52 protein-coding genes and 1 tRNA gene (2 of these 53 only partly in view) are annotated in these 55,847 nt (G+C 67.8%); 26 read left to right on the top strand and 27 right to left on the bottom strand.

Annotated elements, in window-relative coordinates; translation table 11 throughout:
* Positions 1-1,203, bottom strand: partial view of a CaiB/BaiF CoA transferase family protein gene (locus GRX31_RS13580; RefSeq protein WP_160853160.1) — the 5' portion only. The gene continues 45 nt to the left of window position 1, outside the view; 1,203 of the gene's 1,248 nt are visible here — the first part of the coding sequence; it begins with the start codon at positions 1,201-1,203; the stop codon falls past the left edge of the window.
* A gap of 188 nt (positions 1,204-1,391) precedes the next feature.
* The gene (locus GRX31_RS13585) at positions 1,392-2,588 is read right to left on the bottom strand and encodes an acyl-CoA dehydrogenase (protein WP_016448959.1); all 1,197 of its coding nucleotides are present in this window, start codon (positions 2,586-2,588) and stop codon (positions 1,392-1,394) included.
* 229 nt (positions 2,589-2,817) lie between these two features.
* On the opposite strand from GRX31_RS13585, the gene GRX31_RS13590 reads away from it, so the two are divergent.
* Positions 2,818-3,765, top strand: a complete 948-nt coding sequence (locus GRX31_RS13590) for a LysR substrate-binding domain-containing protein (RefSeq protein WP_012204131.1) — start codon at positions 2,818-2,820, stop codon at positions 3,763-3,765.
* A gap of 120 nt (positions 3,766-3,885) precedes the next feature.
* Here GRX31_RS13590 and GRX31_RS13595 read toward each other — a convergent pair whose 3' ends face one another.
* Both GRX31_RS13595 and GRX31_RS13600 read right to left on the bottom strand, forming a co-directional pair.
* Positions 3,886-4,632 carry an LrgB family protein gene (locus tag GRX31_RS13595; protein ID WP_047217793.1) on the bottom strand — a complete coding sequence of 249 codons (747 nt, stop codon included), beginning with the start codon at positions 4,630-4,632 and terminating at the stop codon, positions 3,886-3,888.
* On the bottom strand, positions 4,629-5,006 hold the full coding sequence (locus GRX31_RS13600) for a CidA/LrgA family protein (RefSeq protein WP_016448957.1): 378 nt from the start codon (positions 5,004-5,006) through the stop codon (positions 4,629-4,631). The genes GRX31_RS13595 and GRX31_RS13600 overlap by 4 nt, the downstream gene beginning before the upstream one ends.
* 252 nt (positions 5,007-5,258) lie before the next feature.
* Here GRX31_RS13600 and GRX31_RS13605 point away from each other — a divergent pair, with 252 nt between their 5' ends.
* Positions 5,259-5,480, top strand: a complete 222-nt coding sequence (locus GRX31_RS13605) for a hypothetical protein (RefSeq protein ID WP_016452574.1) — start codon at positions 5,259-5,261, stop codon at positions 5,478-5,480.
* A gap of 627 nt (positions 5,481-6,107) precedes the next feature.
* Here GRX31_RS13605 and GRX31_RS13610 read toward each other — a convergent pair.
* Positions 6,108-6,192 (bottom strand) — tRNA-Leu (locus GRX31_RS13610).
* 39 nt (positions 6,193-6,231) lie between these two features.
* Here GRX31_RS13610 and cysM point away from each other — a divergent pair.
* The 3 genes from cysM to GRX31_RS13625 all read left to right on the top strand — a co-directional run bounded on the left by cysM (position 6,232) and on the right by GRX31_RS13625 (position 8,071).
* Positions 6,232-7,137 carry a cysteine synthase CysM gene (cysM, locus tag GRX31_RS13615; protein ID WP_017407070.1) on the top strand — a complete coding sequence of 302 codons (906 nt, stop codon included), beginning with the start codon at positions 6,232-6,234 and terminating at the stop codon, positions 7,135-7,137.
* Positions 7,138-7,214: 77 nt separating this feature from the next.
* Complete coding sequence (locus GRX31_RS13620) at positions 7,215-7,817, top strand: NUDIX hydrolase (RefSeq protein ID WP_017407071.1); 603 nt, start codon at positions 7,215-7,217, stop codon at positions 7,815-7,817.
* A gap of 26 nt (positions 7,818-7,843) precedes the next feature.
* Positions 7,844-8,071: a sulfurtransferase TusA family protein gene (locus GRX31_RS13625; RefSeq protein ID WP_012204137.1), complete on the top strand. Its 228-nt coding sequence runs from the start codon at positions 7,844-7,846 to the stop codon at positions 8,069-8,071.
* Between the two features lie 85 nt (positions 8,072-8,156).
* On the opposite strand, the gene galU is transcribed toward GRX31_RS13625, so the two are convergent.
* The 3 genes from galU to GRX31_RS13640 all read right to left on the bottom strand — a co-directional run bounded on the left by galU (position 8,157) and on the right by GRX31_RS13640 (position 12,744).
* Complete coding sequence (gene galU / locus GRX31_RS13630; protein ID WP_016448953.1) at positions 8,157-9,044, bottom strand: UTP--glucose-1-phosphate uridylyltransferase GalU; 888 nt, start codon at positions 9,042-9,044, stop codon at positions 8,157-8,159.
* Between the two features lie 11 nt (positions 9,045-9,055).
* Complete coding sequence (locus GRX31_RS13635) at positions 9,056-11,968, bottom strand: valine--tRNA ligase (protein ID WP_160853162.1); 2,913 nt, start codon at positions 11,966-11,968, stop codon at positions 9,056-9,058.
* A gap of 146 nt (positions 11,969-12,114) precedes the next feature.
* A complete protein-coding gene (locus GRX31_RS13640) occupies positions 12,115-12,744 on the bottom strand; it encodes a VOC family protein (protein WP_012204140.1) in 630 nt (209 codons plus the stop codon).
* 247 nt (positions 12,745-12,991) lie between these two features.
* On the opposite strand from GRX31_RS13640, the gene GRX31_RS13645 reads away from it, so the two are divergent.
* The 3 genes from GRX31_RS13645 to GRX31_RS13655 are packed head-to-tail and all read left to right on the top strand — an operon-like array spanning position 12,992 to position 14,544.
* Positions 12,992-13,885, top strand: coding sequence for a cation diffusion facilitator family transporter (locus GRX31_RS13645; protein WP_016448951.1), 894 nt, complete (start codon positions 12,992-12,994; stop codon positions 13,883-13,885).
* Between the two features lie 37 nt (positions 13,886-13,922).
* The gene (locus GRX31_RS13650) at positions 13,923-14,171 is read left to right on the top strand and encodes a DUF1272 domain-containing protein (RefSeq protein WP_012204142.1); all 249 of its coding nucleotides are present in this window, start codon (positions 13,923-13,925) and stop codon (positions 14,169-14,171) included.
* A gap of 43 nt (positions 14,172-14,214) precedes the next feature.
* Positions 14,215-14,544, top strand: coding sequence for a hypothetical protein (locus tag GRX31_RS13655; RefSeq protein WP_237426677.1), 330 nt, complete (start codon positions 14,215-14,217; stop codon positions 14,542-14,544).
* 15 nt (positions 14,545-14,559) lie between these two features.
* On the opposite strand, the gene GRX31_RS13660 is transcribed toward GRX31_RS13655, so the two are convergent.
* From GRX31_RS13660 to GRX31_RS13670, 3 genes are read right to left on the bottom strand one after another with little or no spacing between them, the layout of a single operon-like run.
* On the bottom strand, positions 14,560-14,967 hold the full coding sequence (locus GRX31_RS13660) for a ribosomal maturation YjgA family protein (protein WP_046986497.1): 408 nt from the start codon (positions 14,965-14,967) through the stop codon (positions 14,560-14,562).
* Between the two features lie 20 nt (positions 14,968-14,987).
* Positions 14,988-15,335 carry an antibiotic biosynthesis monooxygenase family protein gene (locus GRX31_RS13665; RefSeq protein ID WP_016448948.1) on the bottom strand — a complete coding sequence of 116 codons (348 nt, stop codon included), beginning with the start codon at positions 15,333-15,335 and terminating at the stop codon, positions 14,988-14,990.
* Between the two features lie 34 nt (positions 15,336-15,369).
* A complete protein-coding gene (locus GRX31_RS13670) occupies positions 15,370-15,999 on the bottom strand; it encodes an FMN-binding negative transcriptional regulator (protein ID WP_126311792.1) in 630 nt (209 codons plus the stop codon).
* Positions 16,000-16,099: 100 nt separating this feature from the next.
* Here GRX31_RS13670 and pdxR point away from each other — a divergent pair, with 100 nt between their 5' ends.
* A complete protein-coding gene (gene pdxR, locus GRX31_RS13675; protein WP_160853164.1) occupies positions 16,100-17,605 on the top strand; it encodes a MocR-like pyridoxine biosynthesis transcription factor PdxR in 1,506 nt (501 codons plus the stop codon).
* A 64-nt stretch (positions 17,606-17,669) separates the two neighbouring features.
* On the opposite strand, the gene GRX31_RS13680 is transcribed toward pdxR, so the two are convergent.
* The 7 genes from GRX31_RS13680 to hemC form a co-directional block, all read right to left on the bottom strand.
* Positions 17,670-18,248 carry a YceI family protein gene (locus GRX31_RS13680; protein ID WP_016448945.1) on the bottom strand — a complete coding sequence of 193 codons (579 nt, stop codon included), beginning with the start codon at positions 18,246-18,248 and terminating at the stop codon, positions 17,670-17,672.
* 69 nt (positions 18,249-18,317) lie between these two features.
* Positions 18,318-18,890, bottom strand: coding sequence for a YceI family protein (locus tag GRX31_RS13685; RefSeq protein ID WP_016448944.1), 573 nt, complete (start codon positions 18,888-18,890; stop codon positions 18,318-18,320).
* A gap of 92 nt (positions 18,891-18,982) precedes the next feature.
* Positions 18,983-19,576, bottom strand: a complete 594-nt coding sequence (locus tag GRX31_RS13690; RefSeq protein WP_016452500.1) for a cytochrome b — start codon at positions 19,574-19,576, stop codon at positions 18,983-18,985.
* Between the two features lie 198 nt (positions 19,577-19,774).
* Positions 19,775-21,082 (bottom strand): heme biosynthesis HemY N-terminal domain-containing protein, encoded by a 1,308-nt coding sequence (locus tag GRX31_RS13695; RefSeq protein ID WP_046986500.1) that lies wholly within the window; start codon positions 21,080-21,082, stop codon positions 19,775-19,777.
* A 19-nt stretch (positions 21,083-21,101) separates the two neighbouring features.
* Positions 21,102-22,244 (bottom strand): uroporphyrinogen-III C-methyltransferase, encoded by a 1,143-nt coding sequence (locus tag GRX31_RS13700; RefSeq protein WP_202396575.1) that lies wholly within the window; start codon positions 22,242-22,244, stop codon positions 21,102-21,104.
* Positions 22,241-23,050, bottom strand: a complete 810-nt coding sequence (locus GRX31_RS13705; RefSeq protein WP_160853168.1) for a uroporphyrinogen-III synthase — start codon at positions 23,048-23,050, stop codon at positions 22,241-22,243. Before GRX31_RS13705 ends, GRX31_RS13700 begins: the two co-directional genes overlap by 4 nt.
* Before the next feature lie 13 nt (positions 23,051-23,063).
* On the bottom strand, positions 23,064-24,002 hold the full coding sequence (gene hemC / locus GRX31_RS13710) for a hydroxymethylbilane synthase (RefSeq protein WP_160853170.1): 939 nt from the start codon (positions 24,000-24,002) through the stop codon (positions 23,064-23,066).
* Between the two features lie 112 nt (positions 24,003-24,114).
* On the opposite strand from hemC, the gene ppc reads away from it, so the two are divergent.
* Positions 24,115-26,964, top strand: coding sequence for a phosphoenolpyruvate carboxylase (gene ppc / locus GRX31_RS13715; protein WP_133072813.1), 2,850 nt, complete (start codon positions 24,115-24,117; stop codon positions 26,962-26,964).
* Between the two features lie 126 nt (positions 26,965-27,090).
* The gene (locus GRX31_RS13720) at positions 27,091-29,199 is read left to right on the top strand and encodes an EAL domain-containing protein (protein ID WP_016448937.1); all 2,109 of its coding nucleotides are present in this window, start codon (positions 27,091-27,093) and stop codon (positions 29,197-29,199) included.
* 36 nt (positions 29,200-29,235) lie between these two features.
* Here the strand turns inward: GRX31_RS13720 and flhC are convergent, their stop codons facing one another.
* From flhC to GRX31_RS13745, 5 genes are all read right to left on the bottom strand, one after another.
* Positions 29,236-29,778: a flagellar transcriptional regulator FlhC gene (gene flhC / locus GRX31_RS13725; RefSeq protein ID WP_016448936.1), complete on the bottom strand. Its 543-nt coding sequence runs from the start codon at positions 29,776-29,778 to the stop codon at positions 29,236-29,238.
* 27 nt (positions 29,779-29,805) lie between these two features.
* Positions 29,806-30,132, bottom strand: coding sequence for a flagellar transcriptional regulator FlhD (flhD, locus tag GRX31_RS13730; RefSeq protein ID WP_012204159.1), 327 nt, complete (start codon positions 30,130-30,132; stop codon positions 29,806-29,808).
* Between the two features lie 319 nt (positions 30,133-30,451).
* Entirely contained in the window at positions 30,452-31,360 is a 909-nt protein-coding gene (locus GRX31_RS13735; protein WP_047325849.1) for a sulfurtransferase, read from the bottom strand.
* A 93-nt stretch (positions 31,361-31,453) separates the two neighbouring features.
* Positions 31,454-32,359, bottom strand: a complete 906-nt coding sequence (locus GRX31_RS13740; RefSeq protein ID WP_016452492.1) for a DMT family transporter — start codon at positions 32,357-32,359, stop codon at positions 31,454-31,456.
* A gap of 324 nt (positions 32,360-32,683) precedes the next feature.
* Positions 32,684-33,823: an aromatic ring-hydroxylating oxygenase subunit alpha gene (locus GRX31_RS13745; RefSeq protein WP_016448933.1), complete on the bottom strand. Its 1,140-nt coding sequence runs from the start codon at positions 33,821-33,823 to the stop codon at positions 32,684-32,686.
* A gap of 340 nt (positions 33,824-34,163) precedes the next feature.
* Between GRX31_RS13745 and xseB the strand changes: the two genes are divergently transcribed.
* From xseB to GRX31_RS13770, 5 genes are all read left to right on the top strand, one after another.
* Positions 34,164-34,400, top strand: coding sequence for an exodeoxyribonuclease VII small subunit (xseB, locus tag GRX31_RS13750; RefSeq protein WP_016448932.1), 237 nt, complete (start codon positions 34,164-34,166; stop codon positions 34,398-34,400).
* Between the two features lie 8 nt (positions 34,401-34,408).
* A complete protein-coding gene (locus GRX31_RS13755; protein ID WP_016452491.1) occupies positions 34,409-35,359 on the top strand; it encodes a polyprenyl synthetase family protein in 951 nt (316 codons plus the stop codon).
* A gap of 203 nt (positions 35,360-35,562) precedes the next feature.
* On the top strand, positions 35,563-37,443 hold the full coding sequence (gene dxs, locus GRX31_RS13760; RefSeq protein WP_160853172.1) for a 1-deoxy-D-xylulose-5-phosphate synthase: 1,881 nt from the start codon (positions 35,563-35,565) through the stop codon (positions 37,441-37,443).
* A 264-nt stretch (positions 37,444-37,707) separates the two neighbouring features.
* A complete protein-coding gene (locus GRX31_RS13765) occupies positions 37,708-38,790 on the top strand; it encodes a TRAP transporter substrate-binding protein (RefSeq protein ID WP_016452489.1) in 1,083 nt (360 codons plus the stop codon).
* A 196-nt stretch (positions 38,791-38,986) separates the two neighbouring features.
* Positions 38,987-40,066 (top strand): TRAP transporter substrate-binding protein, encoded by a 1,080-nt coding sequence (locus GRX31_RS13770; protein ID WP_016448928.1) that lies wholly within the window; start codon positions 38,987-38,989, stop codon positions 40,064-40,066.
* Between the two features lie 146 nt (positions 40,067-40,212).
* On the opposite strand, the gene GRX31_RS13775 is transcribed toward GRX31_RS13770, so the two are convergent.
* From GRX31_RS13775 to GRX31_RS13785, 3 genes are all read right to left on the bottom strand, one after another.
* Positions 40,213-42,045 (bottom strand): TRAP transporter large permease, encoded by a 1,833-nt coding sequence (locus tag GRX31_RS13775; RefSeq protein ID WP_016448927.1) that lies wholly within the window; start codon positions 42,043-42,045, stop codon positions 40,213-40,215.
* 17 nt (positions 42,046-42,062) lie between these two features.
* The gene (locus GRX31_RS13780) at positions 42,063-42,671 is read right to left on the bottom strand and encodes a TRAP transporter small permease subunit (protein WP_016448926.1); all 609 of its coding nucleotides are present in this window, start codon (positions 42,669-42,671) and stop codon (positions 42,063-42,065) included.
* Positions 42,672-42,847: 176 nt separating this feature from the next.
* The gene (locus tag GRX31_RS13785; protein ID WP_160853174.1) at positions 42,848-44,038 is read right to left on the bottom strand and encodes a helix-turn-helix domain-containing protein; all 1,191 of its coding nucleotides are present in this window, start codon (positions 44,036-44,038) and stop codon (positions 42,848-42,850) included.
* A gap of 291 nt (positions 44,039-44,329) precedes the next feature.
* Between GRX31_RS13785 and GRX31_RS13790 the strand changes: the two genes are divergently transcribed.
* The 9 genes from GRX31_RS13790 (at position 44,330) to GRX31_RS13830 (ending at position 53,687) form a co-directional block, all read left to right on the top strand.
* A complete protein-coding gene (locus GRX31_RS13790; protein WP_013803615.1) occupies positions 44,330-44,806 on the top strand; it encodes a (2Fe-2S)-binding protein in 477 nt (158 codons plus the stop codon).
* Between the two features lie 29 nt (positions 44,807-44,835).
* A complete protein-coding gene (locus GRX31_RS13795; RefSeq protein WP_046988109.1) occupies positions 44,836-47,226 on the top strand; it encodes a xanthine dehydrogenase family protein molybdopterin-binding subunit in 2,391 nt (796 codons plus the stop codon).
* Positions 47,227-47,236: 10 nt separating this feature from the next.
* Complete coding sequence (locus GRX31_RS13800) at positions 47,237-48,028, top strand: FAD binding domain-containing protein (RefSeq protein ID WP_017407803.1); 792 nt, start codon at positions 47,237-47,239, stop codon at positions 48,026-48,028.
* 157 nt (positions 48,029-48,185) lie between these two features.
* Positions 48,186-49,127 carry an AAA family ATPase gene (locus GRX31_RS13805; protein ID WP_160853176.1) on the top strand — a complete coding sequence of 314 codons (942 nt, stop codon included), beginning with the start codon at positions 48,186-48,188 and terminating at the stop codon, positions 49,125-49,127.
* Positions 49,124-50,371, top strand: a complete 1,248-nt coding sequence (locus GRX31_RS13810) for a VWA domain-containing protein (RefSeq protein ID WP_160853178.1) — start codon at positions 49,124-49,126, stop codon at positions 50,369-50,371. The genes GRX31_RS13805 and GRX31_RS13810 overlap by 4 nt, the downstream gene beginning before the upstream one ends.
* Before the next feature lie 38 nt (positions 50,372-50,409).
* Positions 50,410-51,141, top strand: coding sequence for a CoxG family protein (locus GRX31_RS13815; RefSeq protein WP_160853180.1), 732 nt, complete (start codon positions 50,410-50,412; stop codon positions 51,139-51,141).
* A 268-nt stretch (positions 51,142-51,409) separates the two neighbouring features.
* The gene (locus tag GRX31_RS13820; protein ID WP_160853182.1) at positions 51,410-52,480 is read left to right on the top strand and encodes an XdhC family protein; all 1,071 of its coding nucleotides are present in this window, start codon (positions 51,410-51,412) and stop codon (positions 52,478-52,480) included.
* A 170-nt stretch (positions 52,481-52,650) separates the two neighbouring features.
* Positions 52,651-53,343, top strand: coding sequence for an AzlC family ABC transporter permease (locus tag GRX31_RS13825; protein ID WP_046988112.1), 693 nt, complete (start codon positions 52,651-52,653; stop codon positions 53,341-53,343).
* Between the two features lie 5 nt (positions 53,344-53,348).
* Positions 53,349-53,687 (top strand): AzlD domain-containing protein, encoded by a 339-nt coding sequence (locus GRX31_RS13830; RefSeq protein WP_016448917.1) that lies wholly within the window; start codon positions 53,349-53,351, stop codon positions 53,685-53,687.
* A 2-nt stretch (positions 53,688-53,689) separates the two neighbouring features.
* Here the strand turns inward: GRX31_RS13830 and GRX31_RS13835 are convergent, their stop codons facing one another.
* Complete coding sequence (locus GRX31_RS13835; RefSeq protein ID WP_046988116.1) at positions 53,690-54,079, bottom strand: nuclear transport factor 2 family protein; 390 nt, start codon at positions 54,077-54,079, stop codon at positions 53,690-53,692.
* 421 nt (positions 54,080-54,500) lie between these two features.
* Between GRX31_RS13835 and GRX31_RS13840 the strand changes: the two genes are divergently transcribed.
* A protein-coding gene (locus GRX31_RS13840; RefSeq protein WP_160853184.1) for an efflux RND transporter periplasmic adaptor subunit crosses the window boundary here: on the top strand, positions 54,501-55,847 show its 5' portion. The gene runs 252 nt beyond the window's last position; 1,347 of the gene's 1,599 nt are visible here — the first part of the coding sequence; the start codon lies at positions 54,501-54,503; its stop codon lies off the right edge, out of view.

Raw genomic sequence — 55,847 nt, forward strand, 5'->3', positions numbered from 1 at the left:
AATGCCCAGCTCGCCCAGCACTTCATCGGTGTGCTGGCCCAGGGAGGGCGGTGCGCTGCGCAGCACGGGCGGGGTGTCGCTCAGCCGCATGGGGCTGGCCACGCCGGCGATGCGCGAGATGCCGTCGCCGGCCTCGCGCGGCAGCTCGACGCGTATGCCGCGTGCGCGCACCTGCGGGTCGTCGAAGGCCTGGGCGATGGTGTTGATGGGGCCGCAGGGCACGGCCTTGTCTTCCAGCAGCGCAATCCATTCGGCCGTGCCGCGTGTGTTCATGAGGGGCACCATCCGCTCCAGCAGCGCCTGGCGATTGCGCACGCGCGCGGTGTTGGTGGCAAAGCGCTCGTCCTGCGCCCAGCCGGCTTCGCCGACGGCGGCGCAAAAGCGCGCGAACTGGCCGTCGTTGCCAATGGCCAGCAGCACGTTGCCGTTGGCCGTGGCGAAGTCCTGGTAGGGCGCCAGGCTGGGGTGGATGTTGCCGGCGCGGCCCGGCGATTCGCCCGTGGCCAGAAAGCCGGCGGCCTGGTTGGCCAGCACGGCCATGCCCACGTCGAGCAGGGCCATGTCGATGTGCTGGCCCCGGCCCGAGGCCTGGCGCGCATGCAGCGCGGCCAGGATGGCATTGCTGGCATACAGGCCCGTGAAGACATCGATCACGGCCACGCCCACCTTGAGCGGGCCGCCTCCGGGCGCCTCGTCGGCATGGCCGGTGATGCTCATCAGCCCGCACATGGCCTGCACCATGAGGTCGTAGCCCGCGCGCTCGGCATACGGGCCGGTCTGGCCGAAACCCGTGACCGAGCAATAGATCAGGCGCGGGTTGAGCGCCTTGAGGCTTTCGTAGTCCAGCCCGTACTGCGCCAGGCCACCGACCTTGAAGTTCTCCACCAGCACGTCGGCCCCGGCCGCCATCTGGCGAATCAGCTGCTGCCCATCGGGGGTGGACATGTCGATGGTGACCGAGCGCTTGTTGCGGTTGCAGGCCGTGAAATAACTGGCCTCCTGCGTAGCCTGCCCATCGTCGCGCGGCAGGAACGGAGGCCCCCAGTGGCGCGTGTCATCGCCGGCCACGGGCCGCTCGACCTTGATCACATCGGCACCCAGGTCGGCCAGCGTCTGCGTGCACCAGGGCCCGGCCAGCACGCGGGAAAGATCAAGCACCTTGATGCCAGCCAATGCGGCCGGCGCGGAGGATGTGGAGGACATGAGAGGGAGAAATATGAGCGCGCCCGATGCCGCTGGTAGTTCAGCTCAGGGCTTGAGCTTCCATCACCCATAGCGTGTGACATGGGCGTGGAACAGGCCAGGGACGCCGAGCAAGAGCCGCCTCGCGGCGAGGGCGTCGTCCCCCTCCGCGAAGCGAGAAGGGGGAAGGCGCGAAGCGCCTCAGGGGGTCAGTTGGCAAAAGCTGCGATGCCGGTCTGCGCCCGGCCCAGGATCAGCGCATGCACATCGTGCGTGCCTTCGTAGGTGTTGACCACTTCCAGGTTGACCAGATGGCGGGCCACGCCGAACTCGTCGCTGATGCCGTTGCCGCCCATCATGTCGCGCGCCATGCGGGCGATGTCCAGCGACTTGCCGCAGTTGTTGCGCTTGATCAGCGAGGTGATCTCGATCACGTTCTGGTGCTCGTCCTTCATGCGGCCCACGCGCAGCGCGGCCTGCAGGCCCAGGGTGATCTCGGTCTGCATGTCGGCCAGCTTCTTCTGCACCAGCTGGTTGGCGGCCAGGGGGCGGCCGAACTGCTTGCGGTCCAGCGTGTACTGGCGCGCCGTGTGCCAGCAGAACTCGGCTGCGCCCAGGGCGCCCCAGGCAATGCCGAAGCGTGCGCTGTTCAGGCAGGTGAAGGGGCCCTTGAGGCCGCGCACCTCGGGGAAGGCGTTTTCCTCGGGGACGAAGACATCGTCCATCACGATCTCGCCCGTGATGGAGGCGCGCAGGCCCACCTTGCCGTGGATGGCCGGGGCCGACAGGCCCTTCATGCCCTTGTCCAGGATGAAGCCGCGGATCTCGCCCACATGGCCGTCCTCGGTCACTTCCTTGGCCCAGACCACGAACACGTCGGCCACGGGGCTGTTGGTGATCCACATCTTGTTGCCCTTGAGGCGGTAGCCGCCGTCCACCTTGTAGGCGCGGCTGGACATGCTGCCGGGGTCGGAACCGTGGTCGGGTTCGGTCAGGCCGAAGCAGCCGATGAACTCGCCGCTGGCCAGCTTGGGCAGGTACCTGTTCTTCTGGTCTTCGGTGCCGAATTCATTGATGGGCACCATCACCAGCGAGCTTTGCACGCTGGCCATGGAGCGGTAGCCCGAGTCCACGCGCTCGATCTCGCGCGCCACCAGGCCGTAGCTGACATAGTTCAGGCCCGCGCCGCCGTACTGCGTGGGGATGGTGGGGCCCAGCAGGCCCAGCTCGCCCATCTCGCGGAAGATGCTCACGTCGGTCTTTTCATGGCGGAACATTTCCAGCACGCGGGGTGCCAGCTTCTCCTGGCAGTAGGCATGGGCCGCGTCGCGGATCATGCGCTCGTCTTCGCTCAGTTGCTGGTCGAGCTGGAAGGGGTCATCCCATTGGAAGCTGTTGCGGGCCATGGCGTGGTTTCTCCAAAAAACAAAGAGGTCAAGGGCGGGTCGCTGCCATATGCCAAAGCCGGGCAGGCTGTGACCATGGAGCGTTGTTGCGACGCATCTTAGAAGCGGGCCTGCGCGTGGCGCAAACGATGTTTGTTCATCCATGAATGCGTAAAACGCATGTATGAATGGGTTGTTGCGGGTTATTCCCTATGATATGAGGCTCTGAAGTGCATTGAATTCATGAGATATGCGTAGAGCCCTGCCATCCACCCAAGCCCTTGCCTGCTTCGAGTCGGCCGCCCGCCACATCAGCTACACGCGTGCGGCGCAGGAGCTGTCGCTCACGCAAAGCGCGGTATCGCGCCAGATCATTGCGCTGGAGGAGTTCCTGGGCGTGCAGCTGTTCCGGCGCACGCGCCACGGCGTGCTGCTGACGGAGGCCGGCACGCAGTACGCCCAGCAGGTCTCGCGCTGGCTGCACGGCCTGGAGCGCGACACGCTGGACATCATGGCCCACCAGGGCGAGGGAGGCCCGCTCAACCTGGCGGCCGTGCCCACCTTCGCCACGCGCTGGCTGCTGCCGCGCCTGCCGCAGCTGGCGCGCGAGCATCCCGAGGTCACCGTGCACATCGATGTGCAGACGCGGCCCTTCCTGTTTGCCGATACCGTGTTCGACGCTGCGCTCTATGCAGGCACGCCCGAGCAGGTGGCACGCTGGCCCGGTGTGCAGGCGCAATGGCTGATGGACGAAGAGGTGGTGCCCGTGTGCAGCCCGCAACTGCTGGCCACGGCCCAGGCGCGCGAGCCGGGCCGGGCCTGGCTGCCTGTGGGGGCGGACATCGTGGCCCGGATGCCGCTGCTGCAGCAAAGCACGCGGCCCTACGGCTGGCAGCAGTGGTTCGATGCCATGGGCGTGGCCGCGCCGCGCGCGCTGGATGGCATGCGGCTGGAGCTGTTTTCCATGCTGGCCGTGGCCGCCAGCCAGGGCCTGGGCGTGGCGCTGATGCCGCCCATGCTGATCGAGCAGGAGCTGGCGCGCGGCGACCTCATCATTGCCTGCCCCCAGCCGCTGCGCGGCAACCGTGCCTACTACCTGGTCACGCCGGCCCTGGCGCCCGATGCGCAGCCCGCGCCCGCCCTGCGCGTGTTCTCTTCATGGCTGCAGCAGCGCGCCAGGGAGCATCGGCCTGCCTGAAAATTAAGCAGGCTTTGGATTGTTCAACGATGACAGTCACTTAACTGACTTATCCTTGCTGCTGGCGGCGCTTGTCCACAGGCTTGTGGGGGTGTCTCTGGGGAAAACCCGCAATCGCGCTCAAAACCAGGGCAGCACGGCCAGGCACAGCGGCATGACCACGGCCGTGGCCACGCCGTTCAGGCCCATGGCCAGGGCCGAGAAGGCGCCCATGGTCGGATTCACCTGCAGCGCGCGTGCCGTGCCGATGGCGTGGGCCGTAAGACCCAGGGCAAAACCCTGCACGGCCGGGTCATCGCTGCGCACCAGGCGGATCAGCAGCGGCGCCATCATCGTGCCTGCAATGCCGGTGATGGCCACGGCCACGGCCGCCAGCGAGGCCGGCCCGCCAAAGCGCTCGGCCATGGGCAGGGCGATGGGAATGGTGGCCGACTTGGGCGCCAGCGCCACCAGCGTCTGCACCGTCGCTCCCAGGCTCCAGCCGATCAGCAGTGCCGACAGCAACGCCACCACGCAGCCCACGGCCAGCGCCACGCTGATGGGCAGCCACAGCGCGCGTATGCGCTCGCGCTGGGCGTACAGCGGAATTGCCAGCGCGACGGTGGCCGGGCCGATCAGCAGCCCCAGCAGCGAGACGCCGCTGCGGTAGCTGGCATAGGAGGTGCCCGTGGCCAGCAGCACGCCCACGATGACGACCACGGCCGTGAAGACGGGAATCAGGAGCGGATGGTTGCCGCTTCTGCGGTACAGCGCCATGGCCGCCAGGTAGACGGCCATGGTCAGCACCAGCCAGGGCAGGTGGGCGGTGGAGGCATTGCCGGACAGCGACTGCCAGGCGCTGTGCCAGTGGGTGGTGAGCGCGCTCATGCCTTGTCTCCCTGGCTGGCGGCCGCCTCGCGGGCGCGCTGGCGCTCCAGGCACCAGCGGAAGGTGAAGGCCGTGGCCAGGAAGGTAATGGCTGCACCCGCCACGCAGGCGATCACGAAGGGCTGCCATTCGCGCGACAGCCGGTCGAACTCCAGCATCACGCCTGCAATGACGGGAATGAACAGCAGCATCATGTTCTGCAGCAGCACGCCGGCGGCCTTCTCCAGCGACTCGGGCAGGCGGCCGTGCAGCAGCAGCGCCGCCAGCAGCAGCAGCGTGCCCACGAGCGCTCCCGGAAGCGGCAGCCCCGTGAGCTGGACGATGGCCTCTCCCAGCAACTGGAAGGCGAACAAGGCGGTGATGGCGTACAACATGAAAACCTGAATCCCTGGAGCAGATGGCAAGAGCGGAGAGCAGAGGGCGGCGGCAAGAGAGCGGGCTGCCCGTTTCCCGGACAGGGCAGTGCCCCGGCACCTGTGGGACGCCGCCGCAAAGCGTGCCATCATCGCCCACATCGCGAAAAAAGGTGCGGACACCGATTGCGCGGCGTCCCGGCCAACGCTATGTTGGGACCCATGCCTTGGGCAGTGCCGGGGCATGAGACTTTGAATAGCGAAGGAGTAGCGATGGCCGAAACCACATATCACGCACCCGTGTACGAGCCGACGGTGGATGAACTCGAAGTGCTCAAGAAGCTGGAAATGGGCGAGCCCGTGTCGCTGGAAAGCGCGGCGCGCGAGCATCTGTCCAAGAGGCTGCGCGAGCGTGGACTGGTCGAAGTGGACAGCAGCCATCAATGGCACATCACGGCGGCGGGCCGCGCCCAGATCCGCCGCTCCGATGCCTGAGGCGCGGCGCGGCAGGTGACCCCGGTTTCAAGGGTTTTCCCTTGGATTCAGGGGCTGCCTGATTTGCAGGCAGCCTAGCTTGCGGCCAGTGAATGCAAGCACTTGGACGCCTCGTTCACTTGCTGTTCACTGAATATCCACAGGGTTGTTCAAGGGTTCTGTGGAGAAATAAAGCCACCCCAGGGTGGCTTTTTTCATGGGCATCACCAGGCTTTTGCAGCGGGCGCACCGGGCTGGTGCCCGCGCCGGAAATTGGCTGCATGGCGATGGTGCAGATACCGGTTTTCAGAGGGAAGGTGCCGGATTTCGCGCACTGGGCAAGGCTAGGGGGCAGGCCGCGGTGGGGGCGATTCGAGGCGGGCCTGATTGCAGTCCGTTTCCGCCTTGGCGGTGGCTTGATGCCAAAGTTGTACACAGGTTGGGTGGTGTGCGGGTGAAAGCGCGCAGGGGCTATCCCGCCCAAGGCATGAGGACGCAGGATCTGGTCAGGCTGGAGGCCTTGAATTGCAGTGCAGCCGCTGAAAAGGGCTGGTGCAGGAAGGAGGGGTGTGCGGACACTGTGAAGACAGCGGCCGGAAAAGAAATAGCCGAAAAAGCAGCGGACTGCTTTTTCGGCTACGTAATCTCTGGTGCCCGGGGCCGGAATCGAACCGGCACGCCTTGCGGCGGGGGATTTTGAGTCCCCTGCGTCTACCAATTTCACCACCCGGGCTACTTAGCGCAGGGGCGAATTATGGCACAGTGTGAGGCTATGAAAATTTATCCGACCATCGAAGACGCCATCGGCCGCACGCCCCTGGTGGCATTGCAGCGCATCGGTGCGCAGTCTCGCCAGGAACGTGGCAACGTGGTGCTGGGCAAGCTGGAAGGCAACAACCCGGCCGGTTCGGTCAAGGACAGGCCGGCCCTGTCGATGATCCGCCGCGCCGAAGAGCGCGGCGACATCAAGCCCGGCGACACGCTGATCGAGGCGACCTCGGGCAATACCGGCATTGCGCTGGCCATGGCCGCCACGATCAAGGGCTACCGGATGGTGCTGATCATGCCCGAGGACCTGTCCATCGAGCGTGCCCAGACGATGAAGGCCTATGGCGCCGAGCTGATCCTCACGCCCAAGAGCGGCGGCATGGAATACGCGCGCGACCTGGCCGACCAGATGGTGGCCCAGGGCAAGGGCGTGGTGCTCGACCAGTTCGGCAACCCCGACAATCCGCGCATCCACTACGAGACCACGGGCCCCGAGCTGTGGGAGCAGACCGGCGGCGAGATCACGCATTTCGTGAGCGCCATGGGCACCACGGGCACGATCACCGGCGTGGCGAAGTTCCTCAAGGAAAAGAACCCTGCCATCCGCATCGTGGGCGCCCAGCCGGCCGAGGGCTCGCGCATCCCTGGCATCCGCAAGTGGCCCGAGGAATACATGCCCAAGATCTACGACGCCTCGCTGATCGACGAGACCGTGCTCGTGGGCCAGGACGATGCCGAGGACATGGCGCGCCGCCTGGCGCGCGAGGAAGGCATCTTTGCCGGCATCTCGGCGGCGGGCGCCTGCTGGGTGGCCCAGCAGATTGCCGAGCGCGAGAACAACGCCACCATCGTCTTCGTGGTCTGCGACCGCGGCGACCGCTATCTGTCCACGGGCGTCTTCCCCGCCTGACGCAGCGACAGGCCCGCCTTCCGGCGGGCCTTCCTGTTTGCATAGAGCCAGGACAGCAAAAAACCAGGAACAGCCCCATGCACTATGAAACCCGCTATTGCACGCACTGCGCCACCCCCCTGCAGTGGGTGATCCAGGCCGAGGACGGCGGCGATGTATCGCGCCTGCGCTGCCCCGAGTGCGGCTGGACGCACTGGAACAATCCCACGCCGGTGCTGGCCGCCATCGTGGAGCTGGACGGCAAGGTGCTGCTGGCGCGCAATGCGGCCTGGCCCGAGAAGGTCTTCGGCCTGATCACGGGCTTCATGGAGGCCGGCGAGTCGCCCGAGGAGGGCGTGGCGCGCGAGGTGGAGGAGGAAACCGGCCTGAAGGCCGAGTCGCTGGAGCTGATCAGCGTGCATGAGTTCCTGCGCATGAACCAGGTGATCATCGCCTTCCATGTGCGCGCCAGCGGCCAGGTGCGGCTGTCGCCCGAGCTGCTGGAATACCGCCTGCTGGAGCCCGAGAAAGTCCAGGCCTGGCCTTCGGGCACCGGCATGGCGCTGGCCAAGTGGCTGCGCAGCCGGGGGCATGATCCTGTGATCCGTGACTTCTGGAAGCGTGCCGAGCAGGCCCAGGAGGCTGAAGCGAGTCGCGCCGATCAAGACACTGCTGCCGGCCTCAGCCGCGATGCCGCCTAGAATCCCAGGCTCAAGAGGTGCATCCGATGGAAATTCACAAGGAAATCGACACGCGCGGGCTCAACTGCCCGCTGCCCATTCTCAAGGCCAAGAAGGCGCTGGCCGAACTGGACAGCGGCCAGCTGCTCAAGGTGGTGGCCACGGATACCGGATCGCTGCGCGACTTCCAGGCCTTCGCCAAGCAGACCGGCAATGAACTGGTGGAGCAGCAGACCGTGGGCGCGGAGTTCATCCACATCCTGCGCCGGCGCTGAGCGGCTGCACGCGGCTCGCTCCAAAGAAAAAGGCCTGCTTTTGCAGGCCTTTTGCATGGGGCAGGGGCGGCCCTGGGGCCCGGCCTCAGATGCTCAGGCCCTGCAGGTATTCGCGGAAGCTCGCGCCCACATCCTCATGCTGCAGCGCCAGCTCCACCGTGGCCTGCAAAAAGCCTTCCTTGCTGCCGCAGTCGTAGCGCTTGCCCTGGTACTGGAAGGCGTAGACGGCTTCATGGGCCATCAGGCGTTCGATGGCGTCGGTCAGCTGGATCTCGCCGCCCACGCCCTTGGGCTGGTTGCGGATCTCCTCGAAGATGGCCGGTGTCAGCACATAGCGGCCGGCCACGCCCATGCGCGAAGGCGCCTTCTCGGGCGCGGGCTTTTCCACGATCTTCTCGATGCGCATCAGCGCGCCGCCGGCCGGCTCGCCGGCCACGATGCCGTAGCGCTTGGTCTGCTCCAGCGGCACTTCCTGCACGGCCAGCAGGGAGCGGCCCTGTTTCTGGAAAGCCGAGGTCATCTGGGCCATCACGCCCGGGCCGCCGGACTCGCCCACCATCAGGTCGTCGGCCAGCAGCACGGCAAAGGGCTCGTTGCCCACCAGCGGCTCGGCGCACAGCACGGCGTGGCCCAGGCCCAGGGAGCGCGGCTGGCGCACGAACAGGCAGTTCATGTCGGCGGGGCTGATGCTGCGCACCAGCTCCAGCATGGCCTGCTTGCCGGCGTTCTCCAGTTCGTTTTCCAGCTCGTAGGCGGTGTCGAAATGGTCCTCGATGGCGCGCTTGCTGCGGCCGGTGACGAAGATCATGTCGCGGATGCCGGCCTCGTAGGCCTCTTCCACTGCGTACTGGATCAGCGGCTTGTCCACCACGGGCAGCATCTCCTTGGGAGAGGCCTTGGTGGCGGGCAGAAAGCGCGTGCCGAGCCCGGCAACGGGAAACACGGCTTTGCGGACACGGGTCTGGGTGCTCATAAACGGATCTTTCAACCCAGGCGGGCGAGTTGTTCCTGGATGCGGATCAGCGTTGCGCCGAAGTCGGCCACGCGCTTCTTTTCCTGGTCGATGACAGCCGGGGGCGCCTTGGCCACGAAGGCCTCGTTGCCCAGCTTGGCATTGGCCTTGGTGATTTCGCCTTCCAGGCGTGCGGCTTCCTTGGACAGGCGGGCCTTTTCGGCCGCCACGTCGATCTCCACGAACAGCGCCAGGCGCGCCTCGCCCACCACGCAGACGGGCGCGGCCTGGGCGGCCTCGGCCCAGGCGGCTTCGTCGTCGAACACCTTGACTTCGCTGAGCTTGGCCAGGTTCTGAAGCACGGCGGCGTTGGTGCGCAGGAACTGCGCCTCGTCGTCCGAGCTGGCCACGGCCAGCAGCGGCAGGCGCTGTGCGGGCGACACGCCCATCTCGCCGCGCAGCGTGCGGCAGGCGTCGATCATCTGCTTGATGCGGCCCACGTAGGCGATGGCGGCTTCGTCGATCTTCTCGGGCTGGGCCTCGGGGTAGCGGGCCACGGCCACGGACTCGCCGGGCAGGCCGGCGACCGGGGCGACCTTCTGCCACAGGGCTTCGGTCACGAACGGGATGATGGGGTGGGCCAGGCGCAGGATGGCCTCCAGCGTGCGGATCAGCGTGCGGCGCGTGGCGCGCTGCTGGGCCTCGCTGCCGGTCTGGATCTGCACCTTGGCGATTTCCAGGTACCAGTCGCAGAACTCGTTCCAGACGAAGTCGTACAGCGCGTTGGCCACGTTGTCCAGGCGGAATTCGGCAAAGCCCTTGGCCACTTCGGCCTCGACCTTCTGCAGCTGCGAGGTGATCCAGCGGTCGGGCTGGCTGAACTGCATGTAGCCCGCGAACTCGCCGCCGGCCTGGCATTGCTCCTTGGTGTGGGGCAGCAGGCCGCAGTCATGGCCTTCGCAGTTCATCAGCACGAAGCGGCTGGCGTTCCACAGCTTGTTGCAGAAGTTGCGGTAGCCCTCGCAGCGCTTGCTGTCGAAGTTGATGGAGCGGCCCAGCGAGGCCAGGGCCGCGAAGGTGAAGCGCAGCGCATCGGCGCCGTAGGCGGGAATGCCCTCGGGGAATTCCTTTTGCGTGTTCTTGCGCACCTGGGGGGCGGTCTCGGGGCGGCGCAGGCCCTGGGTGCGCTTGTCCAGCAGGGTGTCCAGGTCGATGCCGTCGATCAGGTCCACGGGGTCGAGCACGTTGCCCTCGGACTTGCTCATCTTCTTGCCCTGGGCGTCACGCACCAGGCCATGCATGTAGACATGGCGGAAGGGCACGCGGCCCGTGAAGTGCGTGGTCATCATGATCATCCGGGCGACCCAGAAGAAGATGATGTCGTAGCCCGTGACCAGTACCGAGCTGGGCAGGTAGAGGTTGTAGTCATCGTCGGCCGCCTCGGTCTGGTTCGGCCAGCCCATGGTGGAGAACGGCACCAGGGCCGAGGAGTACCAGGTGTCCAGCACGTCCTCGTCGCGCGTGAGCGTCTTGCCGGGGGCCTGGGCCTGGGCTTCTTCCTCGGTGCAGGCCACGTAGACCTTGCCGTCCTCGTCGTACCAGGCGGGAATCTGGTGGCCCCACCACAGCTGGCGCGAGATGCACCAGTCCTGGATGTTGTTCATCCACTGGTTGTAGGTGTTGACCCAGTTCTCGGGCACGAACTGCACCTGGCCGCTGGAGACGGCATCGATGGCCTTCTGTGCGATGGACTTGCCGGTGGCATCGCCTTCGCCCACCTTGTTCATGGCCACGAACCACTGGTCGGTCAGCATGGGCTCGATCACCTGGCCCGTGCGCGTGCAGATGGGCACCATGAGCTTGTGCTTCTTGGTCTCGACCAGCAGGCCGGCCGCGTCCAGGTCGGCCACGATGGCCTTGCGCGCCACGAAGCGGTCCATGCCGCGGTACTTCTCGGGCGCCTCGTCGTTGATGGTGGCCGTCAGCGTCAGCACGCAGATCATCGGCAGGCCGTGGCGCTGGCCCACGGCGTAGTCGTTGTTGTCATGCGCGGGCGTGACCTTGACCACGCCCGTGCCGAACTCGCGGTCCACGTAGTCGTCGGCAATGATGGGGATCTCGCGGCCCACCAGGGGCAGGATCACGGTCTTGCCGATCAGCGCCTGGTAGCGCTCGTCCTCGGGGTGCACCATCAGGGCTGCGTCGCCCAGCATGGTTTCCGGGCGCGTGGTGGCCACCACGAGCTGGCCCGAGCCGTCGGCCAGCGGATAGGCGATGTGCCACAGCGAGCCGTCCTTTTCCTCGTTCTCGACCTCGAGGTCGGAGACGGCGGACATCAGCTTGGGGTCCCAGTTCACCAGGCGCTTGCCACGGTAGATCAGGCCCTGCTGGTACAGGCGCACGAAGGTCTCGTTGACGATGGACGACAGCTTGTCGTCCATGGTGAAGTACTCGCGGCTCCAGTCCACGCTGTCGCCCATGCGGCGCATCTGGCCGGTAATGGTGTTGCCGCTCTGGTTCTTCCATTCCCAGACCTTGCTCACGAAGTTCTTGCGCGCCTCGGGAGGCGTCGCGCCCATGTCGTGGCGGCTGGCAATGCCCTGCTCCTGCAGCTGGCGCTCCACCACGATCTGGGTGGCGATGCCCGCGTGGTCGGTGCCGGGCACCCAGACCGTGTTGTGGCCCTTCATGCGGTGGTAGCGCGTGAGGCTGTCCATGATGGTCTGGTTGAACGCATGGCCCATGTGCAGCGTGCCCGTCACATTGGGCGGTGGCAGCTGGATGGAGAACGAGGGCTGGGATGCATCTGCCTGGCCCGTGCCGCGCACGCCGGCTGCGCCGTAGCCGCGCTTTTCCCATTCGGGGCCCCATTGGGCCTCGATGGCTGCGGGTTCAAACGATTTGGACAGGCTGTCGAGGCCTGGCTGGGCAATGGTGTCGCTCATGGCTTGCTTGCGGGGAATTGTGCGAATGGCGTTTGGCAAATGAAAACGGCATCCGTTGAAGGGATGCCGTCTGCATATGCGAAATGGATGACGGTTTGACGGGGATTCTACCGACCCCGTCCGCCTGCCTGTTCGCCGGGTCTTATTCAGGCCGCTGCGTCGGGGACGAACTCGGGCCGGTCGTTGCTCTGGGGCTTGAGCGGCTGGGCGGCCTTGCCTTCGGCGCGTTCCTTGCGCCATTGCTCCTTGCGTGCCGTCCACTCGTTCAGGCGGGCGTGGGCGGTGGTGCTTTCGCGCGCCATCTGCACTTCGTCGGCCAGCTGGGCCGACAGCTCCAGGCGGATGCCGTTGGGATCGAAGAAATAGATGCTCTTGAAGATGTGGTGGTCGGTAACGCCCAGCACCTCGATGCCATGCGCCACCAGGCGGGCCTTGGTGTTCTCCAGTTCCTCGACGGTGTCCACGCGGAAGGCGATGTGGTTGATCCACAGCGGCGTGTTGGGCGAGGGCAGGGCCTTTTCGTCGTCGCCGATGTCGAAGAAGGCGATGAACGAACCATCCTTCAGGCGGAAGAAGAAGTGCGTGTAGGGGCAGTACTCGCCCGTGCTGGGCACGTAGTCGCTCTGGATGATGTGGTAGAGCGGCAGGCCCAGGATGTCCTCGTAGAAGTGGCGGGTCTCCTCGGCATCGCGGGCCTTGTAGGCGTAGTGGTGCAGCTGCTGCACGGCGGCGGGCGGTGGCAGTGTGGACAGGTCGGGACGGGCGCTTGTGTTCATCGAATGTCTCCTTGGTGGATGTCTTGATTCTACTATTCGTAATCAATTTACCTAAATGAAATGTTGCGATGGATGCAGGGATATGCGCGCTGCGGTGTCCGGGCCACCTGCGGTGCCGAGTTGCCGCCAGCACTTGACCTTCAAGTCACTTCACGCTTTCTCATCGAGGTCCGATCCCCCCGCTTGCCATGGTCGCCATGGATGCGGCGGCCCTCTGTTCACAACCGTTTTCAAGTCAAGGAACCTCATGAGCGACAGCCATCAGCACGGCGACGTGCGCGCCCTGCCGGAATCCCGTCTCTGGTTTGCCTTCGGATTGACCGGCACCTTCATGGTGGTGGAAATCATCGGCGGCATGGTCACGGGCAGCCTGGCCCTGATCTCCGACGCCATGCACATGCTGACCGATGCGATGGCGCTGCTGCTGGCCCTGGTGGCCATACGCGCCGGCCGCAAGGCAGCCGACCTGCTGCGCACCTACGGCTATGCGCGCTTCGAGATCCTGGCCGCCGCCGTCAATGCGCTGGTGCTGCTGGGCGTGGCCTTCTACATCCTGTATGAGGCATATCGCCGCCTGTCGGCACCTGCGGAAATCCAGTCCCTGGGCATGATGGCGGTGGCGGCCGCGGGCCTGGTGATCAATCTGATCTCCATGCGCCTGCTGTCGGGCGGCAAGGACGAGAGCCTGAACGTGAAGGGCGCGTACCTGGAGGTGTGGGCTGACATGCTGGGCTCGATCGGCGTGCTCGCCGGTGCCGCGCTGATCTGGCTGACGGGCTGGCGGTGGATCGACTCGGCGGTGGCCGTGGGCATCGGCTTCATGGTGTTCCCGCGGACCTGGACCCTGCTGCGCGAGTGCATCAATATCCTGCTGGAAGGCGTGCCCTCGGGGATGAACCTGCAGGCAGTGCGCGAGACGATTTCGGGCACGGCGGGCGTGGCAGCGATCCACGATGTCCACCTGTGGGCGGTCACGCAGAGCAAGCCCATGCTGACCGGCCATGTGGTGCTGCTGCCCGGCGCGGACGGCGAGCAGGTGCGTCGCGATATCGAAGACAGGCTGCAGGCCGGCTTCGACCTGCACCATACGACGCTGCAGATGGAGCGCGAGGACCGCTCCCCGGCAGAGCACATCCACTAGGATGCCAGTCTTCATGGACCACACCCGGAGTGCACCGATGCTTGAGCTTCGACCCAACTGCGAATGCTGCGACAAGGACCTGCCGCCAGAGTCCGCCGAGGCCCGCATCTGCACCTTCGAGTGCACGTTCTGTGCCGGCTGTGCGGATCATGTGCTGCACGGCGCCTGCCCCAACTGCGGTGGCGAGCTGGTGGCCAGGCCGCGCCGGCCGGCGGACAAGCTGGAGCGGTATCCGGCCTCTACGAAGCGGGTGCTCAAGGCCGGTGGCTGCGCTGTACGGGCCTGATCGGGCGCGGAGCCATCGATTGCAGTACCCGTACCACGATGGATTGCTGGAGCAGGTGCGCCTGGATGTGGCGGCCCGGAGCGTGGAACTGCGTTTCTTTCTCTATGCCGTGTTCGACAGGCCGCAGGCCAGGGTTGCCATCCGCCTTGAACGGATCGTCAACTTTCCTGCCGTGCAGGCGTACTTTGCCGACGTCCAGCGCGACGCAGCCGCAGAGATGGATGACTGCCTGGACCGCTGCGAAGTGCTGCAGCGGGATACGAAGAGGCCTTCGTCAGCAATGGCGCAGCATCTGTTCTTGCAGCTGTCCCACTACGGGCGGCTGAAAATCCACTGCGAATCCGTTGTCGAGGAGCTTGTTCCAGAGCCGTAGCGGACCGCTGCGGGTTTATGCCGTGAAGAGGGGGCTCCTGCGGCCACGGAACGCAGCCTCCACCACCAGCACGGCTGCAAAACCCATCACATAGGCCAGCACATCCCACCAGTCGGCCGTGCTGCCCAGCACGATGCGCAAGGCGCGGTTGGGAATGTGCAACTGGAAGGTCGATGCCAGGAACTGGCCCAGCTCCACCAGCAGGCCCACGCACAGTGCGGCCGATGCCAGCGTCAGCACGCGCGCGGCGATCACGGTCTTGAACACGGCATAGACCCAGGCCACGGCCAACACGTCGCCGAAGAAGCTGCGCACCCAGCCCCAGCGTGCGCCGACGGTGGCCAGCAGCACGAGCAGGACAAACAGGGCCACCGCCCACACCAGGGAAACAGGATCAAAACGCCATCGCATGGCCGCCATCATCGGGCCAAAAGCGGGTCCGGTCAGCGAGCCGGGTGCGCAGTGCCTTGCGCAGCGGTGGCCAGCGGGTGCGCTATCCCGCCATCGCCGTAGCTGCCCACCACCTGGGCGATCACCACCTGGTAGCCCTTGAGCCAGCGCGCCTGCTGCCGCTTGGCCTCGATATGCGCAGGGTGGCGCATCAGCTCTTGCAGCGCCTCCCAGGTCTGCCAGTAGTAGACGTTGGAGACCAGGCCTGTGGCGGGGTTCTCCCAGGCCTCTTCGCCCAGGTAGCCGGGGATGGCGCGGGCGATCTCGGCGATCCGGCCGTCAAGGGCATGGAACTGCGCGTCGTATTCGCCCGGCGCGAAGGTGAAGGTGGAGGTGTACATCGGTGGGTGGCAACCTGTGTGAGGGTGGCTGGCGCTAGATGCGCGGCGCCGCATCCATGGCGCTGGCCAGCGGCTCCTGTCCGCGCTCGCGCAGCGCGCCGATGGCGCCGTCCAGGTCGAGGGCCTGCCGGTTCTGGCTGAGCTTGGCCTTGCCCTCCAGGCGGGTGATGCGGATCTGCAGGCCGACGATGGCCTGCAGCATGCCGTCGATGAATTCACGCGGCGAGTCGGACATCTTCCAGGGCTGGGCCTGCGATGCCTCATGGACCCGGGTGAGCCGGCCGACCAGGCCGCGCACGAATCTCTCGTCGTCATGGATGCTGATTTGCCCGTGCACATGCACGGCCTCGTAGTTCCAGGTGGGCACCAGGCGGTGCGTCTCGTGCTTGCTTGGATACCAGCTGGGCGAGATATAGCCTTCGGCACCACGGAAGACGACTAGCACCTCGGCGCCGTCGCGGCACTGCTGCCAGATGGGATTGGCGCGGGCCACATGGGCGCTCAGCGTGCCCATCTCCCCTGGGTCCGCATCCAGCAGGAACGGCAGGTGGTTGGCGTCCAGCACGCCGTTGGCCTGGGTAACGAGCGTACCCAGGGGGTAGCTGCGGATCAGGCCGTGCAGGCTGTCGGAATCGGTGAGGGAGAAATGGGCGGGCGTGTACATGGAGCTTGGTGCAACGGTGGACCGGCATCGGGGGAAACAGGACTATCCACCATCCCTGGCACAATGAAAAATCCAGTTTCGTGATTTTTTGGAAGACCAGTTGAAGTCCCATTTCGCCGCCGATACCGGGGCTGCGCCCAGCGCCCGCCGCATCCACGAATGGCTGAAATCCCAGATGGCCGACGGCAGCCTGGCCGTGGGCGCACGCCTGCCTTCCACCCGCGCGCTGGCGCTGGACCTGGGTGTGTCGCGCACCACCATCACGGCGGCCTACGAGCAGCTTGCGGCCGAGGGCTATCTGGAGACTGCACAGGGCGCCCGGGCGCGCGTGGCAGCTGGCGCGGAGCAGCGCAGCCGCGCGCCCCGCATTGCGGCTGCGGCGCAGGATTGCCGATCCCGCCTGTCTTCCTATGGACGGCGCGTGGATGCGCTGGCGCAGGCCCAGCCCGCTCGCGCCGGGGATGACGGGCCTGCCGTGATCGACTTTCTGTACGGCGCCCTGGCCTTTGATGACTTTCCCACGCTGGCCTGGCGGCGTGCCTACAACCGCGCCATCGTGCAGCGCCAGTCTTCCCTGTCCTACGACGCGCCCGAAGGCGAGCCGGCGCTGCGCATGGCGCTGCAAGGCTATCTGCGAAGGGCGCGGGGGCTTGTCTGTTCGGCCGATCAGATCGTGGTGGTGCAGGGCTCGCAGCAGGCCATCGACCTGTGCGCGCGCGTGCTGGTCGATCCGGGCGAGACCGTGCTGATGGAAGAGCCCTGCTACCTGATGGCGCGCCGCGTGTTCGAGGCCCAGGGCGCATGCCTGCAGGAAATGGCTGTCGATGAACAGGGCCTGGATACCTCGGCGCTGGTCGGGCGCCAGGCGCGTCTGGCCTATGTCACGCCATCGCACCAGTTTCCGCTGGGCGGCGTGCTGCCCATAGGCCGCAGGCAGCAGCTGCTGGCCTGGGCGCGCGCCACGGGTGCCTGGATTCTGGAGGACGACTATGACGGCGAATTCCGCTACGGGCTGCGTCCCATCGACGCCCTGCAGTCCATTGACGAGGTGGGTTGCGTCATCCATGTCGGCACTTTCTCCAAGGCCTTGTCGCCCCAGATGCGCATGGGCTACCTGGTGCTGCCGCCGTCCCTGGTGCCCGTGTTCCGGGAAGCCCGGCGGCTGGCCGACCGGCATGCGCCGCGCCTGGACCAGCTGGTGCTGGCCGCGCTGATCGAGGACGGCAGCTACGAGCGCCATGTGCGCGCCGCCCGCCGCCGCAACGAAGGCCGGCGGGCGGCATTGCTGCAGGCGCTGGAGCGGCATCTGCCGGGCGCGGTGCAGGTCGAAGGTTCGGCCTCGGGCCTGCATGTGGTGGCCTGGGTGCCTGCCGTGCACCAGCGCGATGAAATTGCCCTGGTGCGTCTGGCGCGAGAGCGCGGCGTGGGCGTGCGCCCCATCTCGCCGCTCTATGCGGCCGGTGACGCCCATCGCCGCCAGTCCTGCGCCGGGCTGGTCCTGGGCTATGCGAGCCTGCAGCCTCAGGCCATCGAGCAAGGGGTGCGCAGGCTGGCGGGCGTGGTCAGTCAGTGGCAGACCCAGTCCGCAACGCAAAAAAGCCCGTGACCGGGGTGCCGGTTCACGGGCCTTGGGTGCCGACGCCCCTAAAGGCGCTTTGCCCAGCGCGGTCTTACTGCTGCTTGACCGCTTCGATGGACATCACCAGGCGCACTTGCTTGGGGAAGCCGTAGTCCACGCCGTAGTTCACGCCGAAGGCGGTGCGGTCGATCACGGCCTCGAAGTCGCCGCCGCAGGTCTCGCGCTTTTGCAGCATGGCGTTGGGGTAGCAGGTGAACTTGTTGGCCTTGATGGTCACGGGCTGGGTCTTGTCCAGGATGGTCAGCTGGCCGGTGACTTCCTTGAGCTTGTCGCCGTCGAAGACGAACTTGTCGGAGACGAACTTGGCCTGGGGGAACTTGGCCACGTTGAAGATGTCGGCGCTCTTGAGGTGCTTGTCGAAGGCGGCGGTGCCCGAGCTCAGCGAGTCCATTTCCAGCACGACTTCGACCTTGCCGGCCTTGGCGTCACGGTCGAATTCCACGGTGCCGCTCTTCTTGTCGAAGCGCACGCGGTTGGTCGAGGCACCGTTGTGGTCGATCTCGAACGTGGCGAAGGTGTGCGTCGGGTCGATGGCGTAGGTTGCGGGAGCCGCCTGGGCAGCGGTGGCGAACAGGCCGGCAATGGCCAGGGCAAACACGGAAGTGCGCATGAAAGAACTCCTAGGTTGGGGTTGCACGAAACGGAAAAGAAAACGGCCAATCCTGGGCAAGAGTGCCGCTTACAGCTTGCCCACGCCGGTCAGGGCCAGCTTGAATTGCACCTGGACCTCGTCGGCCACCATGGAGGTATCGCCCCATTCGCCTTCGCCGATCTTGAACTGCAGGCGCTTGAGAGGCAGCGTGCCGGTGGCCGTGGTCGTGGTGCCGGACTGTGCCAGTTGCACGGGAATGCTCACGTTCTGGACCTGGCCCTTGATGCTGAGCTTGCCGTCCACCTGGTACTTGCCGCCGCCCAGCGCCTTGACGGCCGTGGAGTCGAAGACGGCCTGGGGGAATTTGGCGACATTGAACCAATCGGCCTTGGGCAGCTCGGCATCGGTTTCCTTGGCGCCCATGGTGGCGCTGCCGGTGTCCACGGTGAAGCGGATCTTGCTGGTGTCGGGCTTGGCCGTGTCGAACTGGACCTGGGCGTCGAATTTCTTGAAGTGGCCCTGCAGGGGCACGCCCATCTGCTTGGCCGTGAAGTTCACGGCGCTCTGGGCGGGAACGAGCTTTTGCTCGGCCAGGGCCGCCTGGGAGGTCAGGGCCGCAGCGGCCAGGGCAATGGTGGTCAGCGTGGCGGAAAAGCGCATGGCAGGACTCCTTTGGGGGTCGGGAAACATTCGATCGGGGATGGCTGGGGCGCGCGCAGCGCGGTGCGCAGGCCCTGGCTGGGGGAGAAAACTCAGGCGCGGCCCGGCAGCATGCGGGAGATGAGGCCGTCGCGGTCGATGAACTGGTGCTTGAGGGCGGCGCCCACATGCATGGCGATCAGCGCGACCAGGGCCCAGGCCGCCCAGCCGTGCAGGGGCTTGAGGGTCTCCGCCAGCTCGGGGCTTGCGCTCACGAAGTCGGGCAGGGGCAGCACGCCGAGGAAGACGATGGGAAAGCCGGCCGCCGAGCTGTAGGCCCAGCCCAGCAGGGGCACGGCAAAGAACAGCAGGTACATGGCGTGGTGGGTGCCGTTGTGGGCCCAGTGCTGCCATTGGGGCATGGCGCGGGCCACGGCGGCGGGCAGTTCGGGCGGGCGATGGGTGATGCGCCAGACCAGGCGCAGCAGGCTCAGCGTCAACAGCGTGACGCCCAGCCACTTGTGCCAGTTGTAGAGCTTCAGGCGCGAGGGCGAGAACGGCAGGCCTGTCATGTACCAGCCCAGGGCCAGGGCGGCGATCAGGCCCAGGGCCAGCAGCCAGTGGGCAGCCATGGCCACGCCGTTGTAGCGCGTGGCTTTGGAGGAGGATTTTGCTGGCGCGTTGGCGCGGGCTGAGGACTCTGTCATGGATGGCGGCAGGCTTTGGAACCGTTCAGGGCCCCTGCAAAGGGGCCCTGGATGGCAAGAAAGGGTGCGGTGCGCTCTGCGTGGACTTCGTGCACTGCGGACAACGTGCAGTGTAGGAAGCGGCAAATCCAAAAGAGTTCAGCGGTATTGACGGCTCGATTCAAAAAAGATGAAGGCTCGCCGTGCCGCGCGGAGGGCTCAGGGCCGGGTCGGATCGGCAGGCAGCACGACCACGGACTGCGCTGCCTGCTTCCAGGCGGCAGCCGCTGCATCGGCATCGCCGCGGTGCTCGGCCATCAGGGCCAGGCGCTGCCAGGCGCGGGTGCGCAGTGCGCTTTCCTGCAGGTGGGGGGCTGCGCGCAGCAACAGCTGCTGGGCCTTGCCCCAGAGCTGGCGCTGCACGCATGCCATGCCGGCCAGGTATTGCAGGCGGGCTTCGCGTGGATGGGCATTGCTGGCCGCCTCGATGCGAGCCAGCCAGGCGCCGTCCAGGCCGTCCAGGCAGGGCTCCAGCACCTGGACCAGGCGCGGCAGGTGGGATTCGCTGCGCGGGCCTGCGTGGGACAGCAGGCGCTCCCACACGGGCAGCAGCCAGGCACGGGCCTGCGCGGCCTCGCCGCCCAGGGCCATGAGGCGCGATGCGGCCGGCAGCGCAATCTCGGGCATGGCGCGCTCTTCCGTGTCCAGCGACAGCCAGAAGTGCTGCAGCTGCGTGGTGTCGCGTGCCTCGTTGATGCTCTCCAGTACCAGGCCGCGCACCACGCTGGCGGCGGCCGCGGGCGAGAAGGCGCGGTGCTTGGCCAGCAGGCGCGCCGTGTCCAGCGCCGTCGATGTCTGGCCTGCCAGGCGCGAGGCCTTCAGGCGGATGCGCAGCGCGATCGTGCGGCGTGCCGCGCCCTGGGGCAGTTCGGCCAGGCGGCGCAGTGCGTCGGATGCGTCGCGGTCGTCCAGGGCCCAGCGCGCGGCGCGCATCTGTGCGCCTTCGCGCATTTCCTGCTCCTGGGCGTTGCCCTGGGCCGGTGCGTTGGCCAGGACCTCACGCCAATGGTGGTCGCGCTGCTGGCGGTCCTGCAGTGCATGGGAGGCATCGGCGGCCACCATGTGGGCGGCGGCGCGCAGCCGCATGCCGTGCGGCACGGCGGCATGGGTCTCGGCCAGGGACTCTTCCATGGCCAGGGCCGCCAGCGCGGACTTGCGTGCGCGCAGGAAGCGGCCGGCCTGCTGGTGCGACAGGGCTTCCAGCAGGCTGTGGTGCATGGCGCGCTCTTTCTGCTGGCTGCGCCAGCGCCGCGCCTGGTGCGGCATCTGCAGCAGCGCGGCCAGCGCGCGCAGCGCGGCATACAGCAGCACGAAGGCCAGCACGATGATGGCAATGGCCAGGTTCAGTGACAGGTCCAGGCGGTAGGGCGCCCAGAACAGGGTCACCGTGCCCTGGTTGGAGCCCGCGAACAAGGCGGCCGCAACGGCCATGCCGAACAAACCGATCAACCACAGTGCAGCGCGCATTCGTCTGTCTCCCGGCTGCTCAGCGGCCTGCGGCCGCTGTTGCCAGCGCCGCCAGGGTTTCCTGCAGCGCAGGCTGTTCGGTGGTGCGCAGATTGGCCTGGATCTGCTGCAGCTGGGCCTGCACGATCTGGGTGCGCCGCGCGGCAGGATCAAAGTACTTGTTCACGGCCATCCCGGAAGCGGCCAGGTCGGCCCGCGCCGCATCCCACTGGCGCGACAGCAGGGCCAGGCGCGAGTTCAGCAGCTTGAGCTTGAGGTTCTCGCGCAGGAAATAGGCCTGTTCCGGCGCCAGCAGGATGGCGTCCGGGTGGTCTATGCGGCTGACGCGCAGCAGGTCCTGGGCTTCTTCGCGCACGGCCGTCCAGCCGCGCTCGCCCCAGGATTGCCACCAGCGCCATTCGGTGGGGCTGCCCTCGATGGGGGCGGGCTCGGGCTGGCGGGCCGCCTGGCCGGCCACGCCGCGATGGCGGCTGGCGCGTGGCTGGGCCACGGCGTTGAGCAGGGGCATCTCGTCGACCAGGCGCACCAGGTCCTCGATGCGCGTGAGCAGGCCGGCGGTGTCGGTCACGCTCATGCGGGCCAGCCGTTCCAGGTCGCGGTCCAGCGCGCGCATGACCGGGGCCAGCCGGGGCTGGGCGGCGCGTTCAATGCGCTGGCGGGCGTTCTTGAGCGTGGCCACCAGCGGCTGCAGGCTGCCGGACAGCTCGGCCTGCTGCTGTGCCAGGCGGATGGAGGATTCGATGTCCACCACCAGGTTGTCGTCGCGCGAGCGCGACATGCTTTGCAGGAGTTCGTCGAGCTGCGTGCGCTGCAGAGACAGCTCGGCAATGCGCGCCTCCATGACCGAGGTGCGCGCCGCGCTATCGCGGGCCAGGTCCTGGGCATCGCGTGCCAGGGTGCGGGCCTCGACCGACTGGGAGCCGGACTGCGCGGACTGGCGCGCCAGCTGTTCCTGGATATTGCCCAGGCGCTGCCACAGCATGCCGCAGGCAATGAGCGCCGCGACGGCCACGGCGCCCACGCCGTAGACCAGGGCCGAGGAGCCGCCGCGCAGTTCTGCAGCGGGGCTGCTTTGGGCGGAGCCGGCTGCGAAGGCTGCTGCGGAGGATGCGGGCGTTAGGTCCTGCGGGGTGGGGCGGTCTTGCGCTGCGTCGGAACTCATGGCGACGATTCTATCGACGCAACCACGTCCTCCAGAGCGGGCCGGCATTGCTTGACATCTCCGAATCCCATGTGTCTTGCCTGGGCAGCGATTCGCTCGTGCGTAGCGAGCGCTCGCGCTTTTTGCCACGATTGGCCCGGCAGGAGCTGTTGCAGGTTGGCAACGGATTCGGCGCTGCTGAGCAGCCACAGCGTGCCATCTTCGGCCGCCTGGCGTGCCAGCTGTGTCTGTGCCGCGCTCCAGGCCGGCAGCTCGCGCTGGTAGACGGCCAGCATTTCGACCTGGGCACCTGCCTCGCGCAGTCGGGCGGCCAGCCAATCGCGGCCGGCGCCTGCCGTGGCCGGCACGGTCCTGGGCGCTCCTGCGTGGCTGTCGCCACGCACGATGAGCACGCGGTCGCCCGCATGGATCTGGTCATGCACGCGCTGCCATAGCGTTTCGGATTCGAACTGGGCGGCGTCCGGTGGCGGGCCGTCGATCTGTGCTGGCGCAATGCCCAGGGCCAGCAGCGCCCGGGCGGTGCCGGGGCCGGGCGTCCAGGCGCGGGTGGAGGCCGGAAGCCGTGCGGGGTCGGCGCCGAAGAAATGCTGGACGGCGTTGCCGCTGACGAACATCACGGCGCGGTAGCCGGGGCCTTCGCGCAGCGACCTGCGGGCAGCGAGCAGGGCCTGTTGCGTGGCGGCATCCCGGCAGGGGCCTATGGCCATCAGTGCCAGCGCCTGCGCCGGAAGGCCCCGGGCCTGCAGCGCATCCACCCACGCGGCTGCGTCATGGGCCGGGCGGGTGACGAGTATGCGCGGTGGCATGTGGGCGTGCCGTCTAGAGCTTGGGGGCCGGTTGGGCGCCCGCCGCCTGCAGCAGCGCAGCCACGTGCTGGCCCAGTGCGTCGGCACTGGCGAAGTCGGTGACGGTGGCATCGGCGCGCACCTGCACCAGCGGCAGCCGGCCTTCCGGGTCTCCCCAGGCTGCGTCCAGGCGCAGTTGCTGGCCGTCGAAGGTGCCGTGCGCCGCCAGCGGCATGGAGCAGCTGCCGCCCATGCAGCGGCTGACGGCGCGCTCGGCGGTCACGGTCAGCCAGGTGGTCTGGTGGGCCAGCGGGGCCAGGGCGTCGATCAGGTCCTGGCGGTCGGCGCGCACCTCGATGCCCAGCGCGCCCTGGCCTGCGGCAGGCAGCATGCCGGCGGGCTCGAACCTGGCGCGGATGCGGTCAGCCAGGCCCAGGCGCATCAGGCCGGCAGCGGCCAGCACGATGGCGTCGTAGTGGCCTTCGTCCAGCTTGCGCAGGCGGGTGTTCACGTTGCCGCGCAGCGGCTCTATCCTCAGGTCGGGGCGCAGGGCCTGCAGCAGTGCCTGGCGGCGCAGGCTCGATGTGCCGACGACGGCGCCCTGCGGCAGCTCGGCCAGCGCGGCGTAGCGATTGGAGACAAAAGCGTCGCGCGGGTCTTCGCGTTCCATCACGCAGGCCAGCACAAAGCCTTCGGGCAGCTCCATGGGCACGTCCTTGAGCGAGTGCACGGCGATGTGGGCGCGTCCTTCTTCCAGCGCCGCTTCCAGCTCCTTGACGAACAGGCCCTTGCCGCCCACCTTGGACAGCGTGCGGTCCAGGATCTGGTCGCCCTTGGTGGTCATGCCCAGCAATTCCACTTCATGCCCCCGGGCGCGCAGCAGTGCCTGGACATGCTCGGCCTGCCACAGTGCCAGCTGGCTCTCGCGCGTGGCGATCACGATGGAGTGGGGGATCAGTGGTTTGGTATTCATCAGGAGCCTCGGGGGGAGCGCGGGATGCTAGCATGCTGCGCCGCAGTAAACCCGGCACCAGGACCGAAGCCCAAGCAAACCGATACGCTGACCGATTCCAGGAGATTCGTTGATGGCCACCGCCCCCCGCAAGAGCAATGCGCGAGATGACAGGCGTGATGACAAGCCTGTCCGCAAGACGGACAAGGACCTGCCGCTGATCGAGGACATACGCCTGCTGGGGCGCATTCTGGGCGATGTGATCCGCGAGCAGGAAGGCGTGGCGGCCTTCGAGCTGATCGAGCAGGTGCGCCAGCTGTCGGTGACCTTCCGTCGCGATGCCGACGAGACCGCCGACCGCGCGCTCAAGCGCCTGCTCAAGGGCCTGACCACGGACCAGACGGTGAGCGTGATCCGCGCCTTCACCTATTTCAGCCATCTGGCCAACCTGGCCGAGGACCGCCACCACATCCGCCGCCGCGCCGTGCACGAGCGCGCGGGCAACACGCAGGAAGGCAGCATCGAAGTGGCGCTGGCGCGGCTGCGCTGGGCCGGCATCTCGGCCGGTACCGTGGCGCAGACGCTGGCCAGGAGCTATGTGGCACCCGTGCTCACGGCCCACCCCACGGAAGTGCAGCGCCAGAGCATCCTGGTGGCCGAGCGCGACATCTCCCAACTGCTGGCCGCGCGCGAGGACATCGTGGCCCGCGCCCAGCTGTACAACAGCGCCAAGGACGCGCTCACCCCGCGCGAACTCGAACGCAACGAGGCCCAGCTGCGCGCCCGCGTCAGCCAGCTGTGGCAGACACGCCTGCTGCGCTACTCCAAGCTCACCGTGGCCGACGAGATCGAAAACGCGCTGTCCTACTACGAAGCCACCTTCTTGCGCGAGATTCCCAAGCTGTATGCGCAACTGGAGCAGGAGCTGGGCAACACCCTGCCCGTGCACAGCTTCCTGCGCATGGGCCACTGGATCGGCGGCGACCGCGACGGCAACCCCAATGTCACGGCCCAGAGCCTGGAGCTGGCGCTGTCGCGCCAGGCCGACGTGGCGCTGCGCCACTATCTGCGCGAGGTGCACTACCTGGGCGGCGAGCTGTCGCTGTCCCAGCGCCTGACCGATGTCACGCCCGAGATGCAGGCGCTGGCAGAGCGCTCGCCCGACACCAACGAGCACCGCTCCGACGAACCCTACCGCCGCGCGCTCACCGGCATCTACGCGCGCCTGGCCGCCACGCTCAAGGTGCTGACCGGCGGCGAGGCCGCGCGCCATGCCGTGGCGCCGCAGAACGCCTATGCCTCGCCCGAGGAGTTCCTGGCCGACCTGCGCGTCATCGACGACTCGCTCAGCCGCAACCATGGCGAGGTGCTGGCGCCCCAGCGCCTGCGTCCGCTGATGCGCGCCGTGCAGGTTTTCGGCTTCCACCTTGCCACCGTGGATCTGCGCCAAAGTTCGGACAAGCATGAGGAGGTGGTGGCCGAGCTGCTGGCCACCGCGCGCCTGGAGCCCGACTATTCGGGCCTGCAGGAAGACGCCAAGTGCGCCCTGCTGGTGCGCCTGCTGGAAGAGGCGCGGCCGCTGCGCGTGGTGGGCGCCGACTATTCCGAGCATGCGCGCGGTGAACTGGCCATCTTCGAGGCCGCGCGCCGCCTGCGCGCGACCCTGGGCGCCGAGGCGATACGCCACTGCATCATCAGCCACACCGAGTCGGTCAGCGACCTGCTGGAAGTGCTGCTGCTGCAAAAGGAGGCGGGGCTGCTGCGCGGCACGCTGGACGACGGCGCCGTCTGCGACGTGATCGTCGTGCCGCTGTTCGAGACCATCGGCGACCTGCGCAGCGCCGCGCCCATCATGCGGCGCTACTTCCAGCTGCCCGGCGTGGCGGCCATGGTGCAGCGCAGCGGCGGCGAGCAGGACATCATGCTGGGCTACAGCGACAGCAACAAGGATGGCGGCATCTTCACCAGCAACTGGGAGCTGTACCGCGCCGAGATCTCGCTGGTCGAGCTGTTCGATGATCTGGCCGACAGCCATGGCATCAGCCTGCGCATGTTCCATGGCCGCGGCGGCACGGTGGGCCGTGGCGGCGGCCCCAGCTACCAGGCCATCCTGGCGCAGCCCCCGGGCACCGTGCGCGGCCAGATCCGGCTGACCGAGCAGGGCGAGGTCATCGCCTCCAAGTACGCCAACCCCGAGATCGGCCGGCGCAACCTGGAGACCCTGGTGGCCGCCACGCTGGAGGCCACGCTGCTGCAGCCGACCAAGCCGGCCACGCGCGCCTTCCTGGACGCGGCGGCGTTTCTGTCCGAGGCCAGCATGGGTGCCTACCGCGCCCTGGTGTACGAGACTCCCGGCTTCACCAGCTACTTCTTCAGCAGCACACCCATCCGCGAGATTGCCGAGCTGAACATCGGATCGCGCCCGGCCTCGCGCAAGCCCTCGCAGAAGATCGAGGACCTGCGCGCCATTCCCTGGGGCTTCAGCTGGGGCCAGTGCCGGCTCACGCTGCCGGGCTGGTACGGCTTCGGCGCGGCGGTGCAGGCCTTCATCGGGCAGCCGGGCAAGGATGGCAAGGCCCAGCTGGCCCTGCTGCAGAAGATGTACCGCCAGTGGCCGTTCTTCCGCACCCTGCTGTCCAACATGGACATGGTGCTGGCCAAGAGCGACCTGAACCTGGCCTCGCGCTATGCCGACCTGGTGCCGGACGCACGCCTGCGCCGCCGCATCTTCAGCGCCATCGAGGCCGAGTGGCACAGCACCGTCGATGCGCTGGCGCGCATCACGGGCGACAAGCAGCGCCTGGCCCACAACGAGGCGCTGGCGCGCTCCATCCGCCACCGCTTTCCCTACATCGATCCGCTGCACCATCTGCAGGTGGAGCTGGTGCGCCGCTGGCGCGGCGGCCAGACCGATGAGCGCATCAAGACCGGCATCCACCTGTCGATCAATGGCATTGCGGCCGGCGTGCGCAATACCGGCTGATCGAGGGCGCGAGCGGGCCGGGAGGCCCCTCGCGCCGCCATGCGCAGGGCGCCGGCCGGCCGCCGTGTAGGATGTGCTTCGGACAGGGGCGCATGACTCCTGCCGGGAAGTGAAGGGTGGGAGCTTATGGGCAACAAGACGCCATGGCCGGGGTTCCCGGACATGCAACTGTTCCTGACGCAGCGCCTGGCCAGGCTGGCCGGTGCCAACTCCATGCGGGCCATACGCGAAGGCCTGCTCTGGCTGGTCCCATGCCTGCTGGTCTCGGCCCTGTTTCTCATACTGTCGGCGCTGGCGCAGATGTCCGGCCAGCCCGAGCCCGTGGTGCAGCTTCTTGCGGGCCTGCATGCGCAGATCGGCAGCATCCTGCCGCTGCTGGTGGCCGCCTCCATCGGCTACATGCTCTCCATACGCCACAGGCTGCCGCGCCTGCCGGTGACCTTTCTGTGCTTTGCCCATGTGCAGATGGCCATCTTCCTGCTGCGCGAGCATCCGCGCGCGGCCGCCACGCTGGTGCTGTTCATCGCCATAGCCTCGCCCCTGATCACCGTGCCGCTGATGGCCAGGCTCAGCGCCATGCGCTGGACGCGCATTGCGCGCACGGGCTTTGTGGGCGAGAACGTACGCGAGGTGATGAACCTGGTCGTGCCCGGCTCCATCGTCGCGCTGCTGCTGGTGGTGCTGCTACTGGGCCTGCAGCAGGTGCTGCCCGATATCACCCAGGCCGAACTGCCGCTGGCCATCGCCACCCCCGAGAGCCCCTATCGCAGCGGGCTGACGCTGACGCTGCTCAATTCCGTGCTCTGGTTCTTTGGCGTGCAGGGCTACTACGCCATGCAACCCTTCTTCCAGGTGCTGGACCAGGCCGTGCTGGCCAACGCCGCCGCCGTGGCCAAGGGGCTGGTGGCGCCCTGGGCGCTCAACGGCGGCCTGATGGGGTCCTTCGTCTTCATCGGCGGCTCGGGGGCCACGCTGTCACTGGCGCTGGCCGTGCTGCTGTTTTGCAAGGGGCGCGGCCTGCGCATGCTGGCGTTGGCCGCGCTGCCCATCTCCCTGCTCAACGTCAACGAGATCCTGCTGTTCGGCCTGCCGGTCATCCTGAACCTGCGCCTGCTCGTGCCTTTTCTGGCGGTGCCCGCCATCAACCTGGTCGTGGCCGTCACGGTGGTGCAGGCCGGCTGGGTGGCTCCGGCCTCGATGGTGCTGCCCCTGACCGCGCCCGTGGTCTTCAATGCCTACGTGAGCACGGGCGGCGACATGGGCGCCGTGGTGCTGCAACTGGCGCTGACGGTGTTGGGGGCGCTGGTCTATGCGCCTTATGTGCGCTCCATCGACCGGCTGGGCCAGGACGATGGCGCCATCGTGCTGCGCGCGCTGGACACCACGTTCTCCCGGCTGCCCGAGGAGGCAGGCCTGGTCACGCGCGATCCGCTGGTGCTGGCGCACGAGACCCAGGCCCGGCGCGAGACCATGCTGTCCCATATCCGCCGCATCAGCGAGTACGAATTCCACCTGGAATTCCAGCCCCAGGTCTCGCACCGCAGCGGCTTGTGCCTGGGCTGCGAGGCCCTGTTGCGCGCCCACGATTCGCAGGGCAGGTTGCAGCAGCCCGGCGGCTTTCTGCGCTGGCTGGGTGATGCCGGCCTGATGCGCGAGGTCGATCTGTGGGTGGCGGGCGCTGCCGTGCGCCAATGCCGGCTGTGGCGCCAGCACGGTTTTTCCCTGCCGATCAGCATCAATGTCACGGGCGCCACGCTGACATCGCCCGAGTACTGCTCGCGCCTGCTGATGCTGCTGGCGCAGGCCAGGGGCCAGGTGGGCGTGGAGATCACGGAGGAAGCGCTGGTGGGCGATGTGGAGGCGATCCGCAAGGCCATAGGCCAGATCCACGCGCTGGGCGCCAAGGTGGCCATAGACGACTTCGGCACCGGCTTCTCGTCCATGAGCTACCTGCACCAGTTCGACGTGGATGCCATCAAGATCGACCGCAGCTTCGTCGTGGCCAGCGGTCATGCCAAGGGCGCGCTGGTGCTGGACGGCCTGCTGCGCTTTTGCGAGGCGCTGCAGTTGAACGTGGTGGCCGAAGGCGTGGAGACCCAGGCGCAGCTGCAGGCCCTGGGCTTCGAGGGCGAGCTGCTGGTGCAGGGCTGGTACTTCAGCCGGGCCCTGCCGGGAGAGCAGTTGCCGCAGTTCGCCAGCGACTGCGCCGCCAGGGCAGGCGGCGAGACGGTCTGAATCCGTGCTGGTGCATCGCTGCGGCGATGCAGGGGCTCAATGCAGCATCAGGGAGCCGGCGCTCTTGCTCTTGCCGGCGCGTGCGGGCGGATTGCACAGGCCGCACTGGTAGTGGCGCTCGTTCTCGTAGGGCTCGGTCACGAACTGGCCCTTGCACACGGAGCACTGGGTGCGGGTCAGCATCTGCGCATCGACAAACTTCACCAGGCGCCATGCGCGTGTGAAGGACAGCAGCGCCTCCAGCTCGGCGGCCTGGATCTGCTCGGTATAGAGACGGTAGGCCTTGGTCAGTTGTTCAACGGCATCCAGCTCGGCGCCCTTGGACAGGTATTCGTAGATATTCAGGAACAGCGAACTGTGGATGTTCTCCTGCCAGGTCAGGAACCAGTCGGTCGAGAACGGCAGCTGGCCCTTGGAAGGCGACTTGCCGGCGATCTCCTTGTACAGGCGGATCAGGCGCTCGTAGGACAGCGTGGTCTCGGATTCGAGCACCTGCATGCGTGCACCCATCTCGATGAGCATGGCGGCACGCTCGATCTGCTTGGACTCGTTCAGGACACTTTTGACGGCGGTGGACATGGCGGGCTCCAGAGTTCTTCGGGCGGATCAGAGGACTTCGGAAACGCGGCTGGCCATCAGGATGTTGGCGTGCAGCGTATTGGTTGCACCGTTGCCGATCTTGTTGCTGCTGTGGTTGGTCAGCAAGCTCCAGACCATTTCGTCGTCCACGCGGAAGCTGGCGAGCAGGGTATTGCGCGAGGCCAGCTTCAGCACCTGGGCTGCCGACAGCGCGGCCAGCAGGTCGCAGGATTCTTCGTTCAGTCCCAGGCGGAACACCGCTTCCGCCTTGTCCTGGCGGATCAGGGTCTGGGCCAGCATCAGGTAAGTGAGGTTGGCTTCGCGGATTTCGGCAAGCAGCTGTTCATTGTTCATAGGACCATCCTTTGCATCTCGGCAGCCGCAACACCGGGGTAGAAACAAGATGTTCAACCTGTTGCGATCTGTTGGGATGGATTGTGGAGGAGGGTCCCTGGCCGTTGAAGTCGGGGCAGGTCTGCGCCGGATGTCTGGTTGTGAGACGGCGTTTGTAAGATTTACCTTACACCTGTAGCAAGGTTTGGATGACTCGATTTCGCCCGGCCTCTGCCGTCCGGGGGCCTGGGAGCAGGCCGCTGCAGTGGTGTTGTTGCATGTCGGCCTTTTGACACAGTGCTGTCATTGTGCAGCCTCCCAGGGGCGGGCATAAGCCGAATTAGCCGCGCTCCACCGGCCTCTTCGGGTCACTGCACCACTCGCTCCAGCTGCCCGCGAAAAGCCGTGCCGGCGGCAGTCCTGCAATGCGCATGGCCAGCAGGTTGGGCAGGGCGCTCACGCCGCTGCCGCACTGGTGGACCACGCTGGCCGGATCGCGGCCGGCCAGCAGCCGGTCGAACTCGGCGCGCAGCAGGGCGGCGGGCTTGAAGCGGCCGTCGGCCGCAATGTTTTCGGTGAAAGGCCTGTTCAGTGCGCCCGGGATATGGCCGGCCACGGGGTCCAGCGGCTCGACTTCGCCGCGATAGCGTGCCGGCGCGCGCGCATCGACCACGGTCTGGCCGGCGCTGCCCAGCGCATCGAGCACCTGCTGTGCCGTCACCAGCTGCTGCAGCGGCTCGTGCAGCTCGAAGTTGGACTGAAAGCGCGCGCTTTCCTCGCCCGATGCCACAGGCTGGCCTGCGGCCTGCCAGGCCTGGAGACCTCCGTCGAGCACGGCCACATCGCCATGTCCGGCCCACTGCAGCATCCACCACAGGCGCCCGCAGTAGTTGGCGCCGTTGCGGTCATAGACCACGGCCTGCATGTCGTTGGAAAAACCGATCTCCGACAGCCACATGGCAAACAGCTCGCGGCTGGGCAGCGGGTGGCGGCCGCCCGAGGCGGCCTGCTCGCTGGCCGCCACGCTGCCATGTGCGCCGGGCACGCCGTGTTTTGCGCTGAGGTCATGGTCCAGGTCGGCGAAGACGGCGCCGGGAATATGCGCCTGCAGGTACTGCGCCTTGCCGGCTGCGGGTTGGGCCAGGTCGAAGCTGCAGTCAAAGACCATCAGCGGACGGCCGCCGGACTGCAGCGCGGCCAGTTCCTGGACGGAGATCAGGGTCTGGTAGGAGGAGGTGTTGGATGTCATGGATGCGGAACTCCGAAAGCCAGCGCAGGCGGCGGTGCGCCTGCGGCAAAAGGTCCGATCCATTATGCGACGGCCCCAGGCGGGCCGTCGCCGTCAGCCGCGTGAACGCAGGGCCGTGGCCAGTGCGCCGCTGGCCACGATCAGCACGATGCCGGCCCAGCCGATCAGCGGCACGCTTTCGCCGAACAGCGCCAGGCTCAGCAGGGCGGCAAAGACGATGCCCGAGTACTGCAGATTGGCCACCACCAGGGTATTGCGGCTGTTGCCGGCCGAAGCGTAGGCCGCCGTCATGCAGACCTGGGCCACGGCAGCCAGCACGCCCACGGGCAGCAGCCACAGCGCGCGCCAGCCCGGCCAGGCGGACACGCCCGTGAAGCACATGGCCAGGGCGCCGGCCACGGCCGAGCCCAGTGCGAAGTAGAAGACCACGCGCGCCTCGGGCTCGCCCATGCGCGACAGCGTGGCCACCTGCATATAGGCCATGGCGGCGAACACCCCGCCGATCAGGCCGCCCGCGCTGGCCACGAATTCCTGCGGCGCCGCGCTGGGGCGCAGCACCAGGATCACGCCCACGAAGCCCAGGGCCACGGTGGCGACCAGGCTCCAGGGAAACGGCGGCAGTGCGCGCAGCGCATGCGATTCGGGCTGGCGGCGCAGCTGGTGGCGCAGCAGCAGGCCCTGGCCGATCAGAAACACCGCCATCCAGATGCTGCTCATGGAGTTGAAGGTGGCGGCCGTAGCCAGCGGCAGGTGGCCGATGGAGTAGAACCAGGCGCCCATGGAAGTCACGCCCACGAAGCTGCGCCAGGCATGCTCGCGCGGGTAGCGCGTGGCCAGCGAAATGCCCTGGTGGCGCGCCAGCCACCACAGCGCCACCATGCTGACCAGCCCGCGGTAGAAGACGATCTCCGCCGCGTTGAAATCCTGGGAGGCGAACTTCACACACACACTCATGACCGCAAAGACGAATGCGGCCGCCACCATCCACAGGGCTTGCATATAAATGACCGGATAGAGCCGCACAAGGACCGCGGCGCTGGACGAGAAAAGGGTTGGGTTTTGTTTTTGGCGCATGCCGCCTGGCTGTCTACGGCCCGGGGCCGCGGCAGGGGGCACGCGCAAGGCACTGTATTGCATAAGCCAAGACATTGGGTCTGCCTCGGGATGCATTGCAGTCGCCAGCCCTGCCCATTGGGCACACCAGGGCGCTTGCATTCAGAAGAGCTGTGCGGCGGGCCTGCCGCTCGATGAAGGCGGCCCGATGCAGGAGGCCCAATGCAGACGGCCCGCACGAATGCGGGCCGTCGGAAGAGCCGGAGCCGATCAGCGTGCGGGGACTGCGTCGCCCATCACGCCGCGATACCACTCATGGAAGTGCTGCATGCCGTCTTCCATGGGGCTCTGGTAGGGGCCGACCTCGTTGTCGCCGCGCTCGTACAGCGCCCTGCGGCCGGCGTCCATGCGCTCGCCGATCTCGTCGTCCTCGATGCAGGTCTCCATGTAGGCGGCCTTTTGCGCCTGCACGAATTCGGGCTCGAAGGCGGCGATCTCTTCGGGGTAGTAGAACTCGACCACGTTCAGTGTCCGGTCCACGGCCAGCGGGTGCAGGGTCGAGACCGTGAGCACGTGCGGATACCACTCCACCATGATGTGCGGGTAGTAGGTCAGCCAGATCGCTCCGCGTTCGGGCAGCTCGCCGTTGCGGTAGGCCAGCAGCACGTCGTGCCACTTCCTGTAGGTGTCCGAGCCGGGCCGGGCAAAGCCGGGCGCCACGCCCACGGTCTGCACCGAGTACTCCCTGGAAAACTCCCACTGCAGGTCATCGCAGGTCACGAAGTTGCCCAGGCCCGGATGGAACGGGCCCACGTGGTAGTCCTCGAGGTAGACCTCGATGAAGGTCTTCCAGTTGTAGTTGCACTCGTGCATCTCGACATGGTCGAGCACGAAGCCCTCGAAGCTCAGCTGCTCGCGCAGCTTCATGCCGGCGAGGTCGGCCTCGATGTCGCGGCCGTTGTCCTCGAACAGCAGGCCGTTCCACTCGCGCAGCCGGTAGTTGTTCAGGTTCAGGCAGGGATCGTGGCTGAAGTGCGGTGCGCCCAGCAGCTCGCCGCTGGTGCTGTAGGTCCAGCGGTGCAGCGGGCAGACGATGTTGCCCCCCGCATGGCCCTTGCCTTCGGTCATCAGGTTGCCCCTGCCCTTGAGCATCACGGCCTGGCGGTGGCGGCAGACGTTGGAGATCAGCTCCACCTGCCCCCTGGCGTTGCGCACCAGCGCACGGCCTTCCTTTTCCTGGGGCAGGGCGTAGTAGTCGCCTATCTCGGGAACGGCCAGTTGGTGGCCCACGTAGCGCGGGCCGCGTTGAAAGATGGTCTCCAACTCACGCTGGAACAGCGCAGGGTCGAAGTAGCTGGAAACTGGTAGTTGGCTTGCGGCCTGCTGCAGTTGAAGACTTAAATCAGACATGGGTGACCTGACCTAAAGACTCCCCACAGGGAGGGTGCGCGTGCGCACGGGATTGGAAAAAGCAAAACCGGCCGTTCCTGGACATGGAGACAGGCTTCACGACTTGAAAACAAGCGGCGCCCGAGGCGTCCTGTCTTGTCGGTGAGCCCGACCGCATGCCTAGGCAAGGGGCCGGTTTGGCGGGGAATGGGATTATAGCCCGTGGGGTTATTTCCGGATGCCCGGTACGTGTATTGCAAGCGGCCGATGGCGCCTGTCAAGGGCTGTCCGGTTATTGGCGGCGCGGTCGCGGAGGGACGCCTAGAATCGTCGGTTCCCCACAACGCACTGCCAACGCCACATGCCCAAGGCTGCCCCCAAGGCTCCCGCCGAGCCCACCAGTTACGAATCCGCGCTGCAGGAGCTGGAGCAGCTCATCGCGCAGATCGAGTCGGGCCAGCTGCCTCTGGAGCAGATGCTGGCCGGCTACCAGCGCGCGGCGCAGCTGCTCGGCTACTGCCGTGGCCAGCTCGACGCGGTGCAGGAGCAGGTCAAGGTGCTAGACGAGGGGACCCTGGCCCCTTGGAGCCAGGATTGAAGATTGCCATGAGTGCCCTGATGACTTCCGCTTCCGATGTTTCCCAGGCGCCGGGCCTTGGCGCGCTGGATTTTCCCTGCTGGATGAACGACCGCCTGGCGCGCACCGAAAGCGCGCTGTCCCAATGGGTGGGCGTGGATGCGCCGGCCGGCCTGGGCGAAGCCATGCGATACGCCGTGCTCGATGGCGGCAAGCGCCTGCGCCCGCTGCTGGTCTGGGCTGCGGCCGAGGCCGTGGCCGGCCTGCCGTCGGCCGCCGTGCGTGCCGGCTGCGCCGTGGAACTGATCCATGCCTATTCGCTGGTGCACGACGACATGCCCTGCATGGACAACGACGTGCTGCGCCGTGGCAAGCCCACGGTCCATGTGCAGTTCGGCGAGGCCTCGGCCCTGCTGGCCGGCGACGCGCTGCAGGCACTGGCCTTCGAGCTGCTCGTGCCCGCGCCCGACGAGGCTGACGGCATGCCCGATGCGCTGCAGGCGCGGCTGTGCCGGCTGCTGGGCCGTGCCGCAGGCGCGCAGGGCATGGCCGGTGGCCAGGCCATCGACCTGGCCAGCGTGGGCCTGCAGCTGAGCGAGGCCCAACTGCGCGAGATGCACCGCCTCAAGACCGGTGCCCTGCTGCATGCCAGCGTGCTCATGGGCGCAGCCTGCAAGGAGGGCGTGGATGCCCAGGCCTGGCAGGCGCTGTCCGACTACGGGCAGGCGCTGGGCGTGGCCTTCCAGGTGGTGGATGACATCCTCGACGTGGTGGCCGACTCGGCCACCCTGGGCAAGACGGCCGGCAAGGACGCGGCCAACGACAAGCCGACCTATGTCTCGCTGCTGGGCCTGGACCAGGCCCGCGCCCATGCCGACGAGCTGTGCGCCCTGGCGCACGCGGCGCTGGCGCGCAGCGGCCTGCCGGACACGCGGGCCCTGGCGGCACTGGCCGACATGGTCGTGAGCCGCACTCACTGACAATGAAGCACCCCCTGAGTCGCTTCGCGCCTTCCCCCTCTCTACCCGCTTCGCGGGGGAGGGGGACGACACCCTCGCTGCGGGGCGGCCCTTGCTCGGTGTCCCTTGGTGGGGGCGCGCTACTTGCAAGGGTGGCGTTCGATGCCACAGGCAACTGATACGAAAATATGGGCGATGGTCTTGCGGCCATCAAGATATCTAGCATGACCACGAACACCTACTCCCTGCTGCAGACCATCGACGATCCCGCGGATCTGAGGCGTCTGTCGCGTGCCGAACTCAAGACCCTGGCCCAGCAGCTGCGTGCCTATGTGCTCGACAGCGTCTCCAAGACCGGCGGGCATCTGAGTTCCAACCTGGGCACGGTGGAGCTGACGGTGGCGCTGCATGCGGTGTTCGACACGCCCTACGACCGCGTCGTCTGGGACGTGGGCCACCAGACCTATCCGCACAAGATCCTCACGGGCCGGCGCGAGCGCATGGCGTCGCTGCGCCAGTTCGGCGGCCTGTCGGGCTTTCCGCAGCGCGCCGAGAGCGAGTACGACACCTTCGGCACGGCCCACTCCTCCACCAGCATCTCGGCCGCCCTGGGCATGGCCCTGGCCGCCAAGCAAAAGGGCGAGGACCGCCGCGCCATCGCCGTCATCGGCGACGGCGCCATGACGGCCGGCATGGCCTTCGAGGCGCTGAACAACGCCGGCGTGACCGATGCCAACCTGCTGGTCATCCTCAACGACAACGACATGAGCATCAGCCCGCCCGTGGGCGCGCTCAACCGCTACCTGGCCCAGCTCATGAGCGGGCAGTTCTACGCCAAGGCGCGCGACATGGGCAAGAGCGTGCTCAAGCAGGTGCCGCCGCTTCTGGAGCTGGCCAAGCGGCTGGAGCAGCAGGCCAAGGGCATGGTCGTGCCGGCCACGCTGTTCGAGAACTTCGGCTTCAACTACATCGGCCCCATCGACGGGCATGACCTGGACTCGCTGATCCCCACCCTGGAGAACATCAAGAGCCTCAAGGGCCCGCAGTTCCTGCACGTGGTCACGAAGAAGGGCCAGGGCTACAAGCTGGCCGAGGCCGACCCCGTGGCCTACCACGGCCCCGGCAAGTTCGACCCCAGCGTGGGCCTGGTCAAGCCGGCCACGCCCCCGAAGCAGACCTTCACCCAGGTCTTCGGCCAGTGGCTGTGCGACATGGCGGACAAGGACCAGCGCCTGGTCGGCATCACGCCGGCCATGCGCGAGGGCTCGGGCATGGTGGAATTCCACAAGCGCTTTCCGGGCCGCTACTACGACGTGGGCATTGCCGAGCAGCATGCGGTCACCTTTGCCGCAGGCATGGCCTGCGAAGGCCTCAAGCCCGTGGTTGCCATCTACTCCACCTTCCTGCAGCGCGGCTACGACCAGTTGATCCATGACGTGGCGCTGCAAAAGCTGCCCGTGGTCTTTGCGCTGGACCGCGCGGGCCTGGTCGGCGCCGATGGCGCCACGCACGCAGGTGCGTATGACATCGCCTTCGTGCGCTGCATTCCGCACATGAGCATGGCCTGCCCGGCCGACGAGCGCGAATGCCGCCAGCTGCTCACCACCGCCTACGAGCAGGACCATCCCGTGGCCGTGCGCTACCCGCGTGGCGCGGGCGTGGGTGTGGCGCCGCTGGAGAGCCTGGAGGGCCTACCCTTCGGCAAGGGAGAGGTGCGCCGCGAATCGGCGGCGAAGAAGGTCGCCATCCTGGCCTTCGGCACCCTGCTGTATCCCGCGCTGACCGCAGCCGAGGCGCTGGACGCCACCGTGGTCAACATGCGCTGGGCCAAGCCGCTGGACGAGGAACTGCTGCGCCAGGTGGCCTCCACGCACGAGCTCATCGTCACCGTGGAAGAGGGCTGCATCATGGGTGGCGCAGGCAGCGCCGTGGCCGAGTCGCTGCAGGCTGCCGGCATTACGCGACAGCTGCTGCAGCTGGGCCTGCCCGACGAGTTCATCGAGCACGGCGATCCCGCCAGGCTGCTGGCCCTGCAGGGGCTGGACGCGGCCGGCATCGAGGCGTCGGTGCGCGCCCACCTGGCGCCCGAGCGCGCCGTGGCCTGAAGATGGGACGGGCCTGTGCCCCGCGATGGGGCGCATCGCGCATGCCGAGCAGGACTACGCGGGGGAAAACCCCGTCCGCGCTTGCTTTGCGGCGTTTTTAGAATCGATACCACCTGATACAGTGTGAATGCACGTGCGAACGTGCGTTTTTTTTGCCGCCGGGCCCCCAAGGCAGAAGCGGCCCCTCGGAGGGGCAGCGGACCTTGCGCAGCAAGGGGTGGTGGTGGCTTTTTCTGACTGACAACACATCGCGGAGAGACATTCATGGACCGTCGTTCGATCATCAAACATGCGGGAATCGCCGGCGTGCTGGCTGTGGGAGCCGCACCCGCAGTCCACGCCCAGGAGGCGGTCCGCTGGCGTCTGGCCGCGAGCTTTCCCAAGTCGCTGGACACCATCTTCGGCTCGGCCGAAATGTTCTCCAAGACGCTCAAGGCGATGTCGGGCGGCAAGTTCGAAGTCTCGGTGCATGCGGCCGGTGAGCTGATGCCCGCCTTCGGCGTGGTCGACGGCATCCAGAACGGCACCATCGAGATGGCGCTGACGGCGCCCTACTACTTCACCGGCAAGGACTACATCTTCGCCTTCGGCTGCGCCGTGCCCTTCGGCCTGACGGCGCGCCAGATGGATGCATGGATGGAGCACGGCGGCGGCCGCAAGCTCATGGACGAGTTCTATGCCCAGTACAACATCAAGAGCCAGAGCGCAGGCAACACGGGCACCCAGATGGGCGGCTGGTTCCGCAAGGAGATCAAGTCGGTGGCCGATCTCAAGGGCCTGAAGATGCGCCTGGGCGGCGGCCTGTTCGGCGACGCCATGCTCAAGCTCGGCGTGGTCGCGCAGAACATGCCCGTGGGCGAGGTCTACCAGGCGCTTGAAAAGGGCACGCTGGATGCCGTGGAATTCGTAGGTCCGTACGACGACCAGAAGCTGGGCTTCAACAAGGTCGCTCCCTACTACTACTACCCCGGCTGGTGGGAAGGCGGCGCCGAGCTGGAGTTCTTCATCAACACCAAGGCGTATGCGGCCCTGTCGCCCGAGTACAAGGCCATGGTCGATGCGGCCTGCAACGTGGCGGCACGCGACATGACGGCCAAGTACGACGCCAACAACCCCGTGGCGCTCAAGAAGCTGGTGGCCGACAAGACCCAGCTCAAGGCCTTCCCCAAGGACTTCATGGATGCCGGCTACAAGGCCGTCATGGAGATCATGGCCGAGCATGACGCCAAGTCGCCCATGTTCAAGAAGATCAACCAGAGCCTGCGCACCTTCCAGCGCGACCAGCTGCTGTGGGAGCGCTTCTCGGAGTTCCGCTACAACAGCTACATGACCACGGCCAAGCTGTAAGCAGGTCTGCAGCCAGCAGCACGCACAAGGACGGTCCATGCCTTCCACGCCTGCAGGCCAAGCCCGCGTCCCCTCTGCGAAATGCAGCGGGGACGGCGGGCTTTTTTGTTCCGATGATGTATGTGGGCCGAGCTGCCAAGAGCAGTCCGGCCTTTTTTGAATGCTCTCAAGCAGAGCGAATCAGGAGGAGACAGAGATGGACAGAAGAAAAGCACTCAAGCACGCCGGTCTGGCCGGCGTATTGACTGCCGCAGCGGCGCCAGCCGTTCATGCGCAGGCGGCGGTGCGCTGGCGCCTGGCGTCCAGCTTTCCGCGTTCGCTGGACACCATCTACGGCTCTGCCGAGGTGTTTTCCAAGGCGATCAAGGAAATGTCGGGCGGCAAGTTCGAGGTGTCGGTGCATGCGGCCGGCGAGCTGATGCCCGCCTTCGGCGTGGTCGATGGCGTGCAAAACGGCACGGTGGAGATCGCGCACACGGCGCCCTACTACTTCTTCGGCAAGAACGAGGCCTTTGCCATCGGCGGCGCCATTCCGTTCGGCATGAACTCGCGCCAGCTCACGGCCTGGAACGTGGACGGCAACGGCGGCAAGCTGATGCGCGAGTTCTATGCCGAATACGGCATCGTCAACTTCCTGGGCGGCAACACCGGCGCCCAGATGGGAGGCTGGTTCCGCAAGGAGGTCAAGACGACCGAGGACATCAAGGGCCTGAAGTTCCGCATCGGCGGCTTCGCGGGCCGGATCATCGAGCGCATGGGCGGCGTGCCCCAGAACATCCCGGGTGGCGAAATCTACCAGGCGCTGGAAAAGGGCACCATCGATGCGGCCGAATGGATCGGCCCCTATGACGACCTCAAGCTGGGCTTCAACAAGGTCGCGCCGTTCTACTACTACCCCGGCTGGTGGGAAGGCAGCCTGAACCTCGAGTTCTACGTGAACCAGAAGGCGCTGGCCGCGCTGACGCCCGAGCAGCGCGCCATGGTGCAGGCCGCCTCGCACGAGGCCCATGTGGTCACCCAGGCCCGCTACGACGCGCGCAATCCAGGCGCGCTCAAGCAACTGGTGGCCAGCAAGGCCAAGGTGCTGGCCTTCCCGCAGACCGTGCTCGATGCCTCCTACAAGACCACCATGGCGGTCTATGCGGAGCTGGCCGAGAAAAACCCTGCATGGAAGAAGATCTACAGCGACTACCGCAACTTCCAGCGCGACGAGGTGCTGTGGTTCCGCTTCGCCGAGGCGCGCTACGACGCCTTCATGTCGGCGCAGAAGCTGTGAAGTCGCGGCGCCCTCGGGCGTCATGCGCGAAAGCCGGGCACTGCCCGGCTTTTTTCATGCGCGCAGGGGACCGGCGCACGCCGGGGTCCGAACGAAAAAAGGCCCCGCGGTTGCGGGGCCTTTGCTGTCCTTGAGGGAGCCTGCGATCAGCTGCCGGACTTGCTCTCGCCCGGCGTGGCCGGCTGCTCGCGCTGCAGCTGGTCCTGCAGCGCCTTGAGCGCATCGTCCTCACCGCCCGCCGGGGCCGAGGGCTCGCCAGGGGTGCCCTCGGGTGCGGGGGGCTGGTTCGCGCCGTCGCCGTTGAACATGGGGTCGTTGAAGTCGATGGCCTCGGGCATGGATGCCTCCATCTCCTGGCGCACCTTGTCCAGGTCGTACTCCACCTTCTTGTCCAGCCCGCTGGATACGATGCCGGGGAAGATGATGATCAGGGCCACCATGACCAGCTGGATCAGCAGGAAGGGGATGGCGCCCGCATAGATCTGCATGGTGGTCACGGGCTCGGTCATCTTCTTGGTGACCTTGTCCACGTAGGCCTTGGCCGGGGCCACGCTGCGCAGGAAGAACAGCGCGAAGCCGAAGGGCGGGTGCATGAACGAGGTCTGCATGTTCACGGCCAGCAGCACGCCGAACCAGACCAGGTCGATGCCCAGCTTGTCGGCCACGGGGGCCAGCAGCGGCACGACGATGAAGGACAGCTCGAAGAAGTCCAGGAAGAAGGCCAGCACGAAGATCATGATGTTGACCACGATCAGGAAGCCGATCTCGCCGCCGGGCAGGGACACCAGCAGCTCCTCCACCCACTTGGGGCCGTCCACGCCCTGGAAGGTCAGGCCGAACATGGTCGCGCCGATCAGGATGAACATCACGAAGCACGACAGCTTGGTGGTGGACATCAGCGCCTGCTTGAGCAGGTCCATGCTCAGGCGGCCGCGCACGAAGGCCATGACGGCCGCGCCCAGCGCGCCCATGGCGCCGCCTTCGGTGGGGGTTGCCACGCCCAGGAAGATGGTGCCCAGCACCAGGAAGATCAGCAGCAGCGGCGGGATCAGCACGAAGGTCACGCGCTCGGCCATGCGGCTGAGCAGGTGCAGGCCCGTGAGCTTGTTGAACATGGCGGCGATGAAGGCCAGCGCCACGCCGAAGCACATGGACACCACGATGGTCTCGTCCAGAGCGACCTTCTCCACCACATCGCCGGACCACCAGGTGTGCAGCTGGGGCATGTACTGGGCGACCACCATCGAGGCCGCCACGCACAGCACGGTCAGCACCAGGGTGGAGGGCAGGCCGGAGTTGCCATTGGGCTCGCGCAGCGTGCGCGCCTCGGGCGGCAGGGCGGGCACCATGGCGGGCTTGAAGATGGCCAGCACGACGATGAACAGCGCATAGAAGCCCGTCAGCATCAGGCCCGGCAGGAAGGCGCCCTTGTACATGTCTCCCACGCTGCGGCCCAGCTGGTCGGCCAGCACGATCAGCACCAGGGACGGCGGAATGATCTGCGCCAGCGTGCCCGAGGCCGCGATCACGCCCGAGGCCACCCGGCGGTCATAGCCGTAGCGCATCATGATGGGCAGGGAGATCAGACCCATGGAGATCACCGATGCCGCGACCACGCCCGTGGTCGCCGCCAGCAGCGCGCCCACGAAGATCACCGCGAAGGCCACGCCGCCGCGCACGGGGCCGAAGAGCTGGCCCACGGTCTCCAGCAGGTCCTCGGCCATGCCGCTTCGCTCCAGTATCAGCCCCATGAGGGTGAAGAACGGTATGGCCAGCATCGTCTCGTTCTGCATGATGCCGAAGATGCGCAGCGGAAGGGCCTGCAGCAGGGCTTCGGGCAGCACGCCCAGTTCGATGCCGACAAAGGCGAAGAACAGTCCGCAGGCGCCCAGGCTGAATGCCACGGGAAATCCCACGAGCAGGAAAAGTATCAGCCCCGCGAACATGATCGGGGCCAGGTTGTGGATCACGAATTCCATGATGTCTGTTTCCCCGATCAGGCGCCTTGCCCGCTTTTGTCCTTGGCTCCTGCCAGCCCGCGCAGGGCTTCGGCCAGGTCTTGCTCTGCGGTCTTCTCGCCCTTCTTGGCCGTGGGATCGTCGATCAGGCCCTTCAGGAAGGCGATGCGCTTGATCAGCTCCGACATGCCCTGCAGCAGCAGCAGCCCGAAGCCCAGGGGAATCATCAGGTAGACGGGCCAGCGCACCAGGCCGCCTGCATTGCCCGACATCTCGCCGGTCTGGATGGCCTGGATCACGAACGGCGTGCCGAACCACAGGATGGCCAGTGCCATGGGGGTCAGGAAAAAGACGAAGCCGAAGATGTCGATCCAGATCTGCGTGCGCTTGGACAGGCGGCTGGCGATCACATCCACCTTCACGTGCTCGCCCTGCAGCAGCGTATATCCGGCGGCCAGCAGGAAGGAGGCGGCGAACAGGTACCACTGCACTTCGAGGTAGGCGTTCGAGCTGGTGTGCAACACCTTGCGCACGATGGCATTGATGCCGCTGATGACCGTCGAGGCCAGGATCAGCCAGATAAGGCATCGCCCGACCAGGCTGTTGAGCCAGTCGACCCCTCTTGAGAATTTGAGCAAAGCCTGCATGGTGTCTCCAAAAAGTAGGCTGTATTGGGTCCGTCGCCGTACGCCGGCCTGTAGGCCGGCGCGCAGCGCTCTTGTCGGCGCATGGACCAAAGCCGTCGATTCTACGGAGACCCGAACGCCGCAGGCGGCCCGCTCCCCCTAAAAGAAATCCGTGTGAACCCGAGGAAACGTCCCGTTCAGGTTGTCGCGCGGGGCCTGCGGGCTCCCAGTTTTCGGTACATCGTGGCCCGGCTGATGCCCAGCGCGCGGGCGGCCCGGGTCACATTGCCCTGGGCATCCTGCAGGGCCTGCTCGATCAGCACGCCCTCGCTGGCGCGCAGCGGGCTGGCCTGGGCGGCGGCAGCGAGTGCCGCCGTGCCCAGCGCAGGCAGCAGCTGGCGCAGCTGGGGCCCGGGCTGCACCAGTGCCTGCAGCCGCAGGCCCGACCACAGCGGCAGGCGCAGCGGTTCGTTGGGGCGCTGGCGCGCATGCTCCACCAGCGCCGTCCAGGGCATGGCCAGCAGTTCGCTGCAGTGCAGCGGCTGGCCCGGATGCGCCAGCGGCTGGGGCACCAGCTGGCGCGCCAGGGTATTGCTGCCCGCCACATGCCCTTCGGCGTCCACGGCCAGCAGGCCTTCGCCCTCCTGACCCAGAGGCCCGCCGGGCCAGTTCAGGTGCAGCAGCAGCGCGTGGGGCAGGGCGCGCAGCAGCCGGTCCTCGATGGCGCGGGCGCAGCGCAGCGCCAGGTGCATCAGCTCGGGCCGCTCGGGCACGTCCACGCCCGTGATGTCCAGCATGCCCAGGCAGCGGCCGTCCGGGGCGTACAGCGGTGCGCCCGCGCAGCTGTAGTGGCGGTTGGCCTCGAAGAAATGCTCGGCCCGGTGCAGCCAGACGGGGCCGTGCTCGGCCAGGGCCGCACCGATGGCGGTGGTGCCCACGCCCTGCTCGGACAGGTCCACGCCCACACGGGCGATGGCCTGCACGCGGATGTCGCTGCGGTCCAGCGGCCCCTGCACGTCCAGCACGGTGCCGTGCGCATCGGTCAGCAGGCTGAAGTAGCGCATGGCGCCCACGGCGCCCACCAGCTGGGTCATCACAGGGTGCGCCGCCTGCAGCAGCGCCTCGTGGCCGTCACGTGCCTGGCGCAGCGCATGCGGCCCCAGTGCTTCGTAGACCACGCGCTCGCCCGGGCGGCGGCCTGCCGCCAGGCAGCGCTGCCAGGAGCGCCACAGCCAGGGCGCGATGCCGGCAGGGGGGGCGGGCAGAGTGGCAGGCGGCATGCCGGCCAGCGCCTGCTCGCCGAAGGCCAGGCTGCGGGCCCGGGCGATCTGCGCGTGGCGCGGATCGGCGGGGCAGGGCTGCGCGGCGTCGGGGCTCAGGGCGAACATGGGGCGGGGACTCCTGTGGCTGGCTGGCAAGGGATTGCGAACGGGCTGGCAGGCGGGCACGGTCGAAGCCGGGGGCGCAGGCGCAAGCGGTGCGGGCTGCGGCTGCGGCTGCGGCTGCGGCTGCGGCTGCGGTGACGACTGTGTCATTTTGAGAATATCCGCGCCGCCCGGCCCGGGCTTGCGGGTCAACCCTAGAACGGGCGCCTGCGGGCAGGGCGACCATGGCAGGCGAGGTTTCCGGCGTTCCCCCACGTTCCAGATCACCGCCGAACACAGGCAGGAGACAGCACGATGAATGTCCAGCTCACCGTCAACGGGCGCGCGCAGCGCATCGACGTTCCACCCAACACCTTGCTCGTGCATGCGCTGCGCGAGCACCTGCGCCTGACCGGCACGCATGTGGGCTGCGACACCAGCCAGTGCGGGGCCTGCACCGTCATCGTCGACGGCCACGCCGTCAAGTCCTGCGCCATGCTGGCCGTGCAGGCCGAGGGCTGCGAGGTGCGCACCATCGAAGGGCTGGCGGATATCGACGGCGGCCTGCACCCCATGCAGGCGGCCTTCAAGGAGTGCCACGGCCTGCAATGCGGCTTTTGCACGCCGGGCATGGTCATGAGCGCCGTGGACCTGTGCCAGCGCCAGCCGTGCGCGGGCGATCGCGAGATCCGCGAGGCGCTGGAGGGCAACCTGTGCCGCTGCACGGGCTACCAGAACATCGTGGCTGCCGTGAAAAAGGGCAGCCAGGCCATGGCAGGGCCTGCGGCCTGAGCGCCGCAGGTCACCACAAGGAGACAGCCATGGGTGCATCCGACTTTTCCAAGCTCCCCCACATCGGCGAGCCCGTCAAGCGCAAGGAGGACTACCGCTTCCTCACGGGCGCGGGCCAGTACACCGACGACATCGCGCTGGCCGCCCAGGCCCATGCGGTGTTCGTGCGCTCGCCGCACGCGCATGCGCGTGTGCGCTCCGTTTCCACCGATGCGGCCAGGGCCGCGCCCGGCGTCATCGGCGTGCTCACGGGCGCCGACGTGGCGGCCGACAAGATCAACGGCCTGCCCTGCGGCTGGCTGATCACCAGCACCAACGGCGAGCCCATGAAGGAGCCGCCGCATCCCATCCTGGCGCTGGACACCGTGCGCTACGTGGGCGACCAGGTCGCCATGGTCGTGGCCGAGACGCTGGAGCAGGCGCGCGACGCGGCCGAGCTGGTGGAGGTGGACTACGACCCGCTGCCCGCCGTGGTGCTGGTGGCCGACGCGGCGGCCGGCAGCGTGCCCGGCGCGGTGGTGCACGACATCGCCCCCGACAACCACTGCTACAAATGGGCCATCGGCGACAAGGCCGCCGTGGATGCCGTGTTCGCCGGTGCCGCCCACATCGCCCAGCTGGACCTGGTCAACAACCGCCTGGTTCCCAACGCCATGGAGCCGCGCGCGGCCATCGGCAGCTACAGCCGCGCCAATGACGAGTACACGCTGTACGTGGCCAACCAGAACCCGCACGTCGAGCGGCTGCTGATGACGGCCTTCGTCATGGGCCTGCCCGAGCACAAGGTGCGCGTGATCGCGCCCGACGTGGGCGGCGGCTTCGGCTCCAAGATCTTCCTGTATGCCGAGGATGTCTGCCTGACCTGGGGTGCGCGAAAGCTCAACCGCAACATCAAGTGGACGGCCGACCGCAGCGAGTCCTTCCTCACCGACGCCCATGGCCGCGACCACGTCAGCCATGCCGAGATGGCCATGGACGCCAGCGGCAAGTTCCTGGCCATGCGCGTGCACACGGATGCCAACCTGGGCGCCTACCTGAGCACCTTCGCCAGCGCCGTGCCCACCATCCTCTATGCCACCTTGCTGGCGGGCCAGTACGCCACGCCCCAGGTCTATGTGGAAGTCGATGCCTGGTTCACCCACACCGCGCCCGTCGATGCCTACCGGGGCGCGGGCCGGCCCGAGGCCACCTACCTGCTGGAGCGCCTGGTCAGCCGCTGCGCCTGGCAGCTGAACCTGTCCCAGGCCGAGATACGGCGGCGCAACTTCGTCACCAGCTTCCCCTACCAGACGCCCGTGGCCCTGCAGTACGACGTGGGCGACTACGGCGCCTGCATGGACAAGGCCGAGGCCCTGGCCGACGTGGCCGGCTTTGCCGCGCGCCGTGCCGACAGCGAGGCGCGGGGCCTCAGGCGCGGCCTGGGCTACAGCAGCTACATCGAGGCCTGTGGCCTGGCGCCCAGCAACATCGCGGGCGCCCTGGGCGCGCGGGCCGGCCTCTTCGAATGCGGCGAGGTGCGCGTGCATCCCACGGGCAGCGTCACCGTGTTCACGGGCTCGCACAGCCATGGCCAGGGGCACGAGACCACCTTCGCCCAGGTGGTGGCCGCGCGCCTGGGGATACCCGTGGAGAACGTGGACATCGTCCACGGCGACACGGGCCGTGTGCCGTTCGGCATGGGCACTTACGGATCACGCTCCATCAGCGTGGGCGGCGCGGCCATCATGAAGGCGCTGGACAAGATCGAGGCCAAGGCCAAGAAGATCGCAGCCCACCTGATGGAGGCCAGCGACGCCGACATCGACTTCGCGGGCGGCGAGTTCACGGTGCGCGGCACCGACAAGAAAATCCCCTTCGCCCAGATCGCGCTCACCGCCTATGTGCCGCACAACTACCCGCTGGACAAGCTGGAGCCCGGCCTCAACGAAACCGCCTTCTACGACCCCACCAACTTCACCTTCCCCGCAGGCACCTACATCTGCGAGGTCGAGGTGGACCCGGCCACGGGCGTGGTGCGCGTGGACCGCTTCAGCGCCGTGGACGACTTCGGCACCATCATCAATCCCATGATCGTCGAGGGCCAGGTGCACGGCGGCGTGGCCCAGGGCATAGGCCAGGCGCTGCTGGAAAACTGCGTCTACGACCGCGAGACCGGCCAGCTGCTCACCGGCAGCTTCATGGACTACGCCATGCCGCGCGCCGACGATTTCCCCGAATTCAAGCTCGGCACCGTCTGCACGCCCTGCACGCACAACCCGCTGGGCACCAAGGGCTGCGGCGAGGCGGGGGCCATAGGCTCGCCGCCCGCCGTCATCAATGCCGTGCTTGACGCACTGCATCCCCTGGGTGTCAGGGACCTGGACATGCCGGCCAGCCCGCACCGTGTCTGGTCGGCCATCGACGCCGCAGCCACCTCCTGAGGAGAGCGCCATGTACGCATTCACCTATGAAGCCCCTGGCACCACGGCCGACGCCGCTGCCCTGGCCGCCCAGGGCGGCCAGTACCTGGCCGGAGGCCAAAGCCTGCTGCCATCGATGCGCCTGCGCCTGGCGCGGCCCGAACAGATCGTGGACCTGAACCGCGTCCAGGGCCTGGCCGGCATCGCCGTCAACGGCCAGACCGTGGAAATCCGCGCCATGACACGCCACGCCGACGTGGCCGCCAACCCGCAGGTCCAGGCCGCCATCCCGGCCCTGGCCGAGCTGGCCGGCGGCATCGGCGACCGCCAGGTGCGTGCGCGCGGCACCATCGGCGGTTCGCTGGCCAACAACGACCCCGCTGCCTGCTACCCCAGCGCCGTGCTGGGCCTGGGCGCCACTGTCGTCACCGACCGGCGCGAGATCGCGGCCGACGACTTCTTCCAGGGCATGTACACCACGGCGCTGGGCAGCGGCGAGCTGATCACGGCCGTGCGCTTTCCCGTGCCGAGGAAGGCCGCCTACCTCAAGTTCAAGCAGCCCGCCTCGCGCTTCGCCCTGGTGGGCGTCTTCGTCGCCCAGACCGACAGCGGCGTGCGCGTGGCCATCACGGGCGCCGGGCTCAGCGTGTTCCGCCATGCGGGGCTGGAGGCCGCGCTCAACCAGAGCTTCACGCCCGACGCGGCCGCCCAGGTGCTGATCGACCATGCCGACCTCAACAGCGACCTGCATGCCAGCGCGCGCTACCGGGCGCAGTTGATCAGCGTGCAGACGCAGCGTGCGGTATCGCAGATGCTGGGGTGACTATGGTGACCCCCTGAGTCGCTTCGCGCCTTCCCCCTTGAAGGGGGACGACACCCTCGGTGCGGGGCGGCCCTTCCTCGGTGTCCCTGAGTTGGATTGCGCCAGTTTTGCGCAGCGCAGACGAAGCGCAGTTCCATGACGATTGGATAAGGACTGAATGAAGGTTCCCGAGCAAGCCATTGCCTCCATAGACGCCCTGGTCGCCGCGCTGCAGGACGAAGGCTATTTCGCCGACCGGCGCCTGGCCACGGCCGTCTTCCTGGCCCTGCGGCTGCAGCGTCCGCTGCTGCTGGAGGGCGAGCCCGGCGTGGGCAAGACCGCGCTGGCCCAGGCGCTGGCGCGCGTGCTGGAGCGCCGCCTGATCCGGCTGCAGTGCTATGACGGCATGGAGCAGCGCGAGGCGCTGTATGAATGGAACTACGCGGCCCAGCTGCTGCACCTGCGCGCGGCCGAGCTGGCCTCGGCGCAGCCCGCGGCCGCACCGCAGCACGACCGCATGCAGCGCGCCGAGCAGGAGGTCTACCAGGAGCGCTACCTGGTAAGCCGCCCGCTGCTGCAGGCCTTGCAGCAGCCCGAGCCCGGCGCCGTGCTGCTGATCGACGAGATCGACCGCGCCGACGAGCCCTTCGAGGCCTTCCTGCTCGAATACCTGGGCGAGTACCAGGTCAGCATTCCCGAGCTGGGCACGGTGGCGGCACGCGTGCCGCCCGTGACCGTGCTCACCAGCAACCGCACGCGCGACCTGCACGATGCCGTCAAGCGCCGCTGCCTCTACCACTGGCTGGACTATCCCGGGCGCGAGCGCGAGCTGGCCATCGTGCGCGCCCTGGTGCCTGGGGCCGGGCAGGCCCTGACGGCCCAGGTGGCGAGCTTCGTGGGGCGGCTGCGCAGCCAGCCCTTTGCCGACGCCTTCCAGCGCGTGCCCGGCATTGCCGAAAGCGTGGAATGGGCCAAGGCCCTGGTGGCGCTGGACACCCTGGTGGTCGATCCCGAAGTCGTGCACGACACGGCCGGCATCCTCTTCAAGCAGCGCGAGGACGTGGCCGCGCTCACGCCCGAGCGGCTGCAGCAACTGCTGGCGCCGGAGCCCGCGCCGTGACGGCTGGTGCAGCCGGTGCCGCCGATGGGGGCGAGCGCACCAGCTGGCTGGGCGATGCGCGCAGCGGCAAGCTGGCAGGCAACCTGGTCGGCTTTGCGCGTGCGCTGCGCCGCGCGGGCGTGCCCGTGGATGGCGGGCGCATGACGCTGGCCCAGCAGGCCCTGTCCCTGGTCGGCCTGGCGCGCGAGGACATGGCCGCCGCGCTGGAGGCCGTATTTGTGAGCAACGCCCAGGACCGCGCCGTGTTCCGCGAACTGTTCGACGCCTACTTCCGCAATCCCGATGTGGCCCGGCAACTGCTGGCCCAGTTGCTGCCGCAGGCGCCCCGGCCGTCCGCGCCGCGCCACCGCCCGCGCGTGCAGGAAGCCCTGTCGCCCCGCCAGGCAGGCGAGGGCAGGGCCGCCGTCGATGAAGAGCTGAAGCTGGACGCCGCCATGACGGCCAGCGAGCGCCACCGCCTGCGCCATGCCGACTTCAACCAGCTCAGCGCCAGCGAATACCTGCTGGTGCAGCGCCTGGCCCGGGACATTGCCCTTCCCTTGCCCCGCTACCGCAGCCGCCGCACGCGCACGGGCCAGCGCGGCGCGGTGCCCGACTGGGCTGCCAGCCTGCGTGCGGCATCGCGCCACGGCGGCGAAATGCTGCAGCTGCTGCGGCGCGAACGGCGGCGCCTGCCGCTGCCCTGGCTGGCCCTGGTCGATGTCTCGGGCTCCATGGAGCGCTATGCGCGGCTGCTGCTGGCCTTCCTGCACGCGGCCACCAGCACGCAGCGCCATGCGGGCCTGCGCCGCCAGGTCTTCAGCTTCGGCACCGAGCTGCGCGACCTGGGCCCGGCCTTTGCCCAGGCCGATACAGACGCCATGCTCGAGCGCGCCAACGCCGCCATTGCCGACTTTGGCGGCGGCACGCGCCTGGGCAGCAGCCTGGGCGAACTGCGCCGCCTGCATGCGCGCCACCAGGTTTCAGGCCTGGTGGGCCGGCGCACCCTGGTGCTCATCATCAGCGACGGCCTGGACACCGGCGATGCCGCCGAGCTGGACCGCGAACTGGCCTGGCTGCGCCGCCACAGCGCGCGGCTGCTGTGGCTCAACCCGCTGCTGCGCTTTGACGGGTATGCCCCACTGGCCCAGGGGGCGGCCGTGCTGCATCGTCATGCCCATGCCATGCTTGCGGTACACAACCTGGAATCGCTGCAGCAACTGGCCGGTCACCTGGCGCGGCTGCTGGCGGCGCCAGGCCGCTGAGCCGCTTGCGGCCACCCCCATCGCAGAAAGGAATTGCCATGGAAATGCAAGCCAGCCGTTCCCTCGCCGTCAGCCAGCAGCAGGCCTGGGAGGCGCTCAACGATCCCGAAACGCTCAAGGCCTGCCTGGCCGGCTGCGACCGCTTCGAACCCCAGGGCGATGACCAGTACGCCGTGGGCATGGCGGTCAAGGTGGGGCCGGTATCGGCCAAGTTCAGCGGCAAGGTCACGCTGTCCGACATCACGCCGCCCGAGCGCTACCACATCGCCTTTGAAGGCCAGGGCGGCGTGGCCGGCTTCGGCAAGGGCGAGGCCGACGTCACCCTCACCCCCGAGCCCGCTGACGCCGCAGGCCAGCCGCGCTGCCTGCTCAGCTACAGCGTGCAGGCCCAGGTCGGCGGCAAGATCGCCCAACTGGGCCAGCGGCTGATCGACGGCGCCGCGCGCAACATGGCCGACGACTTCTTCGCGCGCTTCGACACGCTGATGCAGCAGCGCCACCCGCGCGCGCCCGCAGCGCCTGCCGATGCAGGCGACACCGCCGACCTGTCCCACCTGCCTGCCGGCCTGGCCGATGAAACCGGCCACATCGAGCCCACCGTGGACGCCCAGGCCTGGGAGCACGACGCCGCAGCCGGCGTGGCCACGCCGCTGGATGCCGCACCGGCCACCGAGGCCGAGGAACGCTCGCGCCGCGCCATCCCGCTGTGGTGCTGGGGGCTGGCCATCGTCGTCGTCCTGGGCGCCGGCTGGCTGCTTTCGCGGTACTAGGGCGCTCCCCCTGAGCGGCTGCGCCGCTTCCCCCTCTCTCGCTTCGCGGGAGGGGGACGACGCCCTCGGCTGGGCGCCCCCGCCGCGAGGCGGCTCTTGCTCGGCGTCTCTGGCCTCAGATTTGTTGTGGCTTCTATGCTTCGCCCTGCGCTACCAAGCCCTTTTTACATGCTGCAGCACCCTTCTTGATGCAGAGAGACAATAGCCGCCGAAAAACGCCAGGCGCCCAGCTGCACAGGCAAGCCAGGTGCCGGCGTGGAGATTTGCAATGGAAAACCTGGATGTTCATGTTCTGCGCCACCTCGCGCAATGGCGCGCTCAGGGCGAGCGCGCGCTGCTGGCCACGGTGGTGCGTACCTGGGGCTCGTCGCCCCGGCCCATCGGCTCCATCATGGCGCTGGGGGCCTCGGGCGCCGTGGTCGGCTCCGTGTCCGGCGGCTGCATCGAGGACGACCTGATCGCCCGCTACAGCCACGCCTCGGACGCCGACGCCCTGCGCGACGGCGCGCCCCGGCTGCTGCGCTACGGCGTCAGCGCCGACGAGGCCCACCGCTTCGGCCTGCCCTGCGGCGGCACGCTGGAGCTGCTGCTCGAATTCAATCCCGACGCTGCTGCGCTGCAGCAACTCGTGCAATGGCTGGACGAAGGCCGCATGGTGCGGCGCACCGTGGACAAGGCCACCGGCCAGGTCGCCCAGCAGGTCAGCGATGCGCCCGAGCCGCTGGTGCATGACGGGCAGCAGGTCGCCAACAGCTTCGGCCCCGAGTACCGCATGCTGCTCATCGGCGCAGGCCAGCTGTCCGAATACCTGGCCACCATGGCGCTGTTCAACGGCTTTGCGGTCACCGTCTGTGACCCGCGCGAGGAATACAGCCGCCACTGGAGCGTGGCCGGCGTGCGGCTGTCGCGCGAGATGCCCGACGACCTCGTGCGCACCATGCGCGCCGATGCGCGCACCTGCATCATCGGCCTCACGCACGACCCCAAGCTCGACGACCTGGCCCTCATGGAAGCCCTGGAATCCCCGGCCTTCTACGTCGGCGCCATCGGCTCGCGCCGCAACACCGCGCTGCGCCTGCAGCGCCTGAGCGAGCACTTCGGCCTGGGCGACGCGCAACTGGCGCGCCTGCGTGGCCCCATCGGCCTGTACATAGGCAGCAAGACGCCTCCCGAAATCGCCGTCAGCATCATGGCCGAGGTCCTGGCCGCCAAGAACGGCGTGGCCCTGCCGCGCGGCATGACCGTGGAAGAAGGCAAGCTCGCCGCAGCCCAGCCCCCGCAGCCGCTGGAGGATGACGGGCCCGAGGGCATCACGCCCCTGGTGTGCGGGGTGGGTTAGACGGGGCGCCGCAGGCGGGTGGCATGGGGCTGCAGTGACGGGAGTTGAGGCGCTATATTGATCGATCTTCTTTCATAGAGGGAGGCGATCATGTGTTTGGCTGGGAATGAGGCCGGCTTGCCCGGCACGATTGTCGGCAATCCTGTGGCGAAAGGGTTCGGAGGCGCGGCGTGAGCGGCGCTCGTCCGCTGGCTGCCGGCCTGACCGCCAGCCTCTCCGTGGCAACAGGCTATCTGCCGATTGCTTTTTCCTTTGGCGTGGCGGCCGTTCAGGCGGGTCTTGCTCCGTCCATTGCGGTGCTGGCTTCCGTGCTGGTCTATGCCGGAGCCAGCCAGTTCCTGCTGATTTCGTTGCTGGCTTCGGGAGCCGGGCTGTGGACCGCTTTGCCCACGGTGCTGTTGATGAATGCGCGGCATGTGCTGTATGGCCCGGCCCTGCAGGTGGTGCTGGGGCCGCGGCAGCGCCTGGCCACGCCCTGGTTGGCCTTTGGCCTGACCGACGAGGTGTTTGCCACCGCCATGAGCAAGATGCAGGGCGTGCCAGAGGCCGAGCGCGAGCACTGGTTTCTGGGCCTGCAACTTGGCGCCTACGCTGCCTGGGTGGGCGGCACGGTGATGGGGGTGACGCTGGTGGGTGAGGTGGATCGGTGGCCGGCAGCCGTCCGCGAGGCGCTGGCCTTTGTTCTGCCCGCATTGTTCTTTGCGCTGCTGCTGGAGGCGGGGGTGCTGCGCTGGTGGCGTGCGGTGCTCACGGCCGCCGTGGTCGCTGCGGTGCTGGCTTGCTTCATTCCGGGCTACCACGCACTGGCGCTGGCGATCCTGTGCGGTGCGCTGGCGCATGCGGCCACGGCCGATAGGGGCTGATCACCATGTCGTACACATTCTGGATCTTGCTGTTGTGCGGTGCCGGCACCTTTGGCCTGCGCTGGTTGCCGTTGTGGCAGGCACGCCGCAGAGGGCACTCTGCACGGGCGTCCCCGCAGGTGCAGAGGTGGCTGGCGGGTGTCGGGCCCGCCGCCATCGCTGCCCTGTTCGTGGTGTCAACCTGGGGGCTGGTGGTCAGCGATGTCCGCTGGGGGCGGGTGGCCGTGATCTCCGTGGCTTTGCTGGCCATCTGCCTCGCACGCCTGGTGCGTGGAGGCATTGCCATGCCGACCTTGGCTGGTGCGCTGACCTACGGCCTGCTGGCTCATGTCAAGCCCTGGTGATGTCAGTGCGGCTGGGCATGGAAGGCCTTGTTGGCAATCTTCCAGCCCGCTTCCGTCTTGAGCAGCACGAAGTAGTCGATGAAGGTGATGGCACCGTGCACCAGGGTGATCTTGGCGCTGGCCGCCGTGCCGCCGATGTCGATGGCGTCGATGCTGCGGCGGCGCGTGGCCTCGTCGGCGGCGGGCTGGCCCTTGAAGCGGGCGCAGTAGGTGTCGATGTCCCAGGAGGTCAGCGGGCCTTCGCGCACGCTTTCGATGCGGGCGGTGGGCATGAAGGCGGCGCGCATGTGGGCGCTGTCGTCCTCGGCATGGCCGCGCATGTACAGCTCCAGCGGCACGCGCACGGCGGCTTCTTCGGGGTGGTCGGTCAGGCGTGGGTTGGCAGTCGTCATGGTGTTCTCCTGGGACGGATGGATGGCGGCCTGCGCTTGCAGGCCGGCGGCCGCGCATCGTAGTCACAAGCGCGGGGGGCAGTCCAACGGGGGGCGAGGCGCGGGCCGCGCCGGGGTGCGGTGCAATGCCTTGTTTTCAATGGACTTTCGGGCTGATGCGCCCCGCATTGGCCTTGCCTGGGTCAACAGTGTTTTGAGCGCCGTGCCCTGTCTGAGACCCTGCCGACGGGTGCTCGACCTGTTCCGAAAACGACCATGTCAGAGCGGGTAAAGCCGGGGTAAAGCGGGGGTAATGCCTGCGTAAAACGGCGATCTGCCTCGTTTTGGAGAGCATGGGACTGGCTACCATAGCCGCATCCGCCGCCGTGCCCTGTTCCGGGGCCGGGCCCACGGCTTCCTCCCACGATTTCCCGCAGTGACCATGAAACGCCTGTCCAGCAGCCCCCTTGTTGCAGATGCCCACGGCGTACGCCAATGTGGCCGGATACGGCCTGCCCTGATGTGGGGCGTGGTGGCATTGGCCCTGGTGGCGGGGGGCGGGCTGTGGTGGTGGAACAAGCGGGCGCCGGCCCAGGGCGAGCAGGCCTCGGCCGGTGCGCCCGGCCCGGGGGGCGGGCGTGCGGGAGGCGGCCGGCGCGGCCCCGGCGGCCCGGGTGGACCTGGCGGCCCCGGCGCCATGGGTGCCCAGGCGCAGCCGGTGTCCGTGGGCGTGGTGGAGCGGCGTGATATGCGCGTGCTGATCAGCGCCATCGGCACCATGAACCCGCGCGCCACGGCCGTGGTGCGCGCCAAGGTGTCGGGCGAGTTGCTGCGCCTGCATTTCAAGGAAGGCGACGAGGTCAAGGCCGGCCAGCTGCTGGCCGAGATCGATCCGCGCAGCTTCCAGGCCAGCTTCAACCAGATCCAGGGCACGCTGCAGCGCGACCAGGCGCTGCTCAAGAACGCCCAGCTGGACCTGCAGCGCTACAAGGAGCTGCAGGCCCAGGATTCCATTGCCGGCCAGCAGGTCGATACCCAGGCTGCGCTGGTGCGCCAGTACCAGGGCACGGTGGCCGCCGACCAGGCCCAGGCCGATGCGGCCAGGCTGCAACTGAGCTACACGCGCATCACGGCGCCCATTGCGGGCCGGCTGGGCCTGCGCCAGGCGGACCGGGGCAATGTGGTCAACCCTTCGGATGCCAACGGCATCGTCACCATCACGCAGGTCAAGCCCATCGATGCGGTGTTCTCCGTGCCCGAGGCGCATGTGGGCACGCTGGCGCGGCGCCTGGCCGAGGGCCGCGAGCTGCCCGTGGAGCTGTGGGACCGGGACCTCAAGCAGCAGCTGGGGCGCGGCCGGCTCAATGCGGTGGACAACAGCATCGACATCGCCACCGGCACCATCAAGGCCAAGGCCGCCTTCGACAATGCCGAGGGCCGGCTGTTCGCCAACCAGTTCGTCAACGTCAGGCTGGAAGTGGACCGGCTGGAGCAGGCGCTGACCGTGCCGACCACGGCCGTGCAGAACAACTACGTCTATCTGGTCCAGGAGGATGGCACGGTGACGCAGCGGCGCATCACCGTGGGCGTGACCGATGGCGACCGGGTGAGCGTGAAGGGCGAACTCAAGCCTGGCGAGCAGGTGGTGGTCGATGGCATTGACCGCCTGCGCGAAGGCGCCAAGGTCACGGTGATCGAGCCCGACAAGGTGCAGAAGGTGGACCAGGCCGTGCAGGACGCCTCCAGCCAGCCGCGCGGCATGCGCAATCTGCCGCCCGATGTGCGCGCC

The sequence above is a fragment of the Delftia sp. CH05 genome (assembly GCF_009827015.1).
Taxonomy (GTDB): Bacteria; Pseudomonadota; Gammaproteobacteria; order Burkholderiales; family Burkholderiaceae_C; genus Comamonas; species Comamonas tsuruhatensis.

Coding starts and splice junctions, on each gene's coding strand:
- GRX31_RS13585 (WP_016448959.1), bottom strand. CDS start 2,588: ATGGCCCGCAACAGCTTCCAATGGGATGACCCCTTCCAGCTCGACCAG.
- GRX31_RS13590 (WP_012204131.1), top strand. CDS start 2,818: ATGCGTAGAGCCCTGCCATCCACCCAAGCCCTTGCCTGCTTCGAGTCG.
- GRX31_RS13595 (WP_047217793.1), bottom strand. CDS start 4,632: ATGAGCGCGCTCACCACCCACTGGCACAGCGCCTGGCAGTCGCTGTCC.
- GRX31_RS13600 (WP_016448957.1), bottom strand. CDS start 5,006: ATGTTGTACGCCATCACCGCCTTGTTCGCCTTCCAGTTGCTGGGAGAG.
- GRX31_RS13605 (WP_016452574.1), top strand. CDS start 5,259: ATGGCCGAAACCACATATCACGCACCCGTGTACGAGCCGACGGTGGAT.
- cysM (WP_017407070.1), top strand. CDS start 6,232: ATGAAAATTTATCCGACCATCGAAGACGCCATCGGCCGCACGCCCCTG.
- GRX31_RS13620 (WP_017407071.1), top strand. CDS start 7,215: ATGCACTATGAAACCCGCTATTGCACGCACTGCGCCACCCCCCTGCAG.
- GRX31_RS13625 (WP_012204137.1), top strand. CDS start 7,844: ATGGAAATTCACAAGGAAATCGACACGCGCGGGCTCAACTGCCCGCTG.
- galU (WP_016448953.1), bottom strand. CDS start 9,044: ATGAGCACCCAGACCCGTGTCCGCAAAGCCGTGTTTCCCGTTGCCGGG.
- GRX31_RS13635 (WP_160853162.1), bottom strand. CDS start 11,968: ATGAGCGACACCATTGCCCAGCCAGGCCTCGACAGCCTGTCCAAATCG.
- GRX31_RS13640 (WP_012204140.1), bottom strand. CDS start 12,744: ATGAACACAAGCGCCCGTCCCGACCTGTCCACACTGCCACCGCCCGCC.
- GRX31_RS13645 (WP_016448951.1), top strand. CDS start 12,992: ATGAGCGACAGCCATCAGCACGGCGACGTGCGCGCCCTGCCGGAATCC.
- GRX31_RS13650 (WP_012204142.1), top strand. CDS start 13,923: ATGCTTGAGCTTCGACCCAACTGCGAATGCTGCGACAAGGACCTGCCG.
- GRX31_RS13660 (WP_046986497.1), bottom strand. CDS start 14,967: ATGATGGCGGCCATGCGATGGCGTTTTGATCCTGTTTCCCTGGTGTGG.
- GRX31_RS13665 (WP_016448948.1), bottom strand. CDS start 15,335: ATGTACACCTCCACCTTCACCTTCGCGCCGGGCGAATACGACGCGCAG.
- GRX31_RS13670 (WP_126311792.1), bottom strand. CDS start 15,999: ATGTACACGCCCGCCCATTTCTCCCTCACCGATTCCGACAGCCTGCAC.
- GRX31_RS13680 (WP_016448945.1), bottom strand. CDS start 18,248: ATGCGCACTTCCGTGTTTGCCCTGGCCATTGCCGGCCTGTTCGCCACC.
- GRX31_RS13685 (WP_016448944.1), bottom strand. CDS start 18,890: ATGCGCTTTTCCGCCACGCTGACCACCATTGCCCTGGCCGCTGCGGCC.
- GRX31_RS13690 (WP_016452500.1), bottom strand. CDS start 19,576: ATGACAGAGTCCTCAGCCCGCGCCAACGCGCCAGCAAAATCCTCCTCC.
- GRX31_RS13695 (WP_046986500.1), bottom strand. CDS start 21,082: ATGCGCGCTGCACTGTGGTTGATCGGTTTGTTCGGCATGGCCGTTGCG.
- GRX31_RS13700 (WP_202396575.1), bottom strand. CDS start 22,244: ATGAGTTCCGACGCAGCGCAAGACCGCCCCACCCCGCAGGACCTAACG.
- GRX31_RS13705 (WP_160853168.1), bottom strand. CDS start 23,050: ATGCCACCGCGCATACTCGTCACCCGCCCGGCCCATGACGCAGCCGCG.
- hemC (WP_160853170.1), bottom strand. CDS start 24,002: ATGAATACCAAACCACTGATCCCCCACTCCATCGTGATCGCCACGCGC.
- ppc (WP_133072813.1), top strand. CDS start 24,115: ATGGCCACCGCCCCCCGCAAGAGCAATGCGCGAGATGACAGGCGTGAT.
- GRX31_RS13720 (WP_016448937.1), top strand. CDS start 27,091: ATGGGCAACAAGACGCCATGGCCGGGGTTCCCGGACATGCAACTGTTC.
- flhC (WP_016448936.1), bottom strand. CDS start 29,778: ATGTCCACCGCCGTCAAAAGTGTCCTGAACGAGTCCAAGCAGATCGAG.
- flhD (WP_012204159.1), bottom strand. CDS start 30,132: ATGAACAATGAACAGCTGCTTGCCGAAATCCGCGAAGCCAACCTCACT.
- GRX31_RS13735 (WP_047325849.1), bottom strand. CDS start 31,360: ATGACATCCAACACCTCCTCCTACCAGACCCTGATCTCCGTCCAGGAA.
- GRX31_RS13740 (WP_016452492.1), bottom strand. CDS start 32,359: ATGCAAGCCCTGTGGATGGTGGCGGCCGCATTCGTCTTTGCGGTCATG.
- GRX31_RS13745 (WP_016448933.1), bottom strand. CDS start 33,823: ATGTCTGATTTAAGTCTTCAACTGCAGCAGGCCGCAAGCCAACTACCA.
- xseB (WP_016448932.1), top strand. CDS start 34,164: ATGCCCAAGGCTGCCCCCAAGGCTCCCGCCGAGCCCACCAGTTACGAA.
- GRX31_RS13755 (WP_016452491.1), top strand. CDS start 34,409: ATGAGTGCCCTGATGACTTCCGCTTCCGATGTTTCCCAGGCGCCGGGC.
- dxs (WP_160853172.1), top strand. CDS start 35,563: ATGACCACGAACACCTACTCCCTGCTGCAGACCATCGACGATCCCGCG.
- GRX31_RS13765 (WP_016452489.1), top strand. CDS start 37,708: ATGGACCGTCGTTCGATCATCAAACATGCGGGAATCGCCGGCGTGCTG.
- GRX31_RS13770 (WP_016448928.1), top strand. CDS start 38,987: ATGGACAGAAGAAAAGCACTCAAGCACGCCGGTCTGGCCGGCGTATTG.
- GRX31_RS13775 (WP_016448927.1), bottom strand. CDS start 42,045: ATGGAATTCGTGATCCACAACCTGGCCCCGATCATGTTCGCGGGGCTG.
- GRX31_RS13780 (WP_016448926.1), bottom strand. CDS start 42,671: ATGCAGGCTTTGCTCAAATTCTCAAGAGGGGTCGACTGGCTCAACAGC.
- GRX31_RS13785 (WP_160853174.1), bottom strand. CDS start 44,038: ATGTTCGCCCTGAGCCCCGACGCCGCGCAGCCCTGCCCCGCCGATCCG.
- GRX31_RS13790 (WP_013803615.1), top strand. CDS start 44,330: ATGAATGTCCAGCTCACCGTCAACGGGCGCGCGCAGCGCATCGACGTT.
- GRX31_RS13795 (WP_046988109.1), top strand. CDS start 44,836: ATGGGTGCATCCGACTTTTCCAAGCTCCCCCACATCGGCGAGCCCGTC.
- GRX31_RS13800 (WP_017407803.1), top strand. CDS start 47,237: ATGTACGCATTCACCTATGAAGCCCCTGGCACCACGGCCGACGCCGCT.
- GRX31_RS13805 (WP_160853176.1), top strand. CDS start 48,186: ATGAAGGTTCCCGAGCAAGCCATTGCCTCCATAGACGCCCTGGTCGCC.
- GRX31_RS13815 (WP_160853180.1), top strand. CDS start 50,410: ATGGAAATGCAAGCCAGCCGTTCCCTCGCCGTCAGCCAGCAGCAGGCC.
- GRX31_RS13820 (WP_160853182.1), top strand. CDS start 51,410: ATGGAAAACCTGGATGTTCATGTTCTGCGCCACCTCGCGCAATGGCGC.
- GRX31_RS13830 (WP_016448917.1), top strand. CDS start 53,349: ATGTCGTACACATTCTGGATCTTGCTGTTGTGCGGTGCCGGCACCTTT.
- GRX31_RS13835 (WP_046988116.1), bottom strand. CDS start 54,079: ATGACGACTGCCAACCCACGCCTGACCGACCACCCCGAAGAAGCCGCC.